The sequence below is a fragment of the Cochlodiniinecator piscidefendens genome (assembly GCF_011326755.1).
Lineage (GTDB): Bacteria > Pseudomonadota > Alphaproteobacteria > Rhodobacterales > Rhodobacteraceae > Cochlodiniinecator > Cochlodiniinecator piscidefendens.
Genome location: NZ_JAAOIE010000004.1, coordinates 1 through 57,671, shown reverse-complemented (window position 1 = coordinate 57,671; position 57,671 = coordinate 1). Strand labels below are relative to the sequence as shown.

Here is a 57,671-nt window from a genome sequence, read left to right as displayed (position 1 = left end):
GCCGGTTTGATATGATTTGCCCGCCGAGCTCGGCGTACCGGCTTTCGAAAGCTTGGCCAAAGTCGGACCTGAGATTGATCGGGCAGGCGGGGCACGCGCTTTCTGAAGCGGGGATCATGTCAGAACTTCTGACGGTGATGGAAGACTTTGCGGATATGCGAACAGAGCTTGCGCTTTAACGGGGCTTGCTTTGCGAAGAGGCTTGGCAGACACTTCCTATGAATAGGGAGGATGAGCCATGTCAGATGACAAGCCAATCTTTGAACTACGCGAAAACGGGCCACTTATCTTAAAACACTGCGCGTCGATGAAAGGCGCGGATGGGGATGTGACGCTCGTAAAACCTGTTATGGCATTGTGCCGTTGCGGGGCGAGTAAATCTAAGCCTTTCTGTGACGGAACTCATAAAGACATTGGGTTTTTGTCATCGGGTGGAAAACCGGCAGGTCGTGATAGGTTGATCGCCTATGAAGGTGCCGAGGTAACGGTGACGTATAATCCATTATTGTGTTCGCATGCTGCGGAATGTGGTCGTTTAGCTAGCCATGTTTTTGATCCGGCGCAAAAGCCGTGGATACAACCGGACAATGGCACCAAAGCAGAAGTCGAAGCTGTTGTTGCGGCCTGTCCATCTGGCGCGTTGGCTTTTGCAGGGGCAGAACACCGTATCGCTGAACGGACAACGGTAGAGGTCGAACCAAATGGCCCGTATTGGGTGACGGGGGCGGCGATTGATGCGCCTCTATCTGGCGAAGGCGGTTCAGCTGATAAATACGTGCTGTGTCGATGTGGTAGGTCGGGAAATAAGCCTTATTGTGACGGAACACATCGAGATGAAGGTTGGCGCAGCGAAGATTGATTTTCTGCGTTTGAAACGCCTTGGTGAAGAGGCCCGCAGAGGGGCGGAGGATAACCTGCTTTAATCCCCTTGCAGACTCAGGTTTTTTCCCCTATATCCCCCATTAACAGCGGCGGTTTGGTCTTCGGGTCAAGCTTCCACCGGGAAATATCGACGGGCCGCGCGCCCGTTTTTTTGTGCTTTTAGATCGCGCCTGACGCGAGAAATGGCATAGAGCAAACAAAAGTGCGAAGGAACACATGGCTGACCTCATCGCGAAAGCTGCGATTGATCGCAGAGTGAAAGAAATCATCGAACCCGTGGTCGAAGGCCTAGGGTTTGAATTGGTGCGCGTGCGTATGCTTAGCGGCAAAACGACGATTTTGCAGGTTATGGCTGAACGTCCCGACGGTGGGATCGAAGTTGATGATTGCGCTAAGATTTCGAACGAAGTTTCCGCAATCATGGATGTCGAAGACCCGATCGCAGACAATTATGCGCTTGAGGTGTCATCGCCGGGTATTGATCGGCCTTTGACGCGTCTCAAAGATTTTGACATGTGGAATGGCTATGAAGCCAAACTCGAAACCGCCGATCTGATTGATGGTCAGCGCCGTTTCAAAGGGGTGCTCGCGGGCACCGAAGAAGACGAAGTTCTGATCACGATTGATCAGGGGACTATCGGCCTGAAATTTGATTGGCTGACCGATGCGAAGCTCGTTCTGAGCGATGAATTGATTGCAGAAATGCTACGGGCGCGCAAAGCGTCAGGCATCATTGATGACGACCAATTCGACGAAATTCAAACCGACACTTCCGAGGAAGAGTAATATGGCAATTACTTCTGCAAACCAGCTTGAGCTTCTACAAACTGCTGAGGCCGTCGCACGTGAAAAGATGATCGACCCTGAACTGGTTGTTCAGGCGATGGAAGAAAGCCTCGCCCGCGCTGCGAAATCTCGCTACGGCTCTGAGATGGATATTCGCGTGTCAATCGACCGCAAAACCGGCAAAGCGACCTTTACCCGTGTGCGCACAGTTGTCGAAGATGATCTGCTGGAAAATTACCAAGCTGAACTGACCGTTGAGCAAGCCAAGCAATACACCTCTGACCCTGCGGTTGGCGATGAATTGTCTGACGAAGTTCCGCCAGTTGAAATGGGCCGTATCGCGGCGCAATCAGCGAAACAGGTGATCTTGCAAAAAGTTCGCGAAGCAGAGCGTGATCGCCAGTACGAAGAATTCAAAGATCGCGCTGGCACCATTATCAATGGTCTCGTGAAACGCGAAGAATATGGCAATGTTATCGTTGACGTTGGCCGCGGCGAAGCTGTGTTGCGTCGCAATGATAAAATCGGCCGCGAAAGCTATCGCCCGAACGACCGTATTCGCGTTTACATCAAAGATGTACGTCGCGAAGTGCGTGGCCCACAGATCTTTCTAAGCCGGACTGACCCGCAGTTCATGGCGGAATTGTTTAAGATGGAAGTGCCTGAAATCTATGATGGCATTATCAACATCAAAGCTGTCGCACGTGACCCTGGTTCACGCGCTAAGATCGCAGTGATTTCCAACGACAACTCCATCGATCCTGTTGGTGCCTGTGTTGGTATGCGCGGTAGCCGTGTTCAGGCCGTTGTGAATGAGCTTCAGGGCGAAAAAATCGACATCATTCCTTGGAATGAAGATCAGCCAACATTCCTTGTGAATGCGTTGCAGCCTGCTGAAGTGACCAAAGTTGTTTTGGACGAAGAAGCAGAACGCATCGAAGTTGTTGTCCCTGATGAACAGCTAAGCCTTGCGATTGGTCGCCGTGGTCAGAACGTGCGCCTTGCGTCACAGTTGACCGGACTTGATATCGACATCATGACTGAAGCAGAAGAATCTGCACGTCGTCAGGCTGAATTCGCAACACGCACTAAACTGTTTGTTGATACGCTTGATCTTGATGAATTCTTTGCTCAGCTCTTGGTGTCCGAAGGCTTTACCTCTCTCGAAGAGGTGGCATACGTCGAAGTTGACGAATTGCTGGTTATCGAAGGTGTCGATGAAGCAACAGCAAGCGAACTTCAGGCGCGCGCACGTGATTACCTAGAAGCACAAAACCGCAAAGCACTTGAGCGTGCGGTTGAGTTGGGCGTCGAAGACAGCTTGATGAGCTTTGAAGGTCTGACACCGCAAATGATCGAAGCATTGGCCGAAGATGGCGTTAAAACGCTTGATGACTTTGCGACATGTGCTGACTGGGAATTGGCTGGTGGCTGGACCACTGTTGATGGTCAACGCGTAAAAGACGATGGTTTGCTCGAAAAGTTCGATGTTTCTCTCGAAGAAGCACAAAACCTCGTCATGACAGCACGTATTCAACTTGGTTGGGTTGACCCCGCCGATTTGGAAGCAGAAGAAGACGCCGACGCAGATGCGGTTGGCGAAGAGGAAGCAGAGGCCTGAATTCAGGTTTCGGAGGGCTTAGATGTCACGACGTGACAAAATCAGAAACCGGGTTGAACCGGAACGGCGCTGCATAGCAACCGGAGAATCCCAGCCAAAAACTGGGCTGATCCGGTTTGTCGTGGGCCCAGACAACCAGATCGTGGCAGATCTATTTGAAAAACTGCCAGGGCGCGGGATTTGGGTTATCTCTGATCGTGCTGAGCTGGACAAAGTGATAAAAAAGGGCCTGTTCGCGCGGGCCGCCAAACAGCCGGTGACGGTGTCGGATACCTTGATTGACGATATTGAGGCGGGCCTAGCGCGCCGGGTTGTCGATCTTATTTCATTGTCGCGTAAAGGTGGTTACGCGGTGACGGGATACGAAAAGGTCAAAGGCTGGTTGGTGAATGAGTACGCACAGGTACTTATTCAGGCAAATGATGGATCATCGCGCGGAAAAACCAAACTTTCGACCCCACATGATGGGTCATATATTGGCCATTTGACGGCGAATGAATTGGGTTTGGCTTTCGGGCGAGAAAATGTGATACATGGCGCGCTTGCGCCTAGCGGACTCACCGAACGTGTAGTAGAGGAAGCTGCGCGGCTTTCGGGCGTTCGTGAAAAAGACGGTGGTTCAGCTGCCGGGAAGGATACGAAGACCAAATGAGCGATAGTGACGGCAAAAAACCTCTCGGCCTGCGTGGCGGCGACGCGCGCCCAGGCAATGTAAAGCAAAGCTTCAGCCACGGTCGGACGAAGAATGTGGTTGTGGAAACAAAACGCAAGCGCGTTGTTGTGCCTAAGCCTGGCGCAGGAACAAAGCCCATGGGCGCTGGCGGCGGTGCTGGACCCTCAAAACGTCCTGCAGGCATTTCTGATGTTGAAATGGAACGCCGGCTAAAAGCTGTTCGCGCTGCGAAAGCACGCGAAGCTGAAGATGCGGCAAACCGGATTGCGGAAGAAAAGGCACGCGAAGAAGAACGCGCGCGCCGCCGTGCCGAAATCGAAGCGAAAGAGCGTGAAGAACGCGAACGCGAAGAGCGTGCTAAGGCGAAAGCCGAAGAAGAAGCGCGTGCAAAAGCCGAAGCTGAAATCGCTGCTCAGCGCGCTGCCCAAGCCAAAGCCCAAGAGGCAAGTGCTGCTGCGGCAAGCTCTAAGCGTCAGCAAACTCAATCTAGTGCGCCAGCGGCAAACGATCAAACCGCACGCCAAGCGCCTGCTGGTGGCCCAAAGCCATCATCTGCGCCACGTAAAAATGATCGCGACAACCGTGATGCCGCACGTCAACCTAAGAACAAAAACCAAAATGATGGTCGCCGTTCTGGTAAGCTGACACTTAATCAGGCGTTGTCTGGTGGTGAAGGTGGGCGTCAACGTTCTATGGCGGCGATGAAACGCCAACAAGAACGCGCACGTCAAAAAGCGATGGGTCAAGCTGAAAACCGCGAAAAGATCGTACGCGAAGTCAAAGTTCCTGAGGCGATTATCGTTTCAGAATTGGCCAATCGTATGGCAGAGCGTGTTGCTGAAGTTGTGAAATCACTCATGAAAATGGGTATGATGGTTACACAGAACCAAGCAATCGATGCCGATACTGCTGAGCTGATCATCGAAGAATTCGGCCACAAAATTGTGCGCGTCTCTGACGCTGACGTTGAAGATGTGATCGACTCTGTTGATGATAAACAGGAAGATCTGCGTGATCGTCCTCCGGTTATCACTATCATGGGTCACGTTGACCACGGTAAGACGTCTCTGCTTGATGCGATCCGGAATGCTAAGGTTGTTGCAGGCGAAGCCGGCGGTATTACACAGCATATCGGTGCGTATCAGGTGAAAACCGATGGCGGCACTGTTCTGTCATTCCTCGATACTCCGGGGCACGCGGCGTTTACGTCTATGCGGGCACGTGGTGCACAGGTTACGGACATCGTTGTTTTGGTTGTGGCTGCGGATGACTCCGTGATGCCGCAAACAATCGAAGCGATCCACCATGCGAAAGCTGCTGGTGTGCCAATGATCGTTGCGATCAACAAATGTGACCGCCCAGCGGCTGACCCGAACAAAGTACGGGCAGAACTATTGCAGCACGAAGTGATCGTTGAAGCCATGTCAGGTGAAGTGCAGGATGTCGAAGTCTCTGCAATCACGGGTCAGGGCTTGGATCAATTGCTTGAGGCGATTGCGCTACAGTCTGAAATTCTTGAACTCAAAGCAAACCCCGATCGCTCTGCATCTGGTGCGGTGATTGAGGCGCAGCTTGATGTTGGTCGTGGTCCGGTGGCGACTGTTCTGGTTCAGAACGGTACACTGCGTAAAGGTGACATTTTTGTTGTGGGTGAGCAGTACGGTAAGGTGCGTGCGCTGATCGATGACAAAGGTAACCGTGTTGACGAAGCTGGCCCATCTGTTCCGGTAGAGGTTCTTGGCCTTAACGGTACACCTGAAGCTGGTGACGTTTTGAACGTTGTTGATACCGAGGCTCAGGCGCGTGAAATTGCGGAATATCGTGAACACGCGGCTAAAGACAAACGGGCTGCCGCTGGTGCAGCGACCACTCTTGAACAGCTTATGGCGCAGGCGAAGCAAAGCGAAAACCTCGCTGAATTGCCAATCCTTGTTAAGACAGACGTTCAAGGTTCTGCTGAAGCTATCGTTCAAGCGATGGAAAAAATCGGAAACGACGAAGTTCGTGTTCGCGTTCTACACCATGGTGTGGGTGCGATTACTGAATCTGACATTGGTTTGGCTGAAGCTTCCGGTGCGCCTGTGATGGGCTTTAACGTGCGTGCAAATGCATCGGCTCGGAACGCAGCAAACCAAAAAGGCGTAGAAATTCGTTACTATTCCGTCATCTACGATCTTGTAGATGATGTGAAAGCGGCGGCTTCTGGCCTGTTGTCTGCTGAAGTTCGCGAAAACTTCATCGGCTACTCGAAGATTAAAGAAGTCTTTAAAGTTACGGGTGTCGGTAAAGTTGCAGGTTGTTTGGTAACCGAAGGTGTGGCGCGTCGTTCTGCGGGTGTTCGCCTGTTGCGTGATAACGTTGTTATTCATGAAGGTACGCTGAAAACGCTGAAACGCTTCAAAGATGAAGTGAAAGAAGTTCAGTCAGGTCAAGAATGCGGTATGGCATTTGAGAACTATGACGATATCCGTCCTGACGATGTGATCGAGATCTTCGAACGTGAAGAAATCGAACGCAAACTCGACTAAGTTGCGGATATGTATGGAATTAAAAAGGGGCGCATAAAGCGCCCCTTTTTCGTATTCGTTTGTTTAAATGATTTAGGCGGCTTCTGAGATCGGATAACCAGAAAAGGTTTCCTTCCCGACGCGTACCATTATTTTACCGTTACTCAACTTACGCACGAATGTTCCCTGCACGGAAACACAACTACCAACTGTTATTGTTCTAATCATAAGCTTCTTGCCCCCAAGGTTTGAGCTTGGTTAATTTTATCAAAAAATTCCCCTTTGCGAACCCCCTATTTTTGCGGAGGCCTTAACTCAATATTAACTTACAGCCAGTCGCGTAAGATAGGTATCAAAGGTATATCAGCAGCGGGCATTGGATAATCCCGTAACGCGTTGGCGCGAACCCATTTTAAAGTCTGCCCCTCTTTTGGTTGGGGTGTTCCATTCCATTTTCTGCAGGCGAAAAGGGGCATTAAAAGATGAAAGTCATCGTAGCTATGGCTGGCAAACGTGAGTGGCGCCAAACAACTTTGCCATGTATCGATGCCCAACTCTTCGTGAAGCTCGCGAATCAGTGCGGCTTCGGGTGTTTCGCCGGCTTCGATCTTCCCTCCGGGGAATTCCCACAGACCAGCCATGGATTTGCCTTCGGGGCGTTGAGCAAGAAGAACGCGACCGTCAACGTCGATCAATGCGACGGCGGATACTAATATAGTTTTCACGACCGATAATCCGCGTTGATTTCGATATAGCGGTTTGTCAAATCGCAAGTCCACGCAGTGGCGTTTCCTGAACCAATGCCGATATCGACCGAAATTTGCAGGTTTTGCCCTTTCATATGGGCCGCTGCGTCGTCTTCGCTGTAGCCTTTTGCAACCCAGCCCTTGTCGGCGACAAGTACGTCGCCAAAGCTGATGGAGAGCAAGTCGCGATCAGCTTTGGCACCGGACTTTCCAACTGCCATAACCACGCGTCCCCAATTGGGGTCTTCGCCAGCGACGGCTGTTTTCACCAGAGGTGAGTTGGCAATGGCCATGGCAATTTTATGGGCGTCCGCATCTGTATCTGCATTTGTAACGTTAATTTCTACAAATTTGGTGGCTCCTTCGCCGTCCTTAACAACCTGATGGGATAGGTCGAGCATTACTGTGTGCAATGTGGCCTTAAACGCTTGCCCCTCGGGGCTGGTCAGATCGACGATTTCCGGAGCTTCTGCTTTCTGTGTCGCCACCAAAAGCAAAGAATCCGAAGTTGATGTATCGCTGTCTACTGTTATGCAGTTGAACGTTACATCGGTCAGTTCAGACAGGAGTTGTTGCAACAAAGGTTGCGAAATTTTTGCGTCTGTAAAGATATAGACAAGCATTGTCCCCATATCGGGTGCGATCATGCCTGACCCTTTGGCGATACCCGCAATCGTAACAGCCCCAGAGACCTCAACACAGCCTTTCGCAAAGGTGTCTGTGGTCATGATAGCCTCAGCTGCGTCTTGGATGGCATCGGCATTTAACGCGTCTTTGAGTGCACCGATTTTACCGGTGATTTTATCATGTGGAAGCGGTTCACCAATCACCCCGGTGGATGATGAAAACACCCGGTTTTGCGGAATCGCCAATGCATTCGCAACAGCGGCAGTGACGGTTTCAACAGAGCTAACGCCATTGTTGCCCGTAAAGGCGTTGGCGTTTCCGGAGTTAACGACAATGGCACCGCCTGGCTGGCTATCGCTACCTAGCTTTGCTTCGCAATCCAATACAGGTGCAGCGCGGGTCGCCGAGCGCGTGAAAACACCGGCGATGGCAGAACCCGGTGCAACTTCTGCCAACATGACATCTTTGCGCCCTTTGTAGCGCACGCCCGCCTCAAGTGCGGCAAATCGGACGCCGTCGATAGCGGGTAAGGCCGGGAAGCCACCAGCAGGTGCCAGTGGCGAAACAAGCGGAGCAGACGGTTTTTCTGCATCTGCCAATTGTTGCTTTAGCTGCGCGATCTCTGCTTGCAGCGCAGCAATTTCGTCGGCCTTACCCATTATTCTTATTCCTCGATCAAAGCAGTGTTTGACAGCATAGCTGGATCAATTTCGTCATCGGCCACTTGTGTGATGTCGGCACCCTCAACCAAAGCAGCCAATTGTGCCTCCATTGCTGCGCGTTGCAGGTTGGCTTCCAGCTCTGCGCGAACGTCTTCCAACGCGGGTGCGTCTTTGAGGCGTGTTTCGTTCAGCATGACAACATGCCAACCAAACTGCGTTTCAACGGGTGCTGACACTTGACCGGGTTCCAATGCTACGACAGCTTCTTCAAATGGGGCGACCATCATGCCAGGGCCGAACCAACCAAGTGCGCCACCGTTGGCACCGGAAGGGCCTGTTGATTTTTCACGGGCAAGGTCCGCAAAATCAGAGCCATCGTTCAGCATTTGAACCAGCTCAAGCGCTTCTTCTTCGGTTTCGACTAGGATGTGGGCGGCATTATATTCGGTGCTTGGATCGGTTTCTGAAAACTCTGCTTCATAAGCGGCTTGAACGGCCTCTTCTGTTAGGCTGCTTTCAAGAATGCCTTCGACAGTTACACTGGCCAAAATTGCACGTGTTTCATTGTCGATCATGTATTGCGCCGCGCGAGGTGCATCCGTGACCTGCTGAGATAACACAACCTGTTGGATCAACTGTTCTTTGATACCTTGAAACAGCACTTCGTCAGGGAGTTCCTGATATTGTTCTGGCAATTGGGTTTTTGTCGCGATCATGTGACCAAGCGTGATGTCGGTCCCGTTTACAGTTGCTACAACGGTGTCAGCTGTCACATCCTCAGCAAATGCTGGTGCCGCAAGCGTGAGGGCAAGCGCAGTTCCCAGCCAGAAATTAGTGTGTTTTGACATCTATTCATCCTTTGAATTGGTCACTCAGGTCCGTGACGTTGACACTATGCTTTGTGGCCCTTACATCGCCAGAGGGTCCTGATGATAACGGGCTTTGTTGTTGACCATACTTAGGGCGACAAAGAGCACGGGACAAGGTATCACTGACCCTGAATTGAATTGGAACGCATTGAGCGGAGAAAATATGCTGGGCCTTGGAAAAATCGCTAAGAAAGTCTTCGGAACTCCGAATGATCGCAAAGTCAAAGCGACGCGCCCGCTTGTCGCGAAAATCAATGCGCTTGAGCCAGAATTTGAAAAGCTCAGTGATGAAGGCATAATCGAAAAAACCGCCGAATTGCAAAAACGTGCAAGAGACGGCGAAGATCTGGATACTCTTTTGCCAGAGGCCTTTGCAAACTGTCGCGAAGGTGCGCGCCGTGCGTTAGGTCTACGTGCCTTTGATACGCAGCTTATGGGCGGCATTTTCCTGCATCAAGGTAACATTGCAGAACAAAAAACCGGCGAAGGCAAAACCCTGACCGCGACATTCCCAGCCTACTTGAACGCATTATCTGGCAAAGGCGTGCACGTTGTTACGGTGAACGATTACCTTGCAAAGCGTGATGCCGAATGGATGAGCAATGTGTTCACCGCGCTTGGTATGACAACGGGTGTTGTTTACCCGCAGCAGCCTGATGCCGAGAAGAAGGCCGCTTATGCGTGCGATGTGACCTATGCGACAAACAATGAGCTTGGGTTTGATTATCTGCGCGATAATATGAAATCTGAACTGGCCCAAATGAGCCAGCGCGACCATAATTTTGCGATTGTCGATGAGGTGGATTCAATTCTCATTGATGAGGCGCGGACACCTTTGGTGATTTCTGGTCCTGCGGAAGATCGTTCTGAAAAGTATATCACTATTGATAAGCTCATTCCTGAGTTGAAAGACGACCATTTCACGCTGGATGAAAAAACACGCAATGTGACATTCACGGACGAAGGTAACGAATTTCTAGAAGAGCTGTTGGCGACTTACGGTCAATTGCCTGAGGGGCAGTCGCTTTATGATCCGGAAAGCACAACCTTGGTGCACCATGTGAACCAGGGCTTGCGGGCGCATAAGTTATTCACGCGTGACAAAGACTACATCGTGCGCGATGGCGAAGTTGTTCTGATCGACGAATTTACCGGGCGCATGATGTCTGGTCGTCGTTTGTCTGATGGTTTGCACCAAGCGATTGAAGCTAAAGAAGATTGCAAAATTCAGCCGGAAAACGTGACGCTGGCGTCTGTGACCTTCCAAAACTATTTCCGTCTGTATGATAAACTTGGTGGGATGACGGGTACTGCGGCGACCGAAGCGGATGAATTCGCTGAGATTTACGGTCTTGGCGTGGTTGAGGTTCCTACAAACCGTCCCATCGCGCGTGTTGATGAACATGATGCGGTGTATAGAACAGCCAATGAAAAATTCGCAGCGATTGTCGAAGAGATCAAAAAGGTCAATGCGACCGGGCAGCCTATTTTGGTTGGGACAACGTCGATTGAAAAATCTGAACTCCTATCTCAACTGCTGACTACCGCAGAGGTGAAGCACAACGTCCTGAATGCGCGTCAGCACGAACAAGAAGCACAGATTGTTGCAGATGCTGGTAAACTGGGCGCTGTAACGATCGCGACCAATATGGCTGGCCGTGGTACAGATATTAAGCTGGGCGGGAACGTCGAGTTCAAAATCATGGATGCGATTGCAGCCGACCCTGACACGCACCCTGATGAGGTACGCGAGCGGATTGAAAAAGATCATGCAAGCGACGAAGAGGCCGTCAAAGCCGCTGGTGGTTTGTTTATTCTGGCGACTGAACGCCATGAAAGCCGCCGGATTGATAACCAGCTGCGCGGCCGTTCTGGCCGTCAGGGTGACCCTGGCCGCTCTTCTTTCTTCCTAAGCCTTGATGATGATCTGATGCGTATTTTCGGATCGGAACGTTTGGACAAAGTTCTATCATCTTTGGGGATGAAAGAAGGCGAAGCTATCGTTCACCCTTGGGTCAACAAATCGCTGGAAAAAGCGCAGGCCAAAGTCGAAGGTCGCAACTTTGACATTCGTAAACAACTGTTGAAATTTGATGATGTAATGAATGACCAGCGTAAAGTTATCTTTGCGCAACGTCGCGAAATCATGGAAACCGAAGACCTATCTGAAATCGTTGACGACATGCGTACGCAGGTGATCGACGATATGGTCGAGGCACATATTCCACCAAAATCATATGCTGATCAATGGGACACGCAAGGTTTGTACGTTTCGACGATTGAAAACCTTGGCATCGATGTACCAGTGGCGGAATGGGCGGCAGAAGAAGGTGCAGATGACGACACTCTGCGCGAGCGGCTTGAGGAAGAATCCCAGAAGTTCATGACAGAAAAGGCTGAACAATTCGGCCCCGAAAATATGCGCCGCATTGAAAAGCAGCTATTGTTACAAACGATTGACGCAAAATGGCGCGAACATTTGCTAACGCTCGAACATTTGCGTTCTGTGGTTGGGTTCCGAGGGTATGCGCAGCGTGATCCTCTGAATGAATATAAAACAGAATCCTTTGAGCTGTTTGATGGTTTGCTCAACTCACTGCGTCAGGAAGTGACCACCAATCTCGCTAAAATCCGTCCGCTTTCACCGGAAGAGCAGCAGGAAATGATGCGCCAGATTGCAGCGCAGCAAACACAGCAGCAAAAAACTGTTCAAGCAGCAACGCAAGCGGCCGTTGAAGAAGCACAAGCGCCGATCGAAGGTTTTGATGAAAACAACCCTGAGACCTGGGGTAATCCAAACCGCAACGACCCTTGCCCATGTGGGTCGGGCAAACGGTTTAAGCACTGCCACGGCAGTCTCGTTTAAGAACGCACATTGGGCCGCTCATGATTGAGGCGGCCCATTTTCAATAAGAAATAGTTGTATTTTCGCGCCCAAAGCCAGAAGGTCATTGGAGCGGGATAAAGGATATATGCGTTCTATGCGGGCTTTTGTAAAAACGGTTGTCTTGGGCTGTTTGGCAGCGGTTTTTTTCACCGAAGTTATGGCGCAGGATGTGACGCTGTCTTCGCCGGATGGGGCGGTCGCTGTCGAAGGTAATCTTCTAACTTATGACGGGCAATTCTATCGAGTTGATACGATCTACGGGGTATTAACGGTTGATGGGAGCGGCGTGATATGCGCCGGCCCTGGTTGTCCCGACCTTGAGGCGCATGTCGCGCAATTGCTTATTGGCGGTGATACCACGGTCGGCGTCTCGCTTTTGCCTGCTCTCTTAGAAGGGTTTTCCGCCCAAGAAGGCCTGACAGCAACGCAAATTGGCGAAGGTATTTCTTTCCAATATTTGTTATCGGATACTGCCACAAATGCGCAGATTGCACGGGTGCAGTTTGACTTATCCACTTCAAGTGCAGGTTTCGAGGCACTGATTGACGGTCAGGCAGAATTGATCCTGTCTAATCGCGAAGTTACACCAAATGAAAACGAACGGGCCCAAGCAGAAGGTGTGGGCGACTTGGATGATCCACGCCGCAGCCGTGTTTTGGCGTTGGACGCCTTGGTACCAATTGTGGCTGAAGACAACCATCAAGAAGAGATCAGTGTTGCGGACCTGCGCCGTATTCATGCGGGTGCAGTTGACAATTGGGACGACGTTGGCGGTGGTGATCTCCCCCTGAGCCTGCATGTGTTAGCACCAGAACAGCGTGAGGGGTTGCAATTTGCCTCTGTGCGCGCGGACGATGTTGAGGTTCATGCGAATAGCCGGGATTTGGTTGCGCGGGTTGCGCGCGATCCCTTAGCGCTTGGTCTGGGGCGTCTGTCGCAAGTAGCGGGTGGGCGTATTTTACGTTTGACCGGCTCTTGTGGATTTTCGTTCGCGCCTGACCAAAGCGCGGTGAAGTCTGAGGATTATCCGTTTGTTGCACCTTATTATGTTTATACACCGGGTTACCGCCTGCCACGTTTTGCGCGCGACTTTTTGAAATATCTCGATTCAGAAGATGCGCAGCAGGTTGTGTCCGAGGCCGGATTTGGGGATCAGCGATTAACGGAAATTCCTCTGTCGCGTCAGGGGGATCGATTTGCCAATGCAATTGCACAAGCCGGCGACGAAATTGAGTTAGAAGAATTACAGCGCATGGTTGGTTATTTAACGGGTGCGCGCCGTCTTTCACTGACCTTTAGGTTTCGGAGGGGCTCAACCGATTTAGATGCACAAAGCCGGGCGAACGCGCGTGTCTTAGCGCAATATATGGATGCGGGCCGTTTTGACGGCGTTGAGCTGGCGTTTGTCGGATTTAGTGATGGTGAGGGTCCTGCCGATGGTAATCGACGGATCGCATTGCGGCGTGCGAATGCTGTGCAAAACGGTGTGCTTGATCTGCTGGAAACCACTGACCGATCACGCCTAGATTTAGGGGTCGAAGCATTTGGCGAAGCCCTGCCCATGGCGTGTGATGACAGCGATTTAGGGCGGCAAATCAACCGTCGGGTCGAACTTTGGGTACGTCCACTGCAACGATGATTAGCTTACAGATATCCTGCTGACCGGAAACTAAGTTCACAAGATTTCCCGATGATTAGGTGGTCATGTAGGGTTAGGCTTAAGGCCTCTGATGCGTCGCGGATTTGATTGGTCATGATAATATCAGCATCTGAAGGGGTCGGGTCGCCAGATGGATGATTATGCACAAGAATAAGAGCCGAGGCGTTTAGCTCAAGTGCGCGTTTCATGATTTCGCGCGGGTAGACAGGGACATGATCAACGGTGCCTTTGGCCTGTTCTTCGTCTGCGATTAGAACGTTTTTGCGGTCGAGATATAACACGCGAAAATGTTCAGTTTCCCTGTGTGCCATCGTCGTGTGGCAGTAGTCTAAAACCTCATCCCAACTGGATAGCACGGATCTTTTCATCACCTTTGCACGTGCCAAGCGATGTGCGGCTGCCTCGATGATTTTGAGTTCAATTACGACTGCTTCGCCAACCCCGGTCACATCCCTAAGCCGATCCGTTGGGGCAGAGATCACGCGATTGAAATCCCCAAAGGTTTCAAGAAGCAAGCGAGCGAGAGGTTTGACGTCTTTTCTAGGGATTGCCCGAAATAGGATCAGTTCCAATAGCTCATATTCTGGGACTGCGTTTGCTCCACCGATCATGAAACGTTCGCGCAGCCGTTGGCGGTGGTCCCGTAAATACGAAGGAGGCTTCGTATCTTTGGCAGGAACAATAACCACTTCATCACTCTCAAAGAGTGGCAAAGGTGCTTCTGCAAATTGGTTTGGACGAGACATACCTATTTTTGAAATTATTTCGTGAAGGAAGTGTTAACTGACAATTGCACGGCCATATTACTCTTAAAAATAAGGGCTCGACAAAAAGTAAACATGTGTTTACATGGGCCGCATGATAGAGACCGCGCGCAAGAGAGATGCCGAAATGACGTCGCAGGAGATTCGTCTCGCTGCGCAGAAAGTGTTTACGGACAAAGGATATGACAAAGCGGGCTTAAGAGAAATTGCGGCGTTGGCAGGCGTCAATGTTGCTCTAATCAGTCGATACTTTGGTTCCAAAGAAGACTTATTCGCATCTGCTGTGTTTTCATGCATCGAGTTAGACGCGTTGTTGCAAGGGCCGCGGAATGAATTTGGTGCCAGGGCAGTGGTCGCAATTACGACAAAAGAAAAAGAAGACGATTTTGATCCGGGGTTGGCCCTGTTCCGATCAGCCACTAGCCCAATTGCCTGCCCAATTGTTAAACGCGCATTGCAGAAAAATGTGGTTGACCCGATTGCGTCATGGTTAGGCGGGCGGGATGCGCAGTTGCGCGCTTCTTTGATCGCGGCGCACATGGCAGGATTTGATATATGTGCTCACATCATGAAACTTGATGCTCTGAGCCAAGAACAAGATGAAGCAAAACTGCGCATGTTTGCGCAGGCATTGCAAAGTTACGTCGATATAGAAGAATAGACGGAGATTCAAAATGAAACGATTGGGTTTTATCGCGGGATTGTTTTCCGCATTGGTTTTCAGTGCAGCGGTGGCCCAAGATGCTCCGCGGTCTGTTAAGTTGGCTACGATTGAACTGGATAACGTCGGTTTCGAACGGCGCTTTTTCGGGCGGGTCGTTGCGCGACAAACCGTTGATTTGGCATTTCAGGTAGGTGGTCAAATTATTGAATTTCCCGTGGTTGAAGGTACAGAGCTTCCTCAAGGGGCGCTGATTGCGCAGTTGGATCTCGCGCCGTTTGAACGGCAACTTGCGCAGGCTGAGTTGCAATCAGATCAGGCTGGCCGTGTATTGACGCGCCTCAATTCTTTAAGTGCTTCGTCGGTTTCTCAGGTTTCAATTCAAGACGCGGAAACCAACGTTGCATCCGCCGAGATTTCAGTCGAAGTGGCGCGGGATGCATTGAACCACGCGACGTTACATATGCCTTTCGATGGGTTAATTGCATCGCGTAATACGGCCAACTTTACCACGATCAATGCGGGTACTGCAGTTGTTCGATTGCATGATATGTCTGAACTGCGCGTTGAAATTGATGTACCGGAAATTCTGTTTCGGGGGGCGCAGGAAGATGATCAATCGTTTGAGATCTACGCAGTCTTTCCCGGGTCTGACGAACGTTTTCCTCTGCAACTGCGTGAATATGTGGCTGAGGCTGCGAGTGTCGGACAAACATTTCGCATAACGCTTGGCATGGCGCGGCCAGAAGGGATGCAGTTGCTTCCGGGTGCCTCTGTTACTGTCGTAGCGCAGCCACGGGTAAATAATAATGCTGTTGTGATCCTGCCCGCGTCTGCGCTTTCGTTCGGGCCAAACGGCGAAACGTTTCTTTTTGTATTTAACTCTGAGAACGGGGAAGCCGGTAGTCTTGAACGCGTAGAGGTAGAAATCGATGCCTCAGAAGATGGGCGTATTGTTTTGCTGGATGGCCCGGCCGTTGGAACCGAAATTGTTGCAACTGGGACCAACGTTTTGATCGACGGGCAAGACGCACGTCGCTTTGTTGGCTTTGGGCAGTAGGAACAGATTATGTCGATTGCACGTGGATCTATAAACAACCCTCTTTTGACATGGATGGTGATGTTAGGGTGCCTCTTTGGAGGTATATTTGGGTTTTTCAATCTTGGCCGTCTTGAAGATCCGGCCTTTACCATCAAACAAGCCGTTATTGTCACGCAATACCCAGGAGCCTCTGCCGAAGAGGTCGCCGCCGAGATTTCTGAACCATTAGAAGCCGCGATTCAAAAGATGGGAGAGGTTGAGCGTATTACATCACGCAACACGCCGGGCATGTCTTTGATCGACGTTGAGATGAGATCGAATTTTGACGGAACAGAGTTACCAGCCATTTGGGTCGATTTACGCAACAACGTAAATGATGTGCGCCTTCCATCGGGTGCTCAACCGCCTATTGTGAATGATAGTTTTGGCGATGTATTCGGAATATTCTTTGCCGTTACAGCCGAAGGGTTTAGCGATGCAGAAAAATATGAGCTGGCGACCTACCTAAGACGAGAGTTATTGGCGGTGCAGGGTGTGGCAGATGTTAACACTGCTGGCCTTCCCGAAGAGAACATATTTGTTGAACCGTCGTCACCGGTCATGGTGAACCTTGGTGTTCCTCCAACTGCTATTGCGAACGCTATTGCGAATGCCAATAGTTTGACTGCGGCTGGGTCGTTTTTGGACGGATCAGACCGGTTACGTATTTTGACGCCCGAAGGGTCAGATAGCGTCAGCGAAATTGCGGGCTTGGCTATCGGCGTTGGGGGTGCGGTTATCAACCTTGCTGACATCGGAGAGGTGTCCCGCAGCCGGGTTGAGCTACCTTCGCAAATTATACGTTTTAACGGAACAGAAGCCTTCACATTGGGTGTATCTGGACTGGCGCAGGAAAACATTGTTGATGTGGGGAACCGTGTCGATGCCCGGTTGGCGCAAATGCAGCAGAATATCCCTGCTGGTGTCGAAATTTTCCCAATCTACCAGCAACATTTGGTGGTGGATGCTGCCAGTCAGAACTTTTTGCTAAACTTGGCGATTTCCGTTGCCATTGTGGTTGCTGTTTTGGCGGTTGCGATGGGGCCACGGGCGGCGGTGGTTGTCGGTGGGACGTTGTTTCTGACCGTTGTGGGGACGGTTTTTTTCATGTTCTTGTTCTCGATCGAAATGGAACGCATTTCGCTTGGTGCGCTGATCATCGCGATGGGTATGCTTGTCGATAACGCGATTGTGGTGGCTGAAGGCATGCAAAATGCCATGCGCCATGGAAAATCGAGCCGTGAAGCGGCCGATGAAGCTGTGAGCAAAACGCAAATTCCGCTCTTGGGGGCGACGGCGATTGCGATCATGGCCTTTGCCGGCATTGGGCTGTCCAATGATGCGACTGGCGAATTCTTATTCTCGTTATTTGCGGTGATTGGAATTTCTCTGACGCTCAGCTGGATATTGGCAATTTCGGTCACACCGCTGTTGGGTCACTATTTCTTTAAAACCGAAGAGGCTGGCGCTGGCGAAGCGTATAATAGCCTTCTGTTTAACTTGTATGGAGCGGCATTGCGTTGGGCGATGAAGCTTCGCTGGTTGGTTATTGCTGGTCTGATTGGTTTGACTGTCGTGTGCGTCATGGCGTTTGGGTCTGTCAAACAGCAGTTTTTCCCAGATTCAAATACTCCAATCTTTTACGTTCACATGAAGTTACAAGAAGGCACCGACATCAACGAAACGTCGGATAAGCTGGAATTGTTTGAAGCATGGCTGGCGGATCAGGAAACAGTTGTCTCAACGTCTGCGTTTGTCGGAGAGGGGGCAACTCGGTTTATTTTGACTTATGGCGCTGAGCAGTCAGATCCTTCTTATGGGCATTTGATTGTACGGACGTCTACATTGGACGAAATTCCGCCTCTGATTGCCGATATCGAAGCTTACGCAGCTGAGGCATTGCCTGAAGGAGAGTTCAGGACCGAACGCATGGTGTTTGGACCGGGTGGTGGGGCACCAATTGAGGTGCGCCTCAGCGGACCTGACCGGGATGTCTTGAGGGCGTTGTCTGATGAAGTTGCTACAACGTTGCGTAGCGCGTCAGAGAATGTACATAGCCTGCGCACAGATTGGCGCGAACGGAGTCTGGTTTTGCAGCCAATTTATGCGGCTGAGCGTGCGCAGACTGCAGGTGTCACTCGGGATGCAATTGCCAATGTATTACTGCTGGCGACGGATGGGTTTCAAGCTGGGGTTTACCGCGAAAATGAACGGCTTATCCCGATTGTTATCAGGCAAAGTGCCGCAGAGCGTGCGCAAAGTGGGCACCTGTTGAACCAAGTGATCTATTCTGACAGCGCGAACCAGTATGTTCCAATTGAGCAGGTCATAGACGGGTTTGACTATGTTGTTACAGATAACACCATTCGGCGTCGCGATCGTGTTCCAACAATAACGGTACGTGCGAGTATATCGTCGGACCTAACCGCTGCAGCAGTCTTTACAGAGGTTCAACATGCGATTGAGGCGCTTGAACTTCCATCGGGGTATAGTCTTGCTTGGGGTGGGGATCACGAAAGCTCTGGCGATGCGAATGCATCTCTTGGGTCTACATTGCCTGTCACTTTTTTGATCATGGTGCTGATTTCGATCCTGCTGTTTAACGCTTTGCGTCAGCCTTTGGTGATCTGGTTGCTGGTCCCCATGAGCATCAATGGCGTTGCTCTAGGATTGTTGGGAACTGGCCTGCCGTTTTCCTTTACGGCGTTGCTGGGTCTACTGTCGCTGTCAGGAATGTTGATCAAAAACGGTATCGTTCTGGTCGAAGAGATCGATTTACAACGTAAAGAGGGTCTGCAGATTTCCGATGCAGTTGTGCTGGCTGGTAAGTCTCGGATCAGGCCGGTTGTTCTTGCGGCTGTTACGACGATTTTGGGGATGTTACCACTACTGGGTGATGCATTCTTTGCGAGCATGGCAGTTACAATTATGGGCGGCCTTGCCTTCGCGACGGTCCTTACGCTTATTGCTGCGCCGGTGTTCTATTACACGATGTTTCCCGGTGCGCGTAAGGCCGAGCGTTTAGCCAAATAAAAAAGGCCAGCTGTTGCTGGCCTTTGATACAAAATGAAAGCGTGGCCTGTTAAAGGCCGCGCTTTTAACTTTTCATGCTGTCCCAAAACCCTTTTACAGTTTTGAAAAAGCTTGAACCTTCAGGATTGTTATCTGCTTGAATATCATCAAATTCGCGCAGAATTTCCTTTTGACGTGCGGTCAGGTTCACGGGCGTTTCAACGGCCAGTTCGATGAACATATCCCCCTGCCCATTGCCGCGTAGGAATGGCATTCCTTTGCTGCGTAGGCGCATCTGACGGCCTGATTGGCTACCTGATGGGATTTTTACGCGCGACCGTCCGCCATCAATTGTTGGGACTTCAATATCGCCGCCCAAGGCAGCTGATGACATTGAAACGGGTACGCGGCAGAATAGGTTTTCACCTTCTCGTTGGAAGATTGCGTGATCCTGAACCTCGATAAAGATATACAAATCACCAGATGGACCGCCGCGTAGGCCAGCTTCGCCTTCGCCGCTTAGGCGAATACGTGTTCCGGTTTCAACACCTGCTGGGATATTGACGCTGAGCGTGCGTTCTTTTTCCTCACGACCGGCACCACCACATGTTTTGCATGGGTTTTTGATCGTTTGACCCGCACCCTGACAGGTGGGGCAAGTGCGTTCAACGGTGAAGAAACCCTGCTGCGCCCGCACTTTACCCATGCCTGAACAGGTCGGGCAGGTCACAGGTTCAGCGCCTGCTTCGGCACCTGTGCCTTTACAGGGGGCGCAGGCGATTGTACCGGGAACGTTGATGGTTTTTTGAAGGCCTGAGTAAGCCTCTTCGAGTGTCACGCGAAGATTGTACCGTAGGTCAGAACCACGCGTTGCACGCTGGCGTCCGCCGCCTTGGCCACCAAAACCACCGCCGCCGCCGCCAAACAGGTCGTCGAAGATGTCAGAGAACGCAGAGGCAAAATCGCCTTGGCCGCCATAGCCGCCACCGCCACGTTGACCGCCGCCCATGCCACCTTCGAATGCGGCATGACCATAACGGTCATAGGCAGCTTTCTTTTCCTGATCCTTTAGAACTTCATAGGCCTCATTGGCCTCTTTGAATTGTTCTTCCGCATCTGGATTGTCAGTGTTGCGATCTGGGTGCAACTCTTTGGCCTTCTTGCGAAAGCCTTTTTTGATTTCGTCTGCGGAGGCTCCTTTAGAGACACCGAGCGTTTCGTAATAGTCGCGCTTTGCCATTTCTTATCCCTTTGTGGGGAACGCAAAAGCCGGCCCGACAGAAATCAGGCCGGCCTATAAGGGTGTCAGTTGCCTGACATCTTATGCGCGTTTGTCGTTATCAAGATCTTCGAAATCAGCGTCAACGATGTCATCGTCGCCCATTTCGTCTGCGGCTGGCATTTCAGGTTCAGCGCCATCGGCCTCTTCCTGAGCAGCTTTGTAGATCGCTTCACCCAGTTTCATCGCTGATTCTGTGACGTTCTGGATGCCAGATTTGATCTTATCAGCGTTTTCAGTCTCAAGCTGATCTTTCAGAGCAACAATCGCAAGTTCGATGGCCTCGATGGTGGTCGGGTCAACTTTGTCTTTGTGCTCTTCCATTGATTTCTCAGTGGAATGGATCAGGCTTTCAGCTTGGTTTTTCGCTTCGACCAGCTCTTTACGCTCTTTATCCGCTTCAGCGTTGGCTTCGGCATCTTTTACCATTTGCTCGATGTCGTCGTCAGACAGACCACCAGAGGCTTGGATGGTGATTTTTTGCTCTTTGCCAGTGCCTTTGTCAGCGGCGCCAACGGATACGATACCGTTTGCATCGATGTCGAAGGTCACTTCGATCTGAGGCAAGCCACGTGGTGCAGGTGGGATTTCTTCGAGGTTGAATTGACCAAGGATTTTGTTATCCGCAGCCATTTCGCGCTCACCCTGGAAACAACGGATGGTCACAGCGTTTTGGTTGTCTTCTGCAGTTGAGAAGATCTGTGATTTCTTCGTTGGGATCGTGGTGTTGCGGTCGATAAGGCGTGTGAACACACCGCCAAGGGTTTCAATGCCCAAGGACAGCGGAGTCACATCTAAAAGAACAACGTCTTTCACGTCGCCCTGCAAAACACCTGCTTGGATCGCTGCGCCGGAAGCCACAACTTCGTCAGGGTTCACACCTTTATGCGGCTCCTTGCCGAAGAATTTTGTAACTTCTTCAACAACGCGCGGCATACGTGTCATACCACCCACGAGAACGATCTCGTCGATGTCACCAACAGACAGACCGGCATCTTTCAATGCGGCTTGGCAAGGTTTGATAGACGCTTTGACCAGATCACCAACAAGCTGCTCTAGCTTTGCACGGGTCAGTTTCAGCACCAAGTGCAATGGCTGACCAGTCGTGCCGTCCATGCTGATGAAGGGTTGGTTGATTTCAGTTTGATTGGCTGAAGACAGTTCGATTTTGGCTTTTTCAGCAGCTTCTTTCAAACGCTGAAGGGCCATTTTGTCTTTGGTCAGATCAACGCCGTTCTCTTTTTTGAACTCATCCGCAAGGTAGTTCACGATGCGCATGTCGAAGTCTTCACCGCCGAGGAACGTGTCGCCGTTGGTAGATTTAACTTCGAAGAGGCCATCATCGATTTCGAGAATGGTAACGTCGAATGTACCGCCACCAAGGTCATAGACCGCGATGGTTTTTGTTTCGTCTTTATCAAGGCCATAAGCCAGCGCAGCCGCTGTTGGCTCGTTGATGATACGCAGAACTTCGAGACCAGCAATTTTGCCGGCGTCTTTGGTCGCCTGACGCTGAGCATCGTTAAAGTACGCAGGAACGGTGATAACCGCCTGTGTTACTTCTTCGCCAAGGTAGCTTTCAGCGGTTTCTTTCATTTTGCCAAGGATGAAGGCAGAAATTTGCGAAGGAGAGTATTTCTCGCCTTTTGCTTCGATCCAAGCATCGCCATTGCCGCCGTTTACGACAGAGAATGGCAGGTTTTTCATGTCTTTTGCGAGATGCGCGTCGTCAATACGACGGCCAACCAAACGCTTTACACCAAAAACAGTGTTTTCTGGGTTGGTAACAGCCTGACGTTTTGCAGGTTGACCAACGAGACGCTCATCGTCGGTGAACGCTACGATAGACGGCGTTGTGCGCGCGCCTTCGGCGTTTTCGATGACACGTGGTTGCGAACCATCCATGATGGCAACGCAAGAATTTGTAGTACCAAGGTCGATACCGATAACTTTAGCCATGCTAAATTACCCTCTTCTATTAGGCGATGTGTTGGCACCAAGACCCTTGAAAGGCATCAAGGCGCCGATCCCAGTATTGACCGGGGTATCCCCGATCAGGCTTCTAGGCGTATATAAGGATGCAAAAAGGGTGCTGCAAGCCGCTCGTTGATGGATTCTTGCGGAAAAATCAGCATCAATTGCAGGTATTTGCTTAACGACTCGTGAGGAAATGGATGAAACCAACGCTAATGGTGCGAAATGCATCCGTATTTAAGGGATGTTTGAACGCGGGTCAGCAAAGTGATTTGGTTTCTGAGTTACGTGAAATTGCACGCATCGCACCCCCATTTTCACCACAAACCCCCTATGGGAAACCGATGTCCGTTAAGTTGACGTCGGCTGGTGATTTCGGTTGGCTGTCTGATGCACATGGGTATCGGTATTCGGAGACACACCCCAATGGCGCGCGTTGGCCTGAAATCCCTCAGTCGTTGTTGTCACTTTGGTTTTTGCTGACAGGTGTAAGCCGCGCACCTAACAGCTGCCTGATCAACTTTTATGGCGAAGGTGCAAAAATGGGGATGCATCAGGATCGAGATGAAAAGTGCTTTGATTGGCCGGTGTTGTCGATTTCACTTGGGGATGAGGCGTTGTTTCGGATCGGCGGTGCAACGCGGTCCGGTTCAACGGAATCCCTTTGGCTTTCGTCAGGTGACGTTGTTGTTTTGGGGGATGAGGCGCGCTTGGCATATCACGGGATAGACCGCATTCGTTTTGGTAGCAGTGGATTGCTGCCAAAAGGCGGTCGGGTGAATGTGACCTTGCGCGTTGTGGATTAGTTACCTAGCCGACAGCAGCCTTCAAGAACACGGCGCTCATACGGTGTATGATCGGAAATAAAGAGCGCGGCGAAGCCATAGTCTCGGTCGCTCATACCGTCAGAGCAATATTGCCGGGTCAATATGATCTCTGCGCTTTTGTCCCCGTTTTGAACCTGAATAACCAATGGGAAAGACTGGCGTGATGCAGCAACATTGCGACGTACTTCGGTCATTTGGGTCGGGCCGTCTGCAATAATATCGTCGTATTCAACGATGGAATTCGGTAGAAACGCCAACCCCCAAAAGGGTTCCGTTCCGCTGCAGATCATATTCCGCGTTATCTGATCGTGGGTTTGGCCCGGTTGACGTGTCAAAAAGCTGACAGAGGCCCAGCCAGATATTTCATCAAGCGCGACGCGCGCCCATCTTTGATCATCCGAAAGATGCAAAACCTCGATATCGGTTTGGTTGGGCCGTAGGGATGAAACGATAGGGGCTGAACCTGTTGGCGCTTCGCGTACATTTAGTACATCGTTCGCCACTACGCCGCTGACATCATAGAGCGCGGGGAGTTCCCATTCCTGCGCGAAAACCGGGACCGCAAAAAAAGCGAGAAAAATCCAAACAACATGTTTCAACTACGTGCCCCCCAACTAGCGGAAGCGTTCTTCCGCGTGTAAAATTCGCCCATCAAGCCAATCATAATAAGCGTGAGGCTCAGATAAACTGTATAAGAAACCGAAGTATGGTGTGGGTTGTAGTTTAAAAAAGTATACCCACGTGCCTGATCGATGGAGTGGAAAAGCGGGTTCCATGTAAACATCGGCAAGACAAAGCTTGGCAGAGAATTTGCGACAAACATTTTACCCGAAGCGAGCATGTTCGCGCGTTGATAAATCTGTGTGCCAATACTGACGAAACCAGGAAACCAAGGTTTCAGCGCGAGGAAAATCATTCCGACGGCGACACCAGAAAACCACGCCAGCAAAAAACAACCAACTGCAGCCACGGGTTTGAAAACGTACACAGGCGTAACGGCCACGTGGTACAAAAACAAAACTAAAGCTGCTGATAATAGCTGGATATACAAAATTGAGAGCGCAGATGAGCAGATGGAAACGGCTGTGCTCATGGGCGCATGAAGCATCATTGCAGAAGCTGGGCCTTCCGATCCGGCGACCGCCCCCATAGCTTTTGTATGGGTCAAAAAGAGAAAGATGCCGGAAAGAATATATAACATGAAATCGCCGCGGATGGCGGAACCTTTCACACCAAGAAGCGAAAACATCACATAAAAAACGCCAGCAAGCACAATAGTTTGCAGCATAGCCATAAACAAGCTGAAGAGTGCATTGTTATGTGTTTTTCGCACACTCCGGGCTGTTACGTGATAGATCAGCTCAAGAATTGAGAGAGCGGACGTAAAGATGTTCTTGCGACGTTTATATTCAAACATACCAAAACCTGCTGGCTTATTTCAGCCTCTATGATGCACGGAAAATCTTGCTGTTTCCTTAGAGAGGCATAATAAAGGAGATAAGTGTATTTTACAATAATGGGGCAAGTACCCCAATAGCACGGAGCAGAACTTGGACTTTGAACGCCTCATACCCGTTATTCGACGCTTGGCCCTAGAGGGCGGCGCAAAAATCATGGAAATTTACAATGCCGATGATTTTGACGTCAAAGTAAAATCTGATGATAGCCCCGTGACGGAGGCGGATGAGGCCGCAGATGCGATCATTTCCGCCGGATTACGCGACGCTTTTCCTGAAGTATTATTGGTGACTGAAGAACAATCCGGAACCCACAAAGAAAACGCTGAGAACTTCTTAATTGTCGATCCATTGGATGGGACCAAAGAGTTCATTAAGCGTCGTGGGGACTTCACCGTTAATATCGCCTATGTCGAAAACGGCGTACCTGTGCGTGGTGTGGTTTATGCACCGGCAAAGGGGCGTTTGTTTATCACGGATGCTTCTGGCCAAACTTTCGAAGAGTTTGGTGATTTTGCGCTGGATACGCCGGGTGAGATGAAGCCAATTTCTGTTTCTACACCGAACAATGCTGCGCTTTTGATTGTTGCGTCCAAATCGCATAGAGATCAGGCAACAGAGGATTACATCAATAAGTACTCGGTTGCGGATTCCAAAAGCGCGGGCTCATCATTGAAATTCTGCCTTGTCGCAACGGGAGAGGCGGACATTTATCCGCGCGTTGGCCGGACAATGGAATGGGATACCGCTGCAGGTCATGCAGTATTATCGGGTGCAGGCGGACACGTTGTGCGCTTTGATGATCATACACCGTTGGTTTATGGAAAAGAAGATTATGCCAACCCGTTTTTCATTGCATACGCCCCCGGCGTTGACTTGAAGCAGGCTTAACGATGTCCCCGACCGTCAGCGTTATTGTTGTCAGTCGGGGACGCCCCGCAAGCCTAAAGCGGACACTTTTGGGCGTCTCTCAGCTTTGGTATCGTTCTTTCGAGATTATTGTTGTTGCAGACCAGGCAGGATGTAATGCCGTCCGGGGTTTGCCCATGGCAGAGCATATTTGTGTGAATCTGTTTGAAGATGCGAATATCTCTGCGGCAAGAAACCAAGGTTTAGCAAAGGCCGCTGGTGACATTGTCGCGTTCATAGACGATGACGCGGTACCTGAGCCAAATTGGCTAACCGAAATAGTCGCGCCGTTCAAGGAAGGTCAAGTTGCAGCGGTAGGCGGCTATGTCATCGGGCGCAACGGCTTTTCGTTTCAATGGCAAGGGCGAAGTGTAGACGGCAGCGGGCAAACCAAAGCGCTCGCCGTAAACACGTTGCCGTTTGAAGTTTTTGAAGCGGATTCAGCTAAGGCGACCAAAACCGAAGGAACCAATTGTGCGTTTCGCAGGGAAATGCTGTTGGCGCTGGGCGGGTTTGATCCTGCATACAGGTTCTATAACGATGAGACAGACCTGAATATGCGCATAGCCTTGGCTGGTTATGCGACCGCAATTTGTCCCAAAGCGTTGGTGCATCACGGCTATGAGGCCAGCGCGTGCCGCCGAGCTGATCGTGTTCCTAAATCCTTGTTTGAGATTGGCGCTAGCATCGCCGTGTTTTTGAGGAAGTTCGCTCCGGCATCAGAAATTTCTGAATTGATTGCCCGAGAACGATTAGAGCAACATAAGCGGCTCGAACGATTCCTTATCTCAGGGCAATTGCCTCTGGGGCAGCTTTCGACTCTTTTACAAAGCTTTGACCGCGGCGTCGCAGATGGAAACCAGCGTTTAATTGCCCCTTTGCTGCCTGTAGTATCATCACACCGCCAATTTGATGCATTTCCGTCACAGCCCCCCCGTGTCGAAGTGATGAGTGGACGAATCTGGCAAATAAAAAAGCTTAAACAGAGAGCGGCTGAGCAGGTTTCTCAGGGAAAAAACGTGAGGCTGTATGTGTTTAGCTATACCTGTTTATTCCATCGTCGCGTGTATACTGCGTCAGGGTATTGGTTGCAGGTCGGAGGGGTGTTTGGGCGATCCCGTCGAACGGATCCTCTTATCAGAAAGTATACTTTCAATAGTAGGTTGAAAGAGGAAATCCGCTGGGCGGAGTGCCCGCCGAGTGCAAATTAGGGTCTTTTTGATTTTTAAACTCCTATGTGGTTAAATTTTCCCAAAAGAAAGATGAGAATGCCATAATTCAGCCTAAGAATCGTCGAAAGTTAAATGCATGAATGCGGTGTCTCTGATTGAATGTTGGAGAGGGCAGTGATTAAGGTGCGAAATGAGTAGAAAAGTTACAAAAGCTATTTTCCCAGTTGCAGGAATGGGAACCCGTTTTTTGCCGGCAACTAAAGCCGTGCCAAAGGAAATTATGACCTTGGTGGATCGGCCATTGATCCAGTATGCGATTGATGAGGCGCGCGCCGCAGGTATTACCGAATTTATTTTTGTAACATCGCGAGGGAAAAGCGCGCTCGAAGATTATTTTGATGCCGCGCCTGAGCTTGAGAGCTCTTTGAAGCGTAAAGGTAAAACCGAACTTCTGGAAACCCTGCAAGCCACGAATATGGAAAGCGGCGCAATTGCCTATATTCGTCAACACCAAGCGCTGGGCCTTGGTCATGCTGTATGGTGTGCGCGTCGCTTGATCGGGGATGAGCCTTTTGCTGTTATTCTTCCTGACGATGTTGTTGCAGCAGAAAAGCCATGCCTTCAGCAGATGGTTGAAGCGTATGAGGAAACTGGTGGCTGTATGGTCGCCGCAATGGAAGTGCCCCGTAGCAAGGTCTCTTCCTATGGTGTCCTCGATGTAAAAGAGGACATGGGCAACATGGTCTCTGCACGTGGTATGGTTGAAAAACCTGCTCGTGAAGAGGCTCCGTCAAACCTTGCTGTGATCGGTCGCTATATTCTTACTCCAAATGTTCTAAATAATCTGAACACAATGAAGTCCGGCGCTGGTGGCGAAATTCAATTGACGGATGCAATCGGTACCGAGCTTGAAAATGGTCGCGATGTTTATGGATACCGGTTCCGAGGGCAACGCTATGATTGCGGTTCTAAAGCGGGTTTCTTGCAGGCGACTGTGGCATTTGCGTTGGCACGTCCAGATTTGCGTGGTGAATTTTCGCAATACCTTGATGAAATGATGTCAGTACGTAACGCTGCAGAGTAAGATACGTACAGCAAAAAAAAAACGAAAGGAAAAGGTGCATGACTAAACGAGTCGCGCCTTTTCCTCGGCTTTTGGATTTAACGCGCTTGTCTAGCAGGGTCGGGCGCGGCCCACACACCGGCGTTGATCGTGTTGAACTCACTTATCTGAAAACATTGCTCGGGCGAGATGGGCCTATATATGGCTTGGTACATATCGGCCCAGACTATGTTGTCTTGGGGCGTTCTGGCCTAAATGCGTTTCTGGAGCGGATTGAGGAGCGTGTGCAATGGGGTGCGCCTAGTATCACCTCCCACTTGCATCGTCGGGCATCTTATCAGCGTAGATCGGTTATTTCGGACCTTAGGCGTTTGGCGTTGCACCGGTGCTTTGCGCGGGGGCTTCCGAAATGTTTGCGTAAATTGGGTGCGAACTTATCGTATCTGAACGTGGGTCACAGCAATTTGCGCAAGAATGCCTTTGATGCGGTTCATTCTGTAACTGGTGGGCGGGCTACGGTGTTGGTGCATGATGTCATTCCGCTGGATCACCCTGAATTTCAAAGAGCCGGCACCGTAAAAGCATTTGAGGTGCGAATGAGAGTCGTGGGATGCTATGCCGACCACGTCATTTACAATTCCCTTTATAGCCAGCAACGCGCCGAATTTTATTTTTCCCAATGGGGGCGGGTGCCCGATGGAACGGTTGCGCATCTTGGGGTCGAAACAGTATCTGCGACACCAAATGTTTCGCGTAAAAAACCCTATTTCGTAACGATTGGAACGATTGAACCCCGTAAAAACCATGCGTTGTTATTGCAGGTATGGCAAAACATGTACGAGAGCATGACAGAGGCTGACATTCCACACCTTTATATGGTTGGAAATCGAGGCTGGAACAACGAAGCCGTTTTTGCAGAGCTTGATAATGCTGCCTATGTGGGGTGTGTCGTGCATGAACTTTCAGGGCTACCTGATACGGAAATGTTCAACCTACTTGCTGGTGCCGAGGCTTTATTGTTTCCAAGTTTGGTCGAAGGGTTTGGTTTGCCGTTGCTTGAGGCCGCGCAGCTGGAAGTGCCAATTCTCTGTATGGATTTAGATGTTTATCGGGAGTTTTTGGGCAATGTTCCCATTTACCTTAAGCAAAATGATCCATATGCATGGGAAGCAGAAATTAAGAATTTCATGTCAAATAGAGATGACGAAGTTCGTTTAGGGATGCACGGAAACCGCAGTTTTCAAATGCCTACTTGGGATGATCACTTCAACCTTGTTTTAAAGGTTGTTTGATACGTAAAGTGGGGATGAGTAGAGTGGAGCGTTGGAAAAGCTTTGAGCGCATTAAGGTCATATCGTTTGCGAATTCAGCGAAAGCGTTGGTTGGCGCGCGCGTTCCGTAAACGACGTGAAATGATTTCGGTTGTTGATCGCTCCAAAGAAGTTAAGCGTAACGACATTCTAATTTTTTCAACTCTGCGAAATGAACTTATTCGGCTGCCATATTTTCTAAAATACTACCGCGATATGGGTGTGGATCATTTCTTTTTCGTGGACAATGACAGCACGGATGGCAGCCGGGAATTCTTGGCAGGACAGCCCGATGTTTCCTTATGGACGGCTGAGGCAGGATACAAACGCGCGCGGTTTGGCGTGGATTGGCTGAATTGGCTGCAGTTTAGACACGCCCCTGGGCATTGGGCGCTGACAGTCGATGTCGATGAGTTTTTGGTCTACCCATTTTGCGACACGCGTTCATTGCATGCTTTGACCGACTGGCTCGACGCATCTTCAATTCGTTCGTTTGGGGCGATGTTGTTGGATATGTATCCTAAAGGGTCGATCAATAAACAACCTTATACAGCTGGCCAGGATCCGTTTGAGATCGCGTCATGGTTTGACAGCGGAAATTATATGATTTCCAAAAACCGGCTGTATGGAAACCTGTGGATTCAGGGGGGGCCGCGCGCTCGGCGCTTTTTCCCAGACAATCCAGAGCGTGCGCCTGCATTGAATAAAATCCCTTTGGTGAAATGGGATCGAAGCTATGCCTATGTCTCTTCGACGCATTCAATTTTACCCCGTGGTCTAAACCTTATTTACGATGAGTGGGGCGGAGAGAAAGCGTCGGGATGCTTAATGCATGCAAAGTTTCTAAGTACTTTTGCAGGGAAAGCATCAGAGGAACTTTTGCGTAAACAGCATTATGCCAACAGTCATGAATACAAGGCGTATCAGGCCCAGCTGGAAGATGATCCAGATTTGTGGTGCAAGTGGTCTGAGAAATATATAAATTGGCGCCAGCTTGAAATACTCGGTCTTATGTCAAAAGGGAATTGGGCATGAGCGTTGGTATCATCATGCTCGTTCATACTTCTTTTAATCGCGCAGCTGAGGTTGCGCGCCATTGGTCTAACAATGGATGTCCTGTTGTCATTCACGTAGATAAGAATGTCAAAAATCAGGACTATAATGATTTTGTAGAAAGCTTAGCTGGATACGATCAAATTCAATTTTCGACCCGTAAGCGATGCGAGTGGGGCACTTGGTCTATTGTTGAGGCGACGCTGATCGCCGCTGAAAAGCTGTTAAAGACCAACCCAGAGGTGCGGCATGTGTTTCTGGCGTCCGGTTCTTGTCTGCCGCTGCGCCCTGTTTCAGAATTGCGCCATTATTTGGCGGCGCGTCCTCGGGTGGATTTCATCGAATCCGCGACCACACAAGATGTGTCATGGACCGTTGATGGTTTGGATGCCGAGCGCTTTACACTTAGGTTTCCCTTTAGCTGGAAACGGCAGCGGTTTTTGTTTGATCGCTATGTTCGATTGCAGCGAAAAGTACGGTTTAAGCGACGGATACCTGCCGGGTTGGTGCCGCATATGGGATCGCAATGGTGGTGTCTCACGCGGCAGACTTTGACAGCGCTGCTTGAGGATCCTGAACGGGCGACCTATGACGCTTACTTTCGAAAGGTGTGGATTCCGGACGAGAGCTACTTTCAGACCTTAACACGGCTATATTCCACGAATATTGAAAGTAGATCGCTGACGCTGTCTAAGTTTGACTTTCAGGGAAAGCCTCATATCTTTTACGATGATCATTTGCAGTTGTTGCGTCGTTCAGACTGTTTTGTTGCGCGGAAGATATGGCCGCGTGCAGATCGATTGTACGAAGCTTTTCTGGATGAAAATCCAAACGAAGGCAGCCGCGCTGAGCCCAATCCAGGCAAGATCAATCAGCTATTTTCGAAAGCGGTTGAGCGCAGAACAAAAGGGCGGCCTGGCCTGTTTATGCAAAGCCGTTTCCCGAACCGTAGTTGGGAAAATGGCGTAACATCCGGCCCATATACAGTGTTTCAAGGGTTTTCGGACCTGTTTGAAGATTTTGAAGGTTGGCTTGCCCGATCCACCGGGACACGCGTGCATGGTCATTTGTTTGCGCAGGAACGCGTGGAATTTGAAGGTCGCCAAGAAAACTACCTAGGCGCATTGTCTGACGCTGCATTGCTACGGGATTATAATCCTCAGGCGTTTTTAACCAATTTGATTTGGAACAGTCGGGGAGAACGACAAAGTTTCCAGTTCAGCCCGCGCGATAACCAAAAAATTGTTGAGCTTTTGGCGCGTGATGCCAATGCGCAGATTTTGGTTATTACCGGGGCGTGGGCTGTCCCGCTGTTTTATTCCAACGCCAATTTTTCTGAAATCCGGGTTGCAGCCGCACGCCAGCAAAAGCTGGAAGGGGATTTTGTGGAGTTGTTGCGGAAGTCTTATTCAAAGGCACGTTTTCGTATTTGGTCGATGGCGGACTTTGTTCAATTACCGATGGAACCACTGCAGGGTATTATCGATGACATTGGCCCACGTGGCCAAAGACGTTTAACCGAAGCGCCAAAAATGGTGGATTTGGAAGGGTTCGGACAATTTTTGCAAAACCTTAAAAATCAGGGCATGCACCCGCATTTGGTCGGTGATTTCCGGTCGGACGAAGAAAATGACGCATCGCGCAGGAAACAGCGCAAACCTTATCTTGTGAAATAGGCTGATATGTCCAAACCTTTTGATACGTTTATTGTGTTTGCTGAGATGCGGACAGGATCTAATTTTCTGGAAACAAACTTAAATGAGTTTCCCGATATTCAGTGCCACGGTGAAGCGTTCAATCCGCATTTTATCGGCTATCCCAAACGTGATGATATATTGAGGGTGACGCAAAAAGCGCGGGAAAAGAACCCAGATGCGCTGTTGACTGCGATTGCCACCGAAAGCGACGGAATAGGTGGATTTCGATATTTCCATGATCATGATGCGCGCGTGCTGGAAAAAGTATTGTCAGATCAGCGTTGCGGCAAAGTTGTTTTGACGCGAAACCCGGTCGAAAGCTACGTGTCGTGGAAAATTGCCCAAGAAACCGGGCAGTGGAAATTAACCAATGTAAAGCATCATAAAACCGCAAAAATTCGCTTTGATGCGCAGGAATTTGAAACCCATTTAAACGCGCAGCGTGCGTTTCAGTTAAGGTTGCTAAACGGGCTTCAGGCCTCCGGGCAAACTGCGTTCTATATCGCATACGAAGACCTACAGGACGTAGATGTTATAAATGGACTCGCGCAATTCTTAGGCAGTGAGCATATGCTCGAGCATGTGTCTAAGGCGATAAAAAAGCAAAACCCGTCTAGCCTACAAGATAAGGTCGTAAACTACGCGGAAATGGAAGCTGAACTTTCGCGCATTGATCATTTTGATTTGGGGCGCACGCCTAATTTTGAGCCACGTCGTGGTCCTGCCGTACCCAGCTTTCATGCAGTGGAGAAATTGCTGTATCTCCCTGTTAAGGGCGGGATTGATAGCGAAATTGCTAAATGGATGGCGCAGTCTGACGAGGATCTGCAGTCTAGCTTTACTCAAAAAACGTTGCGCCAATGGAAGCGCAAACATTCCGGGCATCGCAGTTTTAGCGTCGTAATGCATCCAGCGGCGCGAGCGCATTCGGTGTATTGTAATTTGATTTTGAACACGGGCGAAGGTGGCTTCACCGACATTCGGGAAACTTTGCGAAAAGAATTCAAAATCCCTTTGCCAAAATCGGTCTCTCCAGAAGAATATGATAAAGTACGCCATCGAACGTGTTTTTTGGCGTTTTTGGCATTTCTTAAGAAAAACTTGGCTGGACAAACAAGCGTTCGCATCGATCCAGCGTGGGCGTCACAGGCTGTGATCGTGCAAGGTTTTGCACAGTTTAGCACACCAGATATGGTGCTAAGAGCCGAAAATATACGGGATGAGCTTGCGTATTTATGCACTATAACTCGCTGCGATCTTCCGCTGTTCGAAGATCGAAGTGCTGACCAACCATTTATGTTAGCAGATATTTATGATGCAGAAGTGGAAGCCGCTGCAAAAGCGGCTTACCAAAAAGATTACATGATGTTTGGCTACCAAGCCTGGGCGTAATCTACGCGGCTTGGGATGCTTGATCAGCTGTTAAAATCGCGTGCAATGTGGTCGCATCTGCGTTGGCCCGTAATTTTGCACATATGTTGGAATTACGCATTGTCCGTGACACAAGAGCGAGTGCCTTTAGATGCTCAACCCCAGAATCTTGAGGTGCAAAAAGCGCAAAAACAAGGTCAACAGGTTGGCGATCTACAGCGTTAAAATCCAGTGGGGTTTCGAAGCGAACGAACACGCCTACAACGGATTCGAGGCCAGCCAAACGAGCGTGAGGCAAAGCAATGCCCTGGCCTACGCCTGTTGGGCCTAGGTTTTCACGCTCTTGCAAGGCCTCAGCTGTTGTCGTGGGGCACATGCCATACGCAGCCGATGCGATCTCTCCCAAATTTTGGAAGAGGCGCTTCTTGCTAGTTGCACTTGCCATAACCTTCACCGCCTGAGGCGCTAAAATGCTCGATAGTTCCATGTGCCTTTAGTTTCTACGTATGCCTACAGAGACCTGTTAGGCGCCGTCTTGTGGATCGATCCAGCCGATATTTCCGTCTTCGCGACGGTATACGACATTCACGCCTTTGTTGCCTTCATTGCGAAAAACGAGCACAGGCGCCCCGGCCAATTCCATTTGCATGACTGCTTCACCAACTGAGAGTGATGGAACTTTGGATTCCATCTCAGCGATGATCATGGGTTGGAGACCTGCAGGTTCCTGATCGTCGTTTTCTACTTCTGCGGCGAGGATATACGACGAAGCGCCGAAATGTTCAACGGGTTGTGCGCGATCTTTGTGATGGTCTTTCAACCTGCGCTTATATCGCCGCAGTTGTTTTTCCATTTTTTCGCCACAGGAATCGAGTGCGGCGTAAATTTCTGTAGCGTGTGCCTTGGCTTGTGCAGTCAATCCGGTTGAAAGATGAATCGTTGCCTCACAGACATATTCATGTGCGTCTTTGGAAAAGACGACCAAAGCATCGGTGGGGCGTTCCGCATATTTTGCGATAATCTCTCCGAGTTCTGATTTTACATGACTTTGTAGTGCTTCACCGATATCAATTTGCTTTCCGCTGATCTGGTACCGCATTAACGCTCCTTTATGATTGAAAACGGCCGCTATTCTCCAGAGAGAGTGACGACCAATCGATAAGTTTTAGATAAGAGTAGCGCGTCTTGATTTTAGCAAGGGCGCTTGGCGCACGGCTATGTCTTTTCCGTGCAAATGTAATGATGCAAAAATCTGTCATCCCCTGTATTTGGCGCTAGAATGCAGGGGAATGTCAACTATGGTTTTGGGCGGTTTTACGCCAAAATCTGAAAAATGCTTTGTTGTTGGTATGTTGTGCAGAGATGGTCGAGCTTAGGAAATTCGGAAATTTTGACCGAGATAAACCCGGCGCACGTTTTCATCCTGAACAACTTCGTCTGTTGTGCCGCTCATGAGCACACGCCCATCATGCAAAATATAGGCGCGGTCGACAATTTCTAGGGTTTCACGAACGTTATGATCAGTGATCAGAACACCGATTCCCCTTGTTTTTAACTCTGAAACAAGGTTGCGAATTTCGCCAACTGCGATTGGATCAACACCAGCGAAGGGTTCATCTAACAGCAGATATTTTGGGTTTGCAGCAAGGCAGCGTGCGATCTCAACACGCCGGCGTTCACCCCCAGATAAGGCAAGGGAAGGCGCACGACGTAAATGTTCAATTGAAAAATCTGATAAGAGTTCTTCAAGCCGCTCACGCCGCTTGTGACGGTTTTTTTCCGAAATTTCGAGAATCGCTAAAATGTTATCTTCGACGTTCATCCCGCGGAAAATGGAAACTTCTTGGGGCAGATACCCAATGCCCAGTTTTGCCCGCCGGTACATTGGCAATGTTGTGACATCTTGGCCATCAATCAGGACATGCCCGCCTTCTGGTGTGACGAGGCCAGCGATCGAATAAAAGCAAGTTGTTTTCCCAGATCCGTTTGGGCCGAGTAATGCAACAACTTCGCCTCGCGCTAGCTGTATGCTCACGTCTCGAATAACGGGGCGTTTCTTATAGCTTTTGCGGAGGTTTTGAATTTCAAGCCCAGAAGAGCCTTCGGTCAAAGTCAATTCAGGTTGGCCGGCCATCAGTTGTTGCCACCAGATTGCAAAATAGTTTGTACGCGTCCCTCCATGCGGGCGGTGCCCGATGTCAGGTCAATGACCATGCTGTTTGCAGAAAGGGCATTCTGCCCCTGTGTCAGTAATACATTCCCTGTCATCACGATGGTTGACGATCCAATGGTATATACAGCTTGTTCTGCTTCGGCGGCTTCGGCTCCGTTTACGATTGTTACACCGCCGGACGCATGTAGTTTAGAAATCTGACCGGTGTTTTGTGCATCGCCAGCCGCGTATTCAACGCGGATACTACCAGCAGACAGCCGAAGTGATCCTTGGCCAACTACAACATTACCGGAAAAAACGGCAGATCCATCGGACTGGTCGACACTAAGTTGGTCGGCGGTTACCTCGACGGGAAGTGAGGCGTCATGCTGCAGTCCACCAAATGCGACTTGGGCACCTTGTGCCAAAACAGGGGAGGAAAAATGAACGGAAGCGCACAAAATAAGTGCGAAAGCCAATATGTTCTTCATAGTTACCCCTTAGTTTTGCGGTGTATATATCAGTTTAACGCCCTCATTGAAAATAAGAACATACTGATTTGGTGTTTCTTCTAACGCTTCTATATGCGCACGCCCGGCAGTCAACGTACCGAAAGGGCCAATAGCATCAATTTGACCATCGGTGATAAACAGCGATCCATCTATAGACGTTGTTATCGCGTCAGTATCAATTTCGAATCCTGACGATGTGGAAAGATGAACTTGATCTTCTAATCGGGCAACTTGGGTTGCGTCATCTAATCCACCTTTGCCCGCCGTTGCCGTAAAGGATAGACCAGATGGTGTCTCAATTGACATAGACAGGTTTTCAGCCGTGAATTGCCCCTGGTTACCGCTATCGGGCCGTACAGTTTGCGCGGTGAATGATAGCATTTCACCGTTCGCTGTTACGCCAGAATAGGCAGGCTGGGACATACGCTGTTCTCTGGACAGTGCATCGAGGTCAACATCTGCAAACGGAATGGCTTGATCCGGAGAAATACCACGCGAAAATAGAAAAAGCGTCGCCAACAACAACAGCCCCGCCAAAGGAAGCGCTATTTTTGTCCATAGTATGAACCTGGAATACGTGTCGTTGAGCGATGCCATTTGCGTACCGTTGCGAGAATTGTTCAAAACATGGTGACGCAGGCGCGCCAAATCAAGCGTATCAGGTGCAACCCAATACACCTATAGAGTTGGATCGCAAACTTTTGCCAATACCCAACTTAATGCGAGAAAATATCGATTTCTGGCCAACCTTCTAGATCTAGCAAGGCGCGTGTAGGCAGGAAGTCAAAGCAAGATTGAGCTAACGCAGTCCGTCCTTCACGCTCTAACCGTTCATTGAGTTTTTCGCGCAGTTTAATACATCGGATGCGGCATACGATAGCTGCGCTTCCGTCAGGTTTTCGGCACCCCAATCGCTCATTTGTTGCTGCTTGGAAATATCCGTGTTTAGCAATTCCTGCATCAAGTTTTTTAAGCCGTGGCGGTCGGTATAAGTCCGCACCATTTTGGACGCGATTTTTGTGCAGTAAACTGGTGCTGTGACGGTGCCAAAGGCATTGTGCATTGCGGCAATGTCAAAACGACCAAAGTGAAATAGCTTTAACACATTTGGGTCGGCCAGCATCTTACACAGATTTGGGGCTTCAGTTTGTCCTTTAGCAACTTGAACAAGATGGGCGTTTCCGTCTCCGCCTGACATTTGGATTACGCACAGACGGTCGCGGTGCGGGTTTAAGCCCATGGTTTCGCAATCGATTGCAACAATTGGGCCAAGATCTAAATCGTCTGGAAGGTCGTTCTGATATAGGAAATTCGCCACGTCGGCCTCATGAAGTAAGGTGAAAGGAATGCGTCGCATGTTCATCATACCGCTCGGAATTTGTCAAACAACGCGGGGCTAATAGTGCTGTCCCATGAGTAAAGTGCATAAAGCCATGAGATCGGGGTGGGGTGACACGGGCCAGTTGGCGATTTAGGGGTGTCGTTAAGAGCTGAACAAGAGAGATTTGAAATGGCGACTAAGCAAAATTATGATGTTGTTATCGTAGGTGGTGCCGTCGTCGGAAGCGCGGTTGCGTATTTTTTGGCCATGAATCCAGATTTTGATGGTTCAATCTTGATCGTCGAGCGTGACCCATCCTTTCAGCATGCGTCGACATCGCTAAGCGTATCTGGGATACGCACGCAGTTTTCCAACCCGATCAATGTTAAGATCAGCCAGTTTGGGCTAGAGGTTATTCGGGACTTTGAAGAATTATGCGCTGTAGATGGTGACCGGCCGAATCTGGAGTTTCACGAAAACGGGTATCTATTGCTGGCAGCCACCGATGCGCAAGAAGCTGTAATGCGCGAAAACCACGCTGTTCAAATTTCTGAGGGCGCTGATGTTTGCCTGTTAACCCAAGAAGAGATCAAAGAACGCTATCCTCATCTTCATGTGGATGATTTGCGTCTGGGGAGTTTGGGTCTTTCTGGGGAGGGTTGGTTTAACAACACTGGTTTGATGAATGGCTTTCGCCGGAAGGCCCGTGCATTGGGTGTTGATTACGTAATCGATGATGTGGTTGGTGTTTCGCGTCAGAGTGATCGTATTACAGGTATCACATTGGCGAGTGGTACAAATGTGGATTGTGGCGTTTTTGTAAATTGCTCAGGTGCGCGTGCAAACGAAATTGCGGGAATGGCGGGTTTGTCCCTACCTGTAGAGCCGCGCAAGAGAACGCTCTTTGTTTTTGATTGCGCTAAGCCGCCTGAGGGCAAACTGCCTTTGATGTGTGATCCATCAGGTGTGTATTGCCGTCCCGAGGGGAATTTTTTCTTATCTGGCTGTGTTCCTGAACATGATCCCGAAGTGGCATTTGATGATTTTGAGCCGCGTTATGACGAATTCGAGGAAGTAATATGGCCAGCGCTTGCTGAAAGGGCAGAATGCTTTGAGGCGATAAAACAGGTGAATTTCTGGGCCGGTCACTATGCCTATAACACGCTGGATCACAACGTCATCGTTGGACCTCATACAGACGTGAAAAATTTCATTTTTGCGAATGGGTTTTCTGGCCATGGATTGCAGCAGGGTCCTGCTATTGGCCGTGGGATTTCCGAATGGATCACATATGGTGAGTTTAGGGCATTGGATTTGTCCGAATTGGGGTTTGAAAGGGTTATATCGAATGCGCCCTTTTTGGAGAAAAATGTAATTTAGCGAATAAAATCATTATTGCGTTACATGATTTAACATAAGCATACATTTTTGGTAACAAATTTGTTGCCTCGAATCGAATTCGCCCTTATCACCGACCATGCGGTCGGATTAATTGCCGTGCGATAATTAGGGAGAACACAGTCGATGGATGCTTTCATCTGCGATGCAACCCGAACCCCAATTGGGCGGTACGGAGGGGCGCTGTCTTCAGTGCGGACTGATGATTTAGCAGCCTTACCCTTGGCGGCTTTGATTGATCGTAACCCCCATGTTGACTGGGCGTCGGTCGATGATGTGATCTATGGTGATGCGAACCAAGCAGGCGAAGACAACCGAAATGTCGCGCGCATGGCTGCATTGTTGGCGGGGCTGCCAATAGATGTACCAGGTACGACCATTAACAGACTTTGCGCGTCTGGAATGGATGCAGTTGGCATGGCTGCGCGCGGAATTAAGGCGGGTGATTACGATCTCGCTGTTGCGGGCGGCGTTGAAAGTATGTCGCGTGCACCCTTTGTGATGCCAAAACCTGAGGCTGCTTTTTCGCGATCAAACGCAGTGTACGACACCACGATTGGCTGGCGTTTTGTTAACAAAAAGATGCGTGAAGCATACGGTGTCGATTCAATGCCGCAGACGGCGGATAATGTTGCGGCGGAGTTTGATATCAATCGCGAAGATCAAGACGCTTTTGCGGCCAGATCTCAGGCGCGCTGGGCTGTATCGCATGAGGCGGGGGTGTTTGCTGATGAAATCACCCCGGTTAGTATCCCTCAGCGCAAAGGCGATCCAATTCTGTTTGAAACGGATGAACATCCTCGTCCGGGAACAGGTGTGGACAAGTTAGCGAAATTACGTGGTGTGAATGGGGCTGATCTAAGTGTGACAGCTGGAAATGCATCAGGTGTCAATGACGGAGCTGCCGCTATTTTAATGGCGTCGGAAGCCGGTGCCGCAAAGAATAACCTGCAACCGATGGCACGGGTTGTTGCGATGCAGGCCGCTGGCGTGGATCCACGGATTATGGGGATTGGTCCAGTTCCCGCGACGCGGAAAGTTCTGGCAAAGGCCGGATTATCCATTGAGCAAATTGATGTTATTGAGCTGAACGAAGCTTTCGCGAGCCAAGGGTTGGCGACCTTGCGCGCTTTGGGTGTCGCGGATGATGCACCACACGTGAACCCAAATGGCGGGGCGATTGCGATGGGGCATCCTTTAGGTATGTCTGGCGCGCGATTGGTCATGACCGCGGCGTATCAATTGAAACGTACCGGCGGCCGTTACGCACTTTGCACGATGTGCGTGGGCGTAGGGCAGGGCGTTGCTTTGATCCTAGAGCGCGTTTGAAGGAGGAAACGATATGTATGCACAGATGGTGAAAACCGCTGGGAATGGCGTTAAATCCCAGACTGATATGACGGATCAAGAAGCGGCATTTCAAGCGCGGATAGACGCGGGTGAAAAAATTGAACCAAAGGACTGGATGCCAGATGAATACCGTCTGACATTGATGCGCCAAATTGGTCAGCATGCCCATTCTGAAATTGTGGGGCAATTGCCTGAGGGGAACTGGATTACGCGTGCGCCGACGTTGGAACGCAAAGCGATCTTACTGGCCAAAGTACAAGACGAAGCGGGGCATGGGCTGTACCTATATTGCGCTGCGGAAACATTAGGTGTGAGTCGCGATGAGTTACTGGAAGAGCTGCACAACGGCCGCATGAAGTACTCATCGATCTTTAATTACCCAACTCTGACATGGGCCGACATCGGTGCGGTTGGCTGGCTGGTCGATGGCGCGGCCATTATGAACCAAGTGCCCCTGCAGCGGACGTCTTATGGCCCCTACAGCCGTGCGATGATCCGGGTGTGTAAAGAAGAAAGCTTTCACCAACGCCAAGGCTATGATGCAATTCGCAAATGTGCCGAAGGGACTGACGCGCAAAAGCATATGGCGCAAGACGCATTAAATCGCTTTTGGTACCCGTCTTTGATGATGTTCGGACCATCGGACAAAGATTCCGTGCATTCAGAGCAATCCATGGCGTGGAAGATTAAGATCAACACGAATGATGAGCTGCGGCAGAAGTTCGTGGATCAAACTGTTCCGCAGGCCGAATTTTTGGGGCTGACCATTCCAGATGAGAATCTGAAATGGAACGAAGAACGCGGTCATTACGATTTTAGCCAACCAGACTGGTCTGAGTTTTTCAATGTGCTCAAAGGTAATGGGCCTTGCAACAAAGAACGGCTGGGTGCGCGTGTAAAGGCTTGGGATGATGGACAGTGGGTGCGTGATGGACTGATGGCCCATGCACGCAAAAAGTCCACAAAATTAGCCGCCGAATAACCGAGGGAGATGTAAGATGAAAAATGAATGGCCCCTTTGGGAAGTTTTTATTCGTGGTCAACATGGCCTAAGTCACCGACACGTTGGGTCGCTTCATGCACCTGATGCCGAAATGGCGATTAAGAATGCGCGTGATGTTTATACGCGCCGCAACGAAGGTGTTTCTATTTGGGTGGTTGAGGCGAACAATATTGCTGCATCCTCCCCAAGTAATAAAGGCCCTTTGTATGAACCTGCGGAGTCAAAGGTTTATCGCCACCCAACCTTTTTCGATATACCTGACGAAGCGGGGGCGATGTGATGTCGAGCGCATTGTTTGAATATCTTCTGCGGCTGGGCGACAATACGTTGATCCTGAGCCACCGCGTGTCCGAGTGGTGCGGGCTGGCCCCGGTGTTGGAGGAGGATATTGCGCTCGCCAATACAGCACTTGATTTGATTGGGCAGACGCAGATGTGGCTTGGCCTCGCTGGGGAGGTCGAAGGCAAAGGGCGTGATGCTGATGCCTTGGCGTTCCGGCGCGATGTTTGGGGTTTTCGCAATCTGTTATTGTTAGAGCGTCCCAATGGGGATTTCGGCAAAACCATGATGCGGCAATTTTTGTTTGATGCATTTAATGTCGTGAATTTGGGGTACCTTATTAAATCGTCTGATCCACGCATTGCTGCTATCGCAGAAAAAGCGAGCAAAGAGGCAGCGTATCATCTTGAGCGTTCCGGCGATACTGTCATCGGCTTGGGGGATGGCACGGAAGAAAGTCATCGCCGTATGCAAGATGCGTTGGACGAACTCTGGCCTTATGTTGGCGAAATGTTTGCCTCTGATACCGTAGATGCAGAGATGGTTGCCGCAGGCGTTGCCCCTGATCCCCAGACGCTGCGCAAAGAGTGGAATGAAATTACCGTCCGTTATTTGACCGAGGCGACCTTGACTGTCCCTGATGGAACGTTCGCCCACAAAGGCGGAAAAACGGGTGTTCAGCACACCGAACATTTGGGTCATCTGTTGACGTCTATGCAGTGGTTGCAGCGCGCATATCCTGATGCATCATGGTGATTACACGCCCATCCGTTGATCAAATTTGGGTTTGGCTCGATAATGTGCCTGACCCAGAGATCCCGGTGATTTCACTTGTAGATCTTGGGGTTATCCGAGACGTGGCGTGGGTGAATGATGTATTAGAAGTGACTGTCACCCCGACCTACTCAGGGTGTCCAGCAACGTCGATCATCAATCTGGATATCGAAACAGCATTGCGTGACCATGGTGTCAAATATCTGAAGTTGAAGCGTCAGCTTTCCCCCGCTTGGACGACAGAATGGTTATCCGAGAGAGGGCGCGCGAAGCTAGAAGACTATGGAATTGCGCCACCTCGCCCCGCAGGGGGGCCTGAACGATGCCCGCAATGCAAAAGCAAAAACGTACAAAGAGTCAGCCAGTTTGGCTCTACCCCTTGTAAGGCCCAGTGGCGATGTTCTGATTGCCTTGAGCCGTTCGATTATTTCAAGTGCATCTAGGCACATAGTTAGAGGATAGCCCAATGGCGCGCTTTCATAATTTGACCGTGACCGACGTTCATAAAACCATTCGTGACGCTGTTGTGGTCACTTTGAAGCCAGATGCACCAGATGCGTTTGACTTTATCCAAGGCCAATATCTGACCTTTCGCCGTGATTTTGACGGCGAAGAACTGCGCCGCAGCTATTCGATTTGTGCTGGTCGTGATGAAGGGGTGCTGCAGGTTGGTATCAAGCGTGTTGATGGTGGTGCATTTTCAACCTGGGCGAACGAAAACCTTCGAGTTGGCGATCAATTGGAAGCCATGCCCCCAATGGGGAACTTTCACGTCCCGATTGAGAAGAAATCAGCAAAATCCTACCTTGGATTTGCCGGCGGATCGGGTATCACACCCGTGTTGTCCATCCTAAAGACAGTTTTGGCTACTGAGGAACATTCTGAATTCACACTGATCTATGCGAATAGATCGGTCGCAACGATTATGTTTCGAGAAGAGCTTGAAGATCTCAAAAACCGATATATGGGGCGCCTAAATGTGATCCATATTCTCGAGGCAGATGCCCAAGATATAGACTTATTCACCGGGCGTGTGGACGAGGAAAAATGCGGGCTTCTGTTCAAACATTGGGTTGACGTCAAATCTGTTGATACCGCGTTTATCTGTGGGCCAGAGCCAATGATGTTGGGCATTGCAAAATCGCTTCGCGATCACGGTTTGGATGAGGGGCAGGTCAAGTTTGAATTGTTTGCATCCTCCCAGCCCGGTCGTGCTGCACGGCGCGCTGTTTCTCAGGATGGGGCGCAATTAGGGAATGAAACAGCCGCAACAGTGGTGCTTGATGGGGCGTCTCGCCAGTTTAAAATGCCCAAGGACATGACGCTGCTTGAGGCTGCGATTGCAAATTCAGTTGATGCCCCCTTTGCTTGCAAAGCAGGTGTTTGTTCAACATGCCGTGCAAAAGTTACTGAAGGTGAGGTCGAAATGCTGACCAATCATGCATTAGAGGATTATGAGGTTTCTCAAGGGTATGTGTTGACGTGCCAATGCTATCCGTTAACGGATACAGTTGTGTTTGATTATGACCATCATTAAGGGGCTATAGCCCGCGAATGCCGTGCAAAGATAAATTACTGACCAGTTCGGCATACTCTTCGCGGGCGTCCGGGCCGGCTTTGCTGTTCCACATGTAAAACCAGTTTAGCATTCCGAAAATTGACATTGTAACGCCGTGCAGTTTTGCTTTGTCATTTTCGAATACATCTGGGGCGATTGAAGCGACGGTGTCAGATAAATAATCAACGAGGTCACGTTGAAATCCGCGCAACATAGACTGTTGATCCGCCGGAAGAACAGCTATCCCACTGGATTGCACGCGGTGTTCGTCATCCGCTCCTTGATAAGCGAGCAAGATTTCAGACACGGTTGCGCGTAGGCATTCTTGGGGTGATAGGCCATCTGTATCTATTCCGCAAATCCGATCGCGCAATGCGCGAAGGTAGGTATCGAGAATATCAAAAAGCAGCGCATCTTTGCTATCGTAATAATGGTAGATATTTGCCTTTGAGATTCCGCAAGCGGTTGCGAGTTTGCTCATGGAAGCGCGGTCATATCCCTCATCGGCGAATACTTTTGCCGCCGTTTTCAGGATTTGACCGCGTTTTTCATCGTGGTCTTTTGCTATTGTTCGGGCCACGGTTATTCCTTTGGACGGTTGTCGAGAACGCGTTGGGCTTTGCCTTCGGACCGTGCCACGGTTCCGGGGTCAGCAACCACAATTTCAGTAGATATTCCTACTGTATCTTTAATGCGTTTGGAAAGCATACGTTCAGCTGCCGCTTTTCCAGCCTCATTGGCTGCATCTGGTGTAGATTCTACATGCACGCGCATCGCATCCATTCGGCCCGCGCGGTAAAGTTCGATTTGGAAGTGTGGTGCAAGCCCGCCTGTGGCTAGCAGAGCTTCTTCGATCTGGGTGGGGAAGACGTTTACACCACGTAGAATAATCATGTCGTCGGAGCGACCGGTGATTTTCTCCATCCGACGCATTGAACGTGCTGTTCCGGGCAACAATCGGGTCAAATCGCGGGTGCGATACCGTACCATTGGCAACCCTTCTTTGGTCAGGGTCGTGAACACAAGTTCACCCATTTGACCATCCTCTACGGGCTCACCGGTTGTGGGGTCGATGATTTCTGGATAAAAATGATCCTCCCAAATGTGAAGCCCATCTTTGGTCTCCACGCATTCGTTCGCAACGCCCGGACCCATGATTTCTGACAGGCCATAAATATCGACGGCGTGCATATCAAAGGCTTGTTCAACTTCATGACGCATGGCGTTTGTCCACGGTTCCGCGCCGAACACTCCGACCTGAAGCGAACATTCGCGGGGGTCGATGCCGTCCTTATGAAACTGTTCAAGGATGTTCAGCATATATGACGGGGTGACCATAATGGTGGTTGGTTTAAAATCTTGGATCAACGTGACCTGTCGGGGTGTCATGCCGCCAGATACAGGAACAGCCGTCGCGCCAAGGCGTTCGATCCCATAATGTGCACCTAACCCACCGGTAAACAGCCCATAGCCGTAGGCATTATGTACAATGTCGCCACGGCGCGTGCCGGATGCGCGCAGGCTTCGGGCAATGAGATCGGCCCAATTGCTGATGTCGCCTGACGTATAGCCAACCACTGTAGGCTTCCCGGTGGTGCCAGAGGAAGCGTGAAGGCGTACAATCTGTTCGCGAGGTACCGCAAATAAACCGAACGGGTAGTTATCCCGCAGGTCATTTTTTTCCGTAAAGGGAAATTTTGCTAGGTCCTTGAGCGATTTTAGGTCGTCGGGGTGTACGCCAGCCGCATCGAACCTCTGCTTATACATAGGCACGTTTTCGTATGCGTGTTTGAGGGACCATTTTAAGCGCTCTAATTGAAGCGCTTCGATTTCGTCACGCGACGCAACTTCGATTGGCTCGAGGTCGGATTTTAGTGGCGTCAGGTCCTTCATGATGCTGTTCCATCTGTCTCTGGGAAAAGTTGCCCCTTTATAGCGCGGGACATGCCGCGAAATTGGGCGATGAGTAAATTGTCTTGGTTTGTGATCTGAACGTCATAAATGCCGCTGCGACCTGTGAGGCTGACCTCAGAAGCTGTGGCGGTTAACCGGTCTCCGATGTGTGCGGGGGCTGTGTAACTGATGACGTTATGCTGTGCGACGGTGGATTGATTGCGGCTATTGCAGGCAAAGGCAAATGCACTATCTGCAAGGGCAAAGGTGATACCACCGTGACAAATTCCATGACCATTCGCGTGATTGGTTGCCACAGTAAGAGCGAGTGTTGCAGACCCTTCATCTACATCAAGAATTTCCATGCCCAGGGATTGGGATGCATTATCTCCGGCCCACATGGCATCGGCTGCGCGCTGAGCGCGTTGTTTTGGTGTTATGCTCATGCTTGCCCCGTATAGTTTGGTTTGCGTTTGTACAAAAAGGCGCTAACACCTTCAGCATAATCTGGGGTAGCACCGCAGGTTTTTTGGGATTGGGCTTCAAGCTCCAATTGCTGGTCTAGAGTGTTTTCTGCTGCAGCTTGGATCGCCATTTTTGTTAGGCCGAGTCCTACTGTGGGCCCGTTCGCCAATTGTTGGGCAAGCGTGCGAGCTTCATCCATCAATGCATCGTCTGGGATAGATTTCCAAATCAACCCCCAATCGGCGGCTTGTTGAGCGGGCACTGGTGTAGCTGTTAACGCTAATGCTTTTGCACGCGCTTCACCTATTAATTGCGGTAATGACCAACTGCCACCTGCGTCAGGTACCAGCCCTACTTTGGCAAAGCTTTGGATGAATTTTGCACTATCGGCGGCAAGGACGATATCACACGCAAGTGCTACATTTGCTCCGGCACCTGCTGCAACACCGTTAACCGCGCAGATAACTGGAAGTTCAAGCGATCTGATCAGACGGATAAGCGGGTTATAATATTCTTTCAGTGTAAGGCTGAGGTCGGGGGCTGCATCCATTTTGGCAGGATCGCGATCACCCAAATCCTGACCAGCGCAGAAACCTCTGCCAGAGCCAGTTAACAAAAGCGCACGGGCGCCCGTATCGCGGGCATGTTCAATTTCATGGCGCAATGAAATGTGCATTTCCGCATTAAAGCTATTAAGCCGCTCAGGGCGGTTTAGGGTGATTTCCACCCAGTTTTCATGTCGTTGCGTAAGAATCGACTTATTCATCGCCCATCTCTTTAAGAAAGTTTCAACAAAACATTTGCATAAACCGAACGGTTGGTCAATAAATAACCCAGAACTTTCGAATCCGTGAATTTGGAGAAGCGAAAATGCCGCCAAGTGAGATCGTATCAGTCGCCCTAGAAGGCGATATTGCGTGGGTTACAATAAATAATCCGCCAGTAAATGCGACCTCCGCTGCGGTGCGCGCCGGGCTTGAAAGCGCCATTTCAAAGGTTCAGGGCGCCCGTGTTGCGGTACTGAAGTGTGCGGGAAAAACGTTTGTCGCGGGCGGCGACATGTCTGAATTTGACGCGGCTCCGGTTGAGCCACACCTTCCAGATGTTGTTCAGCAACTCGAAGACAGTGCAACGCCATTTATCGCTTTGATGCACGGCACTGTGTTGGGGGGCGGGTTTGAATTGGCGATGGGTTGTGCTTGGCGTATTGCATCTGCCGGAACTCGGTTTGGATTGCCTGAGGTTAACGTTGGGATCATTCCGGGAGCAGGTGGAACACAGCGTTTACCGCGCCTGATCGGCATTCAAAAATCTGTTGACTTAGCGTGTCGCGGACAAATGATTTCAGCGGATGAACTGATTGATTTGGGCGGATTGGATGTCGTGGCCAGTGGCGACTTAGAGGAGGCAGCCAAAGCGTTCATTCAAAGCCTGCCTGATAGACCGAAAAAGATATCTGAAACTTCAGTCGAAGTTTTGTCTGCAGTGGAGTTCGATACCCTGCGATCAGATCTTAAGAAGCGAGCTAAAGGGCAAACATCCCCATTGCAGAATTTAGAAGCGTTGCAGTGGGCGGCGTTGCCATTTTCCGAAGGTCAGACAAAAGAGCGTGCATTGCATTTGAAAATGCGTGTGGGTGTTGAAAGCAAAGCCTTGCGTCATGCATTTTTTGCAGAGCGTGAAGTGCAAAAACCAAAGGCAATCGACGGGGCTGTCGCACGAGATATCCGTCATGCGGCTATCGTGGGTGGCGGTTTAATGGGGGCTGGAATTGCGACCGCGATGTTGGGCGCAGGGTTGCAGGTGACCATAATTGAGCGAGATACGGCGGCGGCGGCAGCGGCGAATGCGCGTGTAGCTGGGTTGCTCGAAGGTGGACTGAAGCGCGGGAAGATTTCACAATCGAAATTTGCTCAACAGCTTGGGCAGCTCACGTGTGCTTCTGGCTACGATGCGGCCTCGACCGCAGATCTTGCGATTGAAGCGGTGTTTGAAGATATTGAAGTAAAGCGCGCAGTTTTTGCAGAACTGTCGGCCATTATGCCCCAAGATGCGATCCTTGCGACCAACACATCCTATATTGATCCCGAACAGATTTTTGCTGCAACCCACAATCAATCGCGATGCGTCGGATTGCATTTCTTTAGCCCGGCCCACGTGATGAAGTTGCTTGAGATTGTGCGCCTGCCTTCTACCGCGCCTGATGTTTTGGCGACTGCTGTATCCTTAGGGAAACGTATGCGGAAAGTGCCAGTACTATCTGGGATTTGTGACGGTTTTATTGGGAATCGAATGCTGGCGACATATCGTAGGGCGGCAGATTATCTACTGGCGGATGGAGCTTTGCCATATGAAATCGATGCCGCAATGCGTGGTTTCGGTATGCCGATGGGCCCTTATGAGTTGCAAGATTTAACCGGGCTTCAGATTTCTTGGGCGAACCGGAAGCGGCTAGCACCGATGCGTGACCCTAACGAGCGTTACATCCCGGTAGCCGATCAATTGTGCGAAATGGATCGGTTTGGACAGAGATCAGGCAAAGGGTGGTACAAGTATGAGGTGGGTAATCGCGCCCCGTTCAGAGATGCCGAAGTCGAAAGCCTTATTCTGGAACACTCGAAATCTGAAGGTATTTCGCGGCGGGAATACACACCAGCGCAGATTACAAAACGCATCTTAGCTGTCATGGCCAATGAGGGTGCCCGGATCGTTGATGAAGGTATCGCTGAGGCAGAGTCTCATATCGATATGGTTCAAATCCACGGATACGGTTTTCCACGGTGGAGGGGCGGGCCAATGCATTATGCATCTGAAATTGGTTGGACGGAAACGCATCGAAATATGGAAAAAGTCGCGCGTGAAAGCCCCGGTTCCTGGTCTTTGGCGAAGAGGTTAGAGGACGAACTTCGATAACGTATCGTTGAAAATGAAATGAATATCGTATAAGAGTTTCTCGCAAGGGATTACGATTTGAACGATGGGGAAACCCAAAAATAGGTGCGAAAAAATTCGTATGGCTGTCTAGGGAGGACAACATGGCCAAGTTTACAAAGATTTCAACTCTGTTAGCGGGCGCTGCAATGGCGCTTTGTGGTGCGGCAGCATCAGCGCAAGAATACACACTGACGGTTTCAAGTTGGGCGCCGCCGACGCATGGCATAAATGCTCGCATGTGGCCGCGTTTTGTTGAAATGATTGAAGAGGCAACCGATGGTCGCGTCACTGCAGAAGTGCGTTTGGGTATTGCCCCACCGCCTGCGCAGATTGATCTCGTTCAAGATGGTGCGGCGGATTTATCCATCATTTTCCATGGGTATCAGCCGGGGCGTTTTGTAACGACAAAATTGATCGAATTGCCGGGCTATGAAGGTACGGCCGAGCAAGCGTCTGTGGCATATTGGCGTGCTTATGAAAACCATCTCGCTGCGGCTGATGAACATGATGGCGTGAAGGTCGTTGCGTTGCACACACATGGTCCTGCCCAGTTACATACATCTGCTGATGTGGGTTCATTGGCAGATATCGCAGGTCTAAAGGTGCGCGTACCGGGCGGCGTTGGCGGTGATGTTGGCGCGGCGCTGAATGCAACCGGTATCCAAGTTCCTGCACCGCGTGTTTATGAAACACTGGCATCGAATGCGGCGGATGGCGTTGTTATGCCATTTGAATCTCGTGTTGGGTTCAAGCTGACTGAGGTGGCCGAGAATGTATTTGAAGTTCCGGGCGGTTTGTATCGTGGTTCCTTTGCTTTCATTATGAACGAAGACACCTTTGCGGATCTTCCCGAAGACATTCAGGCACAGCTTGAGGAAAATGTGTTTGGTGAGCCGTTGAGCCGTGAGCTTGGTCGTATCTGGGATGAAATTGATGCAATCGGACGCGAAGCGACACAGGCGACTGAGGGCAACAGTATCGTTGCTGCGAGCGAAGCTGATCTCGCTGCATTTAATGCGATTGCGGAAACCGTACGCACCAATGTTCTGGCTGAAATCACGGACGCTGGCATAGACGCGCAAGCCGCTTATGACGGAATCGTTTCCGATATGGCTGCTGAGTAACTAGGCACATGCAACGGGCGTTTTTCGCCCGTTGCCCAAATTGACGCAAAAGGTGCCATCGCATGACAGCTTTGATTTCATTTCTCCGAAAATTTAGCGAGTTGCCGGTTTTACTGGCTTCTGCATCTTTGTTCATCCTGATGGTGATGACCTTTTGTGATGTCATTTTACGATCAACTTTCAATGCACCGATTGAGGCCGCAACCGAGTTAACCCGTATTTTGATGGCAATTATGGTGTTTGCAGTGATGCCTATTATTTCTGCGCGCAAAGAACACATCGCGGTTGATTTGACCGATAGCCTGTTTCACGCACTGCGGCTGTCTCGTATCCGTGATGGGCTTCTGTTGGTGGTATGTGGAGGTATGTTGTACTGGCCGGTCCAGCGTATTTTTGTGCTGGCTGACAGGGCGTTTCAGCATGGTGAAACGACTGAATATTTGGCGATCCCGCAGGGGATCATTACAAGCTTTGTCGGTGTTGCGACTGCCGTAACTGGAGTTGTCATGGTGGCGACGGGTTTGTTGACACTTTTTGCCCCTAAGATGTTGGAGCCTACTGAATGACCGTTGCACTTATCGGATTTGCCGCCGTTCTGATTTTGGTTTTGCTTCGGATGCCTATTGTTTTTGCGATGGGGTTTGTTGGCGCATTGGGGTTTGCCTATGAGCGGGGCGGGTCAATTTTCAATGAACGAGGTCTAAAGGCTGCGATGTCGATGGTTGGCAAAACCGTAACCGACACAGCCCAAGACTACGGTCTTTCTGTTGTTCCATTGTTTATCCTTATGGGATTGTTTGTGAACAAAGGCGGGCTGGCGAAAGAGTTATACGCAGTGTCCAACGCGTTTCTTGGGCACATGCGGGGTGGTATTGCCATGGCAACCGTCGCGGCCTGTGGTGGGTTCTCTGCGATTTGTGGGTCATCGTTGGCAACGGCGGCTACCATGTCAAAAGTCGCGATGCCCGAAATGCGCCGCTATGGCTATTCTGATGAATTGTCCACGGCGTCTATCGCGGCGGGCGGAACATTGGGCATCCTAATACCACCATCTGTGATCTTGGTGATCTATGGTTTGCTCACAGAAACTTCGATCGGTAAGCTCTTTATCGCGGGTGTTATCCCGGGAATGATTGGAATCTTATTCTACCTGTTGGCCGTGCGCTGGACAGTGATGCGCAACCCCGAAGCCGGACCAGCAGGAGCGCGAACAGATTGGGCGGAGCGATTGCGTGCATTGCGTTCGGTGTGGGCGGTGCTGTTGCTCTTTTTCTTGGTCATCGGAGGGCTTTATGGTCTGTTCGACTTTGAGCCAATCAATCTGACGTTTTCCCCAACTGAAGCTGCAGGTATGGGCGCTATGGGGGCTTTTTTGATTGCATTAGGCCGTGGGAATTTGACGGTAAAAGATACGTTAGATGTGCTTAAGGAAACCGCATTTACAGCGGCATCTCTCTTTGCAGTATTGATTGGCGCGCATATCTTTTCAAATTTTGTGAACTTCGCGGGGCTACCGCAGGCGCTTATTGAAATGGTGACAGCATATGATGTTGCGCCCTTTACCGTGATGTTGATGATCCTTGGAATTTACATCATTTTGGGATGCGTTTTTGAATCGCTTTCGATGCTATTGTTGACTGTTCCTATCTTTTTCCCACTCGTAACATCGCTTGGATATGATCCAATTTGGTTTGGGATTGTTGTGGTTGTTGTGACTGAAATCTCGTTAATTACCCCCCCTGTCGGGTTGAATGTATTCATCCTAAAGGGGGTCGTCGGGGATGTGACTACAGCCACGATTTTCAAAGGGGTCACACCATTTTGGATTGCAGATATCATTCGGTTGGCATTGATCGTGCTGCTGCCCATGATTGTTTTGTTTCTGCCTAATCAGATGTGATCGTGATGGATTTTGATCTCTCGAATCCACCGGAGGGTTTTCATGAAAACCCATATGAAACTTACCGCTGGTTGCGTGAGGCTGCGCCAATGTGTCGTCAGCCTGATAGGTCGTATGTTGTGTCTCGGTATGATGATCTCGATATGATCTATCGGGATCATCAACGGTTTATTTCGGATAAGAAAGCGGTATTCGGGCCAAAGTTTGGTGAAAAATCTCCGTTGTTCGAACATCATACAACGTCTTTGGTCTTTAATGATCCACCGCTTCATACGCGTGTGCGAAAAGTGATGGTGGGGGCGATGAACCCTCGCGCTTTGGCCAAGATGGAACCGGGGTTGATCACTTTGGTTGATGGTTTGCTGGATGAGATGGCCAATCAGCATGAAGTGGAGCTGATCGAAGCTTTCGCCGGGGCCATCCCAATTGAAGTCATTGGTAATCTGCTGAACATTCCACGGGAAAAACGTGGACCGCTACGTGACTGGTCATTGGACATTTTGGGGGCTTTAGAGCCAAGTTTAACGAAAGAAGCACTGGACTGCGGCAATCAGGCAGTAACAGATTTTAAGGTGTTCTTGCGCGACATCATCAATGATCGGGCGGTGTACCCCGGTGATCCAGACACAGATGTCCTAACGCGTTTAATGCAAACCGAGGGCGAAGCGCTAACTGAAACCGAGCTCTATCAAAACTGTATTTTCATCTTGAACGCAGGGCATGAAACAACAACCAATTTGATTGGCAATGCGTTGGCATTGCTCCACGCTGATACATCTGCACGCGGCTGCCTATTGGAAAATCCTGAATTGACCGCAACGGCTGTTGATGAATTTTTACGGATGGAAAGTCCAAATCAGTTTGGTAACCGCTTAACCACCGAAGAGATTACCCTGCACGGTGTAACAATTCCTGCAGGTACAGATCTGCACCTTTGTATCGGGGCTGCCAATCGTGATCCTAATCGGTTCGAAAACCCCGATATTCTGGATGTGGGCCGACGTCCGAATAAGCATCTCGCATTTGCAGGTGGGGCGCATACCTGCGTTGGGCTGACCCTTGCGCGAATGGAAGGACGCATTGCGGTTGGCCGTTTCTTGCAGCGCTACCCGAATTATACCCTGACTGACGAGGCTGAACGCGGAGGTCGTATGCGGTTTCGTGGCTACGCCCGCCTTCCGGCCCAATTAACCTGAGGACATGAATATGAGCATTCTACAGATCTCCAGCTTTGCGGCTGGCCAATGGGTCACGCCCGGTGCGGGAGCCCGCACAATCTCAAGCGCGATCACCGGAGAACCGTTTGCGACGGCTGGCAATGATGCCTTGGACGTACAAGCGATGCTTGATTATGCACGTAATGTTGGCGGACCGGCATTGCGCGAGATGACCTTTCATGAACGTGCGAAAATGCTGAAAGCTATTGCAACGCATCTGGGTCAGAACAAACGGGCACTGTATGATCTTAGCTTTGAGACAGGCGCGACGCAAAGCGACCATCTAATCGATATTGATGGTGGCATTGGAACAATGTTTGTTTTCGCCTCCAAAGGGCGCCGGGAAATGCCTGACGGTCATGTATATCTCGACGGTGATGTTGAACAATTGTCGCGCAACGGGACGTTTTTGGGTCAGCACATCTGTACGCCCCTTCAGGGTGTTGCCGTTCATATCAATGCGTTCAATTTCCCGGTTTGGGGAATGTTGGAAAAACTTGCTCCGACGTTGCTGGCGGGTGTGCCTGCGATCGTAAAACCAGCGACAAACAGCTGTTATGTTACAGAGCTATGTGTCCGGTTGATGATCGACAGTGGCTTGTTGCCAGATGGGACGTTGCAGTTGGTATCGGGTGGTTTGGGCGACATGCTGGACCGTTTGGGTATGCAGGATGTGGTTAGTTTTACCGGATCCGCAGAAACCGCGTTGAAACTACGATCCGCGCCAGTAATTTTGGAAAACTCTGTTCGGTTTGTAGCAGAGCAAGACAGTTTGAACGCCTCTATTCTCGGGCCAGATGCTGTTCCTGGAACTCCGGAGTTCGACTTGTTTGTTAAAGAGGTCAGTCGGGAGATAACCACAAAAGCAGGGCAGAAATGTACAGCTATCCGCCGTATTTTTGTGCCTGAAACACTTGTGTCAGATGTGACTGAGGCCCTAAGCGCGCGCTTGGCCAAAGTGACCATTGGTGATCCGCGCAAAGAGAATACGCGGATGGGGGCATTGGTGTCCAATGGGCAAAAGCAAGATGTGCTGGAAAAGGCTGCGCTGCTGGCGACTGAGGCAAAACGGGTGTTTGGTGATCCTGAGAATTTTGAAGTTGTTGGGGCTGACAAAGAGCAAGGCGCGTTTTTACCGCCTATGTTGTTTCACTGCGAAAACCCAGATACAGCCAAACGTGTCCATGACACCGAAGCCTTTGGCCCTGTCTCAACGATTATGGGGTATCGCGATATTCCCCATGCCATTGAGTTGGTGAATAAAGGAATGGGCAGCCTTGTAGCGTCCGTTATTACCTATGATCCTGAGGTTGCGCGCGAAGTTGCGATAGGTGCTGGGGCGTATCATGGGCGGCTTTATTTTAACAATCGTGACAGTATGAAGGAAAGCACGGGACACGGTTCCCCCTTGCCGCATATGGTGCATGGTGGCCCAGGTCGCGCTGGTGGCGGCGAAGAGATGGGCGGCGTTCGCGGTGTCATGCATTATATGCAGCGCACGGCGATTCAAGGCAGCCCTGAAATTTTGACTGCGATCGGGCAAAAATGGGTGCCGGGTGCTGCGGAAGTTAAAGGATCAGCCCACCCGTTCACGCGGCGCTATGGTGAACTATCCATCGGTGAAACGCTGTATACAGAGCCGCGTGTTGTGTCGCTTGCGGATATTGAACACTTCGCCGAATTTACCGGTGATACATTTTATGCGCACATGGATGACGAAGCCGCCGAGCGAAACCCGTTCTTTCCCGGACGAGTGGCGCATGGGTATCTTCTGCTTTCATTTGCGGCAGGATTGTTTGTCGAACCAAATGAAGGTCCGGTTTTGGCGAACACCGGATTGGATAACTTGCGGTTCATGAAACCTGTCGTGGCGGGGGATAGTATTAATGTGCGCCTGACAGTGAAAAAGAAAACCAAGCGCAATGATGAATATGGTGAAGTCCGTTGGCATGTCACTTTGACCAATCAGGATAGTGAACTGGTTGCAGAATATGAATTGCTGACCATGAACGCGTATTGATCACTCTTGCTGGCTGCGTAGAGGATAGCATTTTTGTATGGCTGAGAAAAACATGCTGGCGTATACTGTTGGCATGATTACCTTTTCTCAATTTGATAAAGCAGCAAATATTTTGACCGAGGACGCCGATATTCGTGCTTGGTCAATCATTGTGACGCTGTTTGGTGATCTGGCACAGGATAAAGGGGATTGGGTTAGCGTTGCTGCGCTGACGGCTCTTTGTGAAAAAATCAGTATTAAGCCCGAAGCGCTGCGGGTTGCGTTGCATCGGTTACGCAAGGATGGTTGGCTCGAAAGCGAAAAAAAAGGGCGTACCAGTTGGTATACGTTAACCGATTGGGGACGCGCACAAAGTATCGAAGTCAGTCCGAGGATTTACTCCGATGCTATCACCTTCCCGCCTGAGTATCATTTGCTGATTTCTGAACCTATGGCGCAGTCAAAACGTGCTGAGTGTGATCAACTAAGGCGAAGTGAGGGGTATTTGATTGTAGCGCCCGGTAGTTACCTCAAATTGGGGCGTTACGATCAGGCCGATGGGAATGCGTTGGTGGTAGAGGGTGCAGTATCATTTGTGCCTGAATGGCTGAAGATGTCGGTCTTTTCAGACGCGTTGTGCGATTCTTACAAGATGTTGGAGCAGCGTTTGCAGCAGCTTTCTATTGCACCTTCACGGTATTCTCCGGCTGAAGTTGCAATGCTGCGGGTTCTCATTGTGCACAATTGGCGTCGCGTGTTATTGCGCCACATAGAGTTGCCTGCAGAGTTCCACCCCAACGGGTGGCGTGGGGTGGCCTGTCGGTCTGAAGTCGTGCACCTATTGGCGCAGTTAGAAAAGCCAAAGCTAAGCCAGTTGCACGAAGGAATATCTTAACGCTTCAACGTTTCGCCGCGCTGAAGTTTTGGGGAAAATTCAACACGTGTTTCAATTTCATCCGTGTTTCCTGCCGCTTTGTGGGCAATGATTTGCGCCGCAGCGCGTCCCGTTTCTATGCGTCCGGCATCCATTGTCGCGAGGCGCTGTGGCAAACCGTCCAACAGTTCGACCCCGTTAAAACCCGCCAGACCGATTTGGCCGGGTACATCGATACCCTGTTCGAGGCAATAAAGAAGGCCACCGGCACCAATCATGTCGTTCGAAAAGTAAAGAAAATCTAATTCAGGACTGCGTTCTAACATCGCTTTTGTCATTTCGCGGCCTTTGGCTAAGGCCGAGCCGCCGGAATAAAACTCCTGATCCGCCACTTCGAGGCCGTGTTTTGCAAGTGCTTCGGTAAATCCCTCGAACCGCTTGCGTGCGCGGTGATCCAGCGGCATTTTTGTTCCCAGAAAACCGATGTTTTTATATCCAGCTTTGGCGATAGCGTTGGCCATTTTACGACCAGCCCGACGGTGGGAAATTCCAACCATTGCGTCAATCGGGGTGCCATCTACATCCATGATTTCTACAACAGGGATTCCAGAGTTTCGCAACATTGCACGTGCCGCATCTGTGTGCTCTAGCCCTGCGACAATCACCCCTGATGGGCGCCAAGATAGCATCTCGTACAAAACGGCTTCTTCTTTTTCAGGAAGATAATTCGTGAGGCCAACGACGGGCTGTAAATCCGTTTCATCCAAGACCTCGCTGATGCCTGTCATCACATCAGGAAAAACCATATTTGACATTGAAGGAATAACAACGGCAACCAAATTTACGCGTTGGGAGGCCAAAGCGCCTGCGATTTTATTTGGTACATACCCAAGAGATTTTGCCGCAGCTTTTACCTTTTCGCGGGTTGCTGCGGAAACGTCTCCTTTGTTGCGTAATACGCGGCTCACGGTCATTTCACTGACCCCGGATGCTTCGGAAACATCTCTTAGTGTTAAGGCGTGGCGTATGTCGTCAGAAGGGGACATGAATAGGTCCTTTTTGGGTCGCTTCGAAATATGTTAACGATTTATGCAAAATGCTCCAAGGGCAGGCTTAGGTTTATTTATGTGTGAGGTATGTAAATAACAGATTGAAATCTGTCACATATCTTTATGAGTGGGATCTGTTGCTCTATTTCCATAAAAAAAGGCCACCTTTGAGGTGGCCTTTTCGTGAGTGGTTATTGTTTGTGTTTATTTGTCAGCGCCGTTGTCAGCTGCCGCGAGTTGGGCAAAGATAGCGGCTGCGGCTGGGTTCACGCCGCCTTGGGTGGACAAAGTGAAGCCGTCGTTGGCTTCAATCGCGTAG

50 protein-coding genes and 2 pseudogenes (1 of these 52 running past the window's edge) are annotated in these 57,671 nt (G+C 50.3%); 33 read left to right on the top strand and 19 right to left on the bottom strand.

Annotation, left to right across the window (positions count from 1 at the left end; genetic code table 11):
• The 6 genes and pseudogenes from pip to infB form a co-directional block, all read left to right on the top strand.
• A protein-coding gene (gene pip / locus G9C99_RS11780) for a prolyl aminopeptidase (RefSeq protein WP_166417711.1) crosses the window boundary here: on the top strand, positions 1–179 show its 3' portion. It extends 811 nt beyond the left edge of the window; the window shows 179 of its 990 coding nt (coding positions 812–990); the start codon falls outside the window, past its left edge; it ends in the stop codon at positions 177–179.
• A gap of 59 nt (positions 180–238) precedes the next feature.
• Positions 239–859: a CDGSH iron-sulfur domain-containing protein gene (locus G9C99_RS11775; protein WP_166417710.1), complete on the top strand. Its 621-nt coding sequence runs from the start codon at positions 239–241 to the stop codon at positions 857–859.
• Positions 860–1,095: 236 nt separating this feature from the next.
• A pseudogene (gene rimP / locus G9C99_RS11770) lies at positions 1,096–1,668 on the top strand (ribosome maturation factor RimP); the annotation flags it as partial.
• A 1-nt stretch (position 1,669) separates the two neighbouring features.
• Entirely contained in the window at positions 1,670–3,289 is a 1,620-nt protein-coding gene (gene nusA / locus G9C99_RS11765) for a transcription termination factor NusA (RefSeq protein WP_166417708.1), read from the top strand.
• Between the two features lie 22 nt (positions 3,290–3,311).
• On the top strand, positions 3,312–3,941 hold the full coding sequence (locus tag G9C99_RS11760; RefSeq protein WP_166417707.1) for an RNA-binding protein: 630 nt from the start codon (positions 3,312–3,314) through the stop codon (positions 3,939–3,941).
• A complete protein-coding gene (infB, locus tag G9C99_RS11755) occupies positions 3,938–6,490 on the top strand; it encodes a translation initiation factor IF-2 (RefSeq protein ID WP_166417706.1) in 2,553 nt (850 codons plus the stop codon). Before G9C99_RS11760 ends, infB begins: the two co-directional genes overlap by 4 nt.
• Positions 6,491–6,795: 305 nt before the next feature.
• On the opposite strand, the gene mutT is transcribed toward infB, so the two are convergent.
• Genes mutT through G9C99_RS11740 form a run of 3 tightly spaced genes read right to left on the bottom strand, consistent with a single transcriptional unit; the run spans position 6,796 to position 9,352 of the window.
• On the bottom strand, positions 6,796–7,194 hold the full coding sequence (mutT, locus tag G9C99_RS11750; protein WP_166417705.1) for an 8-oxo-dGTP diphosphatase MutT: 399 nt from the start codon (positions 7,192–7,194) through the stop codon (positions 6,796–6,798).
• Positions 7,191–8,501 (bottom strand): bifunctional glutamate N-acetyltransferase/amino-acid acetyltransferase ArgJ, encoded by a 1,311-nt coding sequence (gene argJ / locus G9C99_RS11745; protein ID WP_166417704.1) that lies wholly within the window; start codon positions 8,499–8,501, stop codon positions 7,191–7,193. Before argJ ends, mutT begins: the two co-directional genes overlap by 4 nt.
• A gap of 5 nt (positions 8,502–8,506) precedes the next feature.
• A complete protein-coding gene (locus G9C99_RS11740; RefSeq protein WP_166417703.1) occupies positions 8,507–9,352 on the bottom strand; it encodes a peptidylprolyl isomerase in 846 nt (281 codons plus the stop codon).
• 184 nt (positions 9,353–9,536) lie between these two features.
• On the opposite strand from G9C99_RS11740, the gene secA reads away from it, so the two are divergent.
• Entirely contained in the window at positions 9,537–12,239 is a 2,703-nt protein-coding gene (gene secA / locus G9C99_RS11735) for a preprotein translocase subunit SecA (RefSeq protein ID WP_166417999.1), read from the top strand.
• A 115-nt stretch (positions 12,240–12,354) separates the two neighbouring features.
• Positions 12,355–13,899 carry a phosphate ABC transporter substrate-binding/OmpA family protein gene (locus G9C99_RS11730; RefSeq protein ID WP_166417702.1) on the top strand — a complete coding sequence of 515 codons (1,545 nt, stop codon included), beginning with the start codon at positions 12,355–12,357 and terminating at the stop codon, positions 13,897–13,899.
• A 5-nt stretch (positions 13,900–13,904) separates the two neighbouring features.
• Here G9C99_RS11730 and radC read toward each other — a convergent pair whose 3' ends face one another.
• Positions 13,905–14,666 carry a RadC family protein gene (gene radC, locus G9C99_RS11725; protein WP_166417701.1) on the bottom strand — a complete coding sequence of 254 codons (762 nt, stop codon included), beginning with the start codon at positions 14,664–14,666 and terminating at the stop codon, positions 13,905–13,907.
• Between the two features lie 145 nt (positions 14,667–14,811).
• Between radC and G9C99_RS11720 the strand changes: the two genes are divergently transcribed.
• The 3 genes from G9C99_RS11720 to G9C99_RS11710 are packed head-to-tail and all read left to right on the top strand — an operon-like array spanning position 14,812 to position 19,459.
• Complete coding sequence (locus G9C99_RS11720) at positions 14,812–15,345, top strand: TetR/AcrR family transcriptional regulator (RefSeq protein WP_166417700.1); 534 nt, start codon at positions 14,812–14,814, stop codon at positions 15,343–15,345.
• Positions 15,346–15,358: 13 nt separating this feature from the next.
• Complete coding sequence (locus tag G9C99_RS11715; protein WP_166417699.1) at positions 15,359–16,405, top strand: efflux RND transporter periplasmic adaptor subunit; 1,047 nt, start codon at positions 15,359–15,361, stop codon at positions 16,403–16,405.
• 9 nt (positions 16,406–16,414) lie between these two features.
• Positions 16,415–19,459 carry an efflux RND transporter permease subunit gene (locus G9C99_RS11710; RefSeq protein WP_166417698.1) on the top strand — a complete coding sequence of 1,015 codons (3,045 nt, stop codon included), beginning with the start codon at positions 16,415–16,417 and terminating at the stop codon, positions 19,457–19,459.
• A 64-nt stretch (positions 19,460–19,523) separates the two neighbouring features.
• Here G9C99_RS11710 and dnaJ read toward each other — a convergent pair whose 3' ends face one another.
• On the bottom strand, positions 19,524–20,678 hold the full coding sequence (gene dnaJ, locus G9C99_RS11705) for a molecular chaperone DnaJ (protein ID WP_166417697.1): 1,155 nt from the start codon (positions 20,676–20,678) through the stop codon (positions 19,524–19,526).
• Between the two features lie 81 nt (positions 20,679–20,759).
• Positions 20,760–22,676: a molecular chaperone DnaK gene (gene dnaK, locus G9C99_RS11700; RefSeq protein ID WP_166417696.1), complete on the bottom strand. Its 1,917-nt coding sequence runs from the start codon at positions 22,674–22,676 to the stop codon at positions 20,760–20,762.
• A gap of 215 nt (positions 22,677–22,891) precedes the next feature.
• On the opposite strand from dnaK, the gene G9C99_RS11695 reads away from it, so the two are divergent.
• Complete coding sequence (locus G9C99_RS11695) at positions 22,892–23,497, top strand: alpha-ketoglutarate-dependent dioxygenase AlkB family protein (RefSeq protein ID WP_166417695.1); 606 nt, start codon at positions 22,892–22,894, stop codon at positions 23,495–23,497.
• Here G9C99_RS11695 and G9C99_RS11690 read toward each other — a convergent pair.
• Both G9C99_RS11690 and G9C99_RS11685 read right to left on the bottom strand, forming a co-directional pair.
• Positions 23,494–24,117 (bottom strand): COG3650 family protein, encoded by a 624-nt coding sequence (locus tag G9C99_RS11690; protein ID WP_166417694.1) that lies wholly within the window; start codon positions 24,115–24,117, stop codon positions 23,494–23,496. The genes G9C99_RS11695 and G9C99_RS11690 overlap by 4 nt on opposite strands.
• Positions 24,114–24,935 carry an ABC transporter permease gene (locus G9C99_RS11685; RefSeq protein WP_166417693.1) on the bottom strand — a complete coding sequence of 274 codons (822 nt, stop codon included), beginning with the start codon at positions 24,933–24,935 and terminating at the stop codon, positions 24,114–24,116. Before G9C99_RS11685 ends, G9C99_RS11690 begins: the two co-directional genes overlap by 4 nt.
• Positions 24,936–25,068: 133 nt before the next feature.
• Between G9C99_RS11685 and cysQ the strand changes: the two genes are divergently transcribed.
• The 7 genes from cysQ (at position 25,069) to G9C99_RS11650 (ending at position 33,571) form a co-directional block, all read left to right on the top strand.
• Positions 25,069–25,866: a 3'(2'),5'-bisphosphate nucleotidase CysQ gene (cysQ, locus tag G9C99_RS11680; RefSeq protein ID WP_166417692.1), complete on the top strand. Its 798-nt coding sequence runs from the start codon at positions 25,069–25,071 to the stop codon at positions 25,864–25,866.
• Between the two features lie 2 nt (positions 25,867–25,868).
• Complete coding sequence (locus G9C99_RS11675) at positions 25,869–27,095, top strand: glycosyltransferase family 2 protein (RefSeq protein WP_166417691.1); 1,227 nt, start codon at positions 25,869–25,871, stop codon at positions 27,093–27,095.
• A gap of 151 nt (positions 27,096–27,246) precedes the next feature.
• Positions 27,247–28,140, top strand: a complete 894-nt coding sequence (gene galU / locus G9C99_RS11670) for a UTP--glucose-1-phosphate uridylyltransferase GalU (RefSeq protein WP_166417690.1) — start codon at positions 27,247–27,249, stop codon at positions 28,138–28,140.
• Positions 28,141–28,178: 38 nt separating this feature from the next.
• Entirely contained in the window at positions 28,179–29,411 is a 1,233-nt protein-coding gene (locus tag G9C99_RS11665) for a glycosyltransferase family 4 protein (protein ID WP_166417689.1), read from the top strand.
• Between the two features lie 42 nt (positions 29,412–29,453).
• Positions 29,454–30,464: a glycosyltransferase family 2 protein gene (locus G9C99_RS11660; protein WP_166417688.1), complete on the top strand. Its 1,011-nt coding sequence runs from the start codon at positions 29,454–29,456 to the stop codon at positions 30,462–30,464.
• Positions 30,461–32,158 (top strand): beta-1,6-N-acetylglucosaminyltransferase, encoded by a 1,698-nt coding sequence (locus G9C99_RS11655; RefSeq protein ID WP_166417687.1) that lies wholly within the window; start codon positions 30,461–30,463, stop codon positions 32,156–32,158. Before G9C99_RS11660 ends, G9C99_RS11655 begins: the two co-directional genes overlap by 4 nt.
• A 6-nt stretch (positions 32,159–32,164) precedes the next feature.
• Positions 32,165–33,571: a nodulation protein NodH gene (locus G9C99_RS11650; RefSeq protein ID WP_166417686.1), complete on the top strand. Its 1,407-nt coding sequence runs from the start codon at positions 32,165–32,167 to the stop codon at positions 33,569–33,571.
• Between the two features lies 1 nt (position 33,572).
• On the opposite strand, the gene G9C99_RS11645 is transcribed toward G9C99_RS11650, so the two are convergent.
• From G9C99_RS11645 to G9C99_RS11620, 6 genes and pseudogenes are all read right to left on the bottom strand, one after another.
• Positions 33,573–34,037, bottom strand: coding sequence for a PTS sugar transporter subunit IIA (locus tag G9C99_RS11645; RefSeq protein ID WP_166417685.1), 465 nt, complete (start codon positions 34,035–34,037; stop codon positions 33,573–33,575).
• A gap of 36 nt (positions 34,038–34,073) precedes the next feature.
• The gene (gene hpf, locus G9C99_RS11640; protein WP_166417684.1) at positions 34,074–34,649 is read right to left on the bottom strand and encodes a ribosome hibernation-promoting factor, HPF/YfiA family; all 576 of its coding nucleotides are present in this window, start codon (positions 34,647–34,649) and stop codon (positions 34,074–34,076) included.
• Between the two features lie 273 nt (positions 34,650–34,922).
• The gene (lptB, locus tag G9C99_RS11635; protein WP_166417683.1) at positions 34,923–35,684 is read right to left on the bottom strand and encodes an LPS export ABC transporter ATP-binding protein; all 762 of its coding nucleotides are present in this window, start codon (positions 35,682–35,684) and stop codon (positions 34,923–34,925) included.
• Positions 35,684–36,193, bottom strand: coding sequence for an LptA/OstA family protein (locus G9C99_RS11630; protein ID WP_166417682.1), 510 nt, complete (start codon positions 36,191–36,193; stop codon positions 35,684–35,686). The genes lptB and G9C99_RS11630 overlap by 1 nt, the downstream gene beginning before the upstream one ends.
• Before the next feature lie 9 nt (positions 36,194–36,202).
• A complete protein-coding gene (gene lptC / locus G9C99_RS11625) occupies positions 36,203–36,811 on the bottom strand; it encodes an LPS export ABC transporter periplasmic protein LptC (RefSeq protein ID WP_166417681.1) in 609 nt (202 codons plus the stop codon).
• A gap of 119 nt (positions 36,812–36,930) precedes the next feature.
• A pseudogene (locus G9C99_RS11620) lies at positions 36,931–37,532 on the bottom strand (ribonuclease D).
• A 192-nt stretch (positions 37,533–37,724) separates the two neighbouring features.
• On the opposite strand from G9C99_RS11620, the gene G9C99_RS11615 reads away from it, so the two are divergent.
• The 7 genes from G9C99_RS11615 to G9C99_RS11585 all read left to right on the top strand — a co-directional run bounded on the left by G9C99_RS11615 (position 37,725) and on the right by G9C99_RS11585 (position 43,876).
• Positions 37,725–38,915 (top strand): NAD(P)/FAD-dependent oxidoreductase, encoded by a 1,191-nt coding sequence (locus tag G9C99_RS11615; RefSeq protein WP_166417680.1) that lies wholly within the window; start codon positions 37,725–37,727, stop codon positions 38,913–38,915.
• A gap of 144 nt (positions 38,916–39,059) precedes the next feature.
• On the top strand, positions 39,060–40,262 hold the full coding sequence (gene pcaF / locus G9C99_RS11610; RefSeq protein ID WP_166417679.1) for a 3-oxoadipyl-CoA thiolase: 1,203 nt from the start codon (positions 39,060–39,062) through the stop codon (positions 40,260–40,262).
• A 13-nt stretch (positions 40,263–40,275) separates the two neighbouring features.
• The gene (gene paaA, locus G9C99_RS11605) at positions 40,276–41,265 is read left to right on the top strand and encodes a 1,2-phenylacetyl-CoA epoxidase subunit PaaA (protein ID WP_166417678.1); all 990 of its coding nucleotides are present in this window, start codon (positions 40,276–40,278) and stop codon (positions 41,263–41,265) included.
• Between the two features lie 16 nt (positions 41,266–41,281).
• On the top strand, positions 41,282–41,566 hold the full coding sequence (gene paaB, locus G9C99_RS11600) for a 1,2-phenylacetyl-CoA epoxidase subunit PaaB (protein WP_166417677.1): 285 nt from the start codon (positions 41,282–41,284) through the stop codon (positions 41,564–41,566).
• Positions 41,566–42,321: a 1,2-phenylacetyl-CoA epoxidase subunit PaaC gene (gene paaC, locus G9C99_RS11595; RefSeq protein ID WP_166417676.1), complete on the top strand. Its 756-nt coding sequence runs from the start codon at positions 41,566–41,568 to the stop codon at positions 42,319–42,321. Before paaB ends, paaC begins: the two co-directional genes overlap by 1 nt.
• The gene (gene paaD / locus G9C99_RS11590) at positions 42,315–42,782 is read left to right on the top strand and encodes a 1,2-phenylacetyl-CoA epoxidase subunit PaaD (protein WP_166417675.1); all 468 of its coding nucleotides are present in this window, start codon (positions 42,315–42,317) and stop codon (positions 42,780–42,782) included. The genes paaC and paaD overlap by 7 nt, the downstream gene beginning before the upstream one ends.
• A gap of 23 nt (positions 42,783–42,805) precedes the next feature.
• On the top strand, positions 42,806–43,876 hold the full coding sequence (locus G9C99_RS11585; protein ID WP_166417674.1) for a 2Fe-2S iron-sulfur cluster-binding protein: 1,071 nt from the start codon (positions 42,806–42,808) through the stop codon (positions 43,874–43,876).
• A gap of 4 nt (positions 43,877–43,880) precedes the next feature.
• Here G9C99_RS11585 and G9C99_RS11580 read toward each other — a convergent pair whose 3' ends face one another.
• The 4 genes from G9C99_RS11580 to paaG are packed head-to-tail and all read right to left on the bottom strand — an operon-like array spanning position 43,881 to position 47,021.
• Positions 43,881–44,477 carry a TetR/AcrR family transcriptional regulator gene (locus tag G9C99_RS11580; RefSeq protein WP_166417673.1) on the bottom strand — a complete coding sequence of 199 codons (597 nt, stop codon included), beginning with the start codon at positions 44,475–44,477 and terminating at the stop codon, positions 43,881–43,883.
• Positions 44,478–44,479: 2 nt separating this feature from the next.
• On the bottom strand, positions 44,480–45,790 hold the full coding sequence (gene paaK / locus G9C99_RS11575) for a phenylacetate--CoA ligase PaaK (protein ID WP_166417672.1): 1,311 nt from the start codon (positions 45,788–45,790) through the stop codon (positions 44,480–44,482).
• Positions 45,787–46,230: a hydroxyphenylacetyl-CoA thioesterase PaaI gene (gene paaI, locus G9C99_RS11570; protein ID WP_166417998.1), complete on the bottom strand. Its 444-nt coding sequence runs from the start codon at positions 46,228–46,230 to the stop codon at positions 45,787–45,789. Before paaI ends, paaK begins: the two co-directional genes overlap by 4 nt.
• 2 nt (positions 46,231–46,232) lie before the next feature.
• Positions 46,233–47,021, bottom strand: coding sequence for a 2-(1,2-epoxy-1,2-dihydrophenyl)acetyl-CoA isomerase PaaG (gene paaG / locus G9C99_RS11565; protein WP_166417671.1), 789 nt, complete (start codon positions 47,019–47,021; stop codon positions 46,233–46,235).
• Between the two features lie 104 nt (positions 47,022–47,125).
• Between paaG and G9C99_RS11560 the strand changes: the two genes are divergently transcribed.
• From G9C99_RS11560 to G9C99_RS11530, 7 genes are all read left to right on the top strand, one after another.
• On the top strand, positions 47,126–49,168 hold the full coding sequence (locus G9C99_RS11560; RefSeq protein WP_166417670.1) for an FAD-dependent oxidoreductase: 2,043 nt from the start codon (positions 47,126–47,128) through the stop codon (positions 49,166–49,168).
• Between the two features lie 122 nt (positions 49,169–49,290).
• Positions 49,291–50,313, top strand: a complete 1,023-nt coding sequence (locus tag G9C99_RS11555; protein ID WP_166417669.1) for a TRAP transporter substrate-binding protein — start codon at positions 49,291–49,293, stop codon at positions 50,311–50,313.
• A 62-nt stretch (positions 50,314–50,375) separates the two neighbouring features.
• Positions 50,376–50,879, top strand: coding sequence for a TRAP transporter small permease (locus G9C99_RS11550; protein ID WP_166417668.1), 504 nt, complete (start codon positions 50,376–50,378; stop codon positions 50,877–50,879).
• On the top strand, positions 50,876–52,213 hold the full coding sequence (locus G9C99_RS11545) for a TRAP transporter large permease (RefSeq protein ID WP_166417667.1): 1,338 nt from the start codon (positions 50,876–50,878) through the stop codon (positions 52,211–52,213). Before G9C99_RS11550 ends, G9C99_RS11545 begins: the two co-directional genes overlap by 4 nt.
• A 5-nt stretch (positions 52,214–52,218) precedes the next feature.
• On the top strand, positions 52,219–53,409 hold the full coding sequence (locus G9C99_RS11540; protein ID WP_166417666.1) for a cytochrome P450: 1,191 nt from the start codon (positions 52,219–52,221) through the stop codon (positions 53,407–53,409).
• A gap of 10 nt (positions 53,410–53,419) precedes the next feature.
• Positions 53,420–55,450, top strand: coding sequence for a phenylacetic acid degradation bifunctional protein PaaZ (gene paaZ / locus G9C99_RS11535; RefSeq protein ID WP_166417665.1), 2,031 nt, complete (start codon positions 53,420–53,422; stop codon positions 55,448–55,450).
• Positions 55,451–55,487: 37 nt separating this feature from the next.
• A complete protein-coding gene (locus tag G9C99_RS11530) occupies positions 55,488–56,324 on the top strand; it encodes a PaaX family transcriptional regulator C-terminal domain-containing protein (protein ID WP_166417664.1) in 837 nt (278 codons plus the stop codon).
• Here the strand turns inward: G9C99_RS11530 and G9C99_RS11525 are convergent.
• Positions 56,321–57,349 carry a LacI family DNA-binding transcriptional regulator gene (locus G9C99_RS11525; protein WP_166417663.1) on the bottom strand — a complete coding sequence of 343 codons (1,029 nt, stop codon included), beginning with the start codon at positions 57,347–57,349 and terminating at the stop codon, positions 56,321–56,323. The two genes, G9C99_RS11530 and G9C99_RS11525, sit on opposite strands and share 4 nt — an antisense overlap.
• Between the last annotated feature and the right edge of the window lie 322 nt (positions 57,350–57,671).

Bases quoted from the DNA above. Each gene is read 5' to 3' on its own strand.
- G9C99_RS11775 (WP_166417710.1), top strand. From the start codon at position 239: ATGTCAGATGACAAGCCAATCTTTGAACTACGCGAAAACGGGCCACTT.
- nusA (WP_166417708.1), top strand. From the start codon at position 1,670: ATGGCAATTACTTCTGCAAACCAGCTTGAGCTTCTACAAACTGCTGAG.
- G9C99_RS11760 (WP_166417707.1), top strand. From the start codon at position 3,312: ATGTCACGACGTGACAAAATCAGAAACCGGGTTGAACCGGAACGGCGC.
- infB (WP_166417706.1), top strand. From the start codon at position 3,938: ATGAGCGATAGTGACGGCAAAAAACCTCTCGGCCTGCGTGGCGGCGAC.
- argJ (WP_166417704.1), bottom strand. From the start codon at position 8,501: ATGGGTAAGGCCGACGAAATTGCTGCGCTGCAAGCAGAGATCGCGCAG.
- G9C99_RS11740 (WP_166417703.1), bottom strand. From the start codon at position 9,352: ATGTCAAAACACACTAATTTCTGGCTGGGAACTGCGCTTGCCCTCACG.
- secA (WP_166417999.1), top strand. From the start codon at position 9,537: ATGCTGGGCCTTGGAAAAATCGCTAAGAAAGTCTTCGGAACTCCGAAT.
- G9C99_RS11730 (WP_166417702.1), top strand. From the start codon at position 12,355: ATGCGGGCTTTTGTAAAAACGGTTGTCTTGGGCTGTTTGGCAGCGGTT.
- radC (WP_166417701.1), bottom strand. From the start codon at position 14,666: ATGTCTCGTCCAAACCAATTTGCAGAAGCACCTTTGCCACTCTTTGAG.
- G9C99_RS11720 (WP_166417700.1), top strand. From the start codon at position 14,812: ATGACGTCGCAGGAGATTCGTCTCGCTGCGCAGAAAGTGTTTACGGAC.
- G9C99_RS11715 (WP_166417699.1), top strand. From the start codon at position 15,359: ATGAAACGATTGGGTTTTATCGCGGGATTGTTTTCCGCATTGGTTTTC.
- G9C99_RS11710 (WP_166417698.1), top strand. From the start codon at position 16,415: ATGTCGATTGCACGTGGATCTATAAACAACCCTCTTTTGACATGGATG.
- dnaJ (WP_166417697.1), bottom strand. From the start codon at position 20,678: ATGGCAAAGCGCGACTATTACGAAACGCTCGGTGTCTCTAAAGGAGCC.
- dnaK (WP_166417696.1), bottom strand. From the start codon at position 22,676: ATGGCTAAAGTTATCGGTATCGACCTTGGTACTACAAATTCTTGCGTT.
- G9C99_RS11695 (WP_166417695.1), top strand. From the start codon at position 22,892: ATGAAACCAACGCTAATGGTGCGAAATGCATCCGTATTTAAGGGATGT.
- G9C99_RS11685 (WP_166417693.1), bottom strand. From the start codon at position 24,935: ATGTTTGAATATAAACGTCGCAAGAACATCTTTACGTCCGCTCTCTCA.
- G9C99_RS11675 (WP_166417691.1), top strand. From the start codon at position 25,869: ATGTCCCCGACCGTCAGCGTTATTGTTGTCAGTCGGGGACGCCCCGCA.
- galU (WP_166417690.1), top strand. From the start codon at position 27,247: ATGAGTAGAAAAGTTACAAAAGCTATTTTCCCAGTTGCAGGAATGGGA.
- G9C99_RS11665 (WP_166417689.1), top strand. From the start codon at position 28,179: ATGACTAAACGAGTCGCGCCTTTTCCTCGGCTTTTGGATTTAACGCGC.
- G9C99_RS11655 (WP_166417687.1), top strand. From the start codon at position 30,461: ATGAGCGTTGGTATCATCATGCTCGTTCATACTTCTTTTAATCGCGCA.
- G9C99_RS11650 (WP_166417686.1), top strand. From the start codon at position 32,165: ATGTCCAAACCTTTTGATACGTTTATTGTGTTTGCTGAGATGCGGACA.
- G9C99_RS11645 (WP_166417685.1), bottom strand. From the start codon at position 34,037: ATGGAACTATCGAGCATTTTAGCGCCTCAGGCGGTGAAGGTTATGGCA.
- hpf (WP_166417684.1), bottom strand. From the start codon at position 34,649: ATGCGGTACCAGATCAGCGGAAAGCAAATTGATATCGGTGAAGCACTA.
- lptB (WP_166417683.1), bottom strand. From the start codon at position 35,684: ATGGCCGGCCAACCTGAATTGACTTTGACCGAAGGCTCTTCTGGGCTT.
- G9C99_RS11630 (WP_166417682.1), bottom strand. From the start codon at position 36,193: ATGAAGAACATATTGGCTTTCGCACTTATTTTGTGCGCTTCCGTTCAT.
- lptC (WP_166417681.1), bottom strand. From the start codon at position 36,811: ATGGCATCGCTCAACGACACGTATTCCAGGTTCATACTATGGACAAAA.
- G9C99_RS11615 (WP_166417680.1), top strand. From the start codon at position 37,725: ATGGCGACTAAGCAAAATTATGATGTTGTTATCGTAGGTGGTGCCGTC.
- pcaF (WP_166417679.1), top strand. From the start codon at position 39,060: ATGGATGCTTTCATCTGCGATGCAACCCGAACCCCAATTGGGCGGTAC.
- paaA (WP_166417678.1), top strand. From the start codon at position 40,276: ATGTATGCACAGATGGTGAAAACCGCTGGGAATGGCGTTAAATCCCAG.
- paaB (WP_166417677.1), top strand. From the start codon at position 41,282: ATGAAAAATGAATGGCCCCTTTGGGAAGTTTTTATTCGTGGTCAACAT.
- paaC (WP_166417676.1), top strand. From the start codon at position 41,566: ATGTCGAGCGCATTGTTTGAATATCTTCTGCGGCTGGGCGACAATACG.
- paaD (WP_166417675.1), top strand. From the start codon at position 42,315: ATGGTGATTACACGCCCATCCGTTGATCAAATTTGGGTTTGGCTCGAT.
- G9C99_RS11585 (WP_166417674.1), top strand. From the start codon at position 42,806: ATGGCGCGCTTTCATAATTTGACCGTGACCGACGTTCATAAAACCATT.
- paaK (WP_166417672.1), bottom strand. From the start codon at position 45,790: ATGAAGGACCTGACGCCACTAAAATCCGACCTCGAGCCAATCGAAGTT.
- paaG (WP_166417671.1), bottom strand. From the start codon at position 47,021: ATGAATAAGTCGATTCTTACGCAACGACATGAAAACTGGGTGGAAATC.
- G9C99_RS11560 (WP_166417670.1), top strand. From the start codon at position 47,126: ATGCCGCCAAGTGAGATCGTATCAGTCGCCCTAGAAGGCGATATTGCG.
- G9C99_RS11555 (WP_166417669.1), top strand. From the start codon at position 49,291: ATGGCCAAGTTTACAAAGATTTCAACTCTGTTAGCGGGCGCTGCAATG.
- G9C99_RS11550 (WP_166417668.1), top strand. From the start codon at position 50,376: ATGACAGCTTTGATTTCATTTCTCCGAAAATTTAGCGAGTTGCCGGTT.
- G9C99_RS11545 (WP_166417667.1), top strand. From the start codon at position 50,876: ATGACCGTTGCACTTATCGGATTTGCCGCCGTTCTGATTTTGGTTTTG.
- G9C99_RS11540 (WP_166417666.1), top strand. From the start codon at position 52,219: ATGGATTTTGATCTCTCGAATCCACCGGAGGGTTTTCATGAAAACCCA.
- paaZ (WP_166417665.1), top strand. From the start codon at position 53,420: ATGAGCATTCTACAGATCTCCAGCTTTGCGGCTGGCCAATGGGTCACG.
- G9C99_RS11530 (WP_166417664.1), top strand. From the start codon at position 55,488: ATGGCTGAGAAAAACATGCTGGCGTATACTGTTGGCATGATTACCTTT.
- G9C99_RS11525 (WP_166417663.1), bottom strand. From the start codon at position 57,349: ATGTCCCCTTCTGACGACATACGCCACGCCTTAACACTAAGAGATGTT.